The 57,671-nt window shown below is 36.3% G+C and carries 62 protein-coding genes, 1 pseudogene and 1 riboswitch (2 of these 64 cut by a window edge); of the genes and pseudogenes, 10 read left to right on the forward strand and 53 right to left on the reverse strand.

Annotation, left to right across the window (positions count from 1 at the left end):
- Window positions 1-631 carry the 5' portion of a YpbB family protein gene (locus ACIQYS_RS11095; RefSeq protein ID WP_402979199.1) on the reverse strand. It extends 404 nt beyond the left edge of the window, so the window shows 631 of its 1,035 coding nt (coding positions 1-631); its start codon is at window positions 629-631; its stop codon lies off the left edge, out of view.
- Between the two features lie 110 nt (window positions 632-741).
- On the opposite strand from ACIQYS_RS11095, the gene ACIQYS_RS11100 reads away from it, so the two are divergent.
- Window positions 742-990 (forward strand): ferredoxin, encoded by a 249-nt coding sequence (locus ACIQYS_RS11100; RefSeq protein WP_142537235.1) that lies wholly within the window; start codon window positions 742-744, stop codon window positions 988-990.
- 47 nt (window positions 991-1,037) lie between these two features.
- On the opposite strand, the gene ACIQYS_RS11105 is transcribed toward ACIQYS_RS11100, so the two are convergent.
- From ACIQYS_RS11105 to ACIQYS_RS11160, 12 genes are all read right to left on the reverse strand, one after another.
- The gene (locus ACIQYS_RS11105; RefSeq protein ID WP_402979203.1) at window positions 1,038-1,631 is read right to left on the reverse strand and encodes an ECF transporter S component; all 594 of its coding nucleotides are present in this window, start codon (window positions 1,629-1,631) and stop codon (window positions 1,038-1,040) included.
- 158 nt (window positions 1,632-1,789) lie between these two features.
- Window positions 1,790-1,927: riboswitch (FMN riboswitch) on the reverse strand.
- A gap of 255 nt (window positions 1,928-2,182) precedes the next feature.
- Window positions 2,183-3,433, reverse strand: a complete 1,251-nt coding sequence (locus ACIQYS_RS11110; RefSeq protein ID WP_402979206.1) for a hypothetical protein — start codon at window positions 3,431-3,433, stop codon at window positions 2,183-2,185.
- The gene (sigX, locus tag ACIQYS_RS11115; protein ID WP_402979209.1) at window positions 3,426-3,959 is read right to left on the reverse strand and encodes an RNA polymerase sigma factor SigX; all 534 of its coding nucleotides are present in this window, start codon (window positions 3,957-3,959) and stop codon (window positions 3,426-3,428) included. Before sigX ends, ACIQYS_RS11110 begins: the two co-directional genes overlap by 8 nt.
- A gap of 47 nt (window positions 3,960-4,006) precedes the next feature.
- On the reverse strand, window positions 4,007-5,782 hold the full coding sequence (locus ACIQYS_RS11120) for an ATP-binding protein (RefSeq protein WP_402979212.1): 1,776 nt from the start codon (window positions 5,780-5,782) through the stop codon (window positions 4,007-4,009).
- Window positions 5,775-6,491, reverse strand: a complete 717-nt coding sequence (locus ACIQYS_RS11125) for a response regulator transcription factor (protein WP_402979215.1) — start codon at window positions 6,489-6,491, stop codon at window positions 5,775-5,777. Before ACIQYS_RS11125 ends, ACIQYS_RS11120 begins: the two co-directional genes overlap by 8 nt.
- Before the next feature lie 325 nt (window positions 6,492-6,816).
- A complete protein-coding gene (ccsB, locus tag ACIQYS_RS11130) occupies window positions 6,817-7,995 on the reverse strand; it encodes a c-type cytochrome biogenesis protein CcsB (protein WP_402979218.1) in 1,179 nt (392 codons plus the stop codon).
- Window positions 7,996-7,997: 2 nt separating this feature from the next.
- Entirely contained in the window at window positions 7,998-9,647 is a 1,650-nt protein-coding gene (resB, locus tag ACIQYS_RS11135; protein WP_402979221.1) for a cytochrome c biogenesis protein ResB, read from the reverse strand.
- Between the two features lie 13 nt (window positions 9,648-9,660).
- Entirely contained in the window at window positions 9,661-10,197 is a 537-nt protein-coding gene (resA, locus tag ACIQYS_RS11140; RefSeq protein WP_402979224.1) for a thiol-disulfide oxidoreductase ResA, read from the reverse strand.
- A gap of 98 nt (window positions 10,198-10,295) precedes the next feature.
- Window positions 10,296-11,030: a pseudouridine synthase gene (locus ACIQYS_RS11145; RefSeq protein WP_402979227.1), complete on the reverse strand. Its 735-nt coding sequence runs from the start codon at window positions 11,028-11,030 to the stop codon at window positions 10,296-10,298.
- A gap of 1,084 nt (window positions 11,031-12,114) precedes the next feature.
- Window positions 12,115-13,131 carry a D-alanyl-D-alanine carboxypeptidase family protein gene (locus tag ACIQYS_RS11150; protein ID WP_402979452.1) on the reverse strand — a complete coding sequence of 339 codons (1,017 nt, stop codon included), beginning with the start codon at window positions 13,129-13,131 and terminating at the stop codon, window positions 12,115-12,117.
- Window positions 13,128-13,715, reverse strand: a complete 588-nt coding sequence (gene scpB, locus ACIQYS_RS11155; RefSeq protein WP_402979230.1) for an SMC-Scp complex subunit ScpB — start codon at window positions 13,713-13,715, stop codon at window positions 13,128-13,130. The genes ACIQYS_RS11150 and scpB overlap by 4 nt, the downstream gene beginning before the upstream one ends.
- Window positions 13,687-14,466 (reverse strand): segregation/condensation protein A, encoded by a 780-nt coding sequence (locus ACIQYS_RS11160; protein WP_402979233.1) that lies wholly within the window; start codon window positions 14,464-14,466, stop codon window positions 13,687-13,689. Before ACIQYS_RS11160 ends, scpB begins: the two co-directional genes overlap by 29 nt.
- A 45-nt stretch (window positions 14,467-14,511) precedes the next feature.
- Here ACIQYS_RS11160 and ACIQYS_RS11165 point away from each other — a divergent pair, with 45 nt between their 5' ends.
- A complete protein-coding gene (locus ACIQYS_RS11165) occupies window positions 14,512-15,060 on the forward strand; it encodes a DUF309 domain-containing protein (RefSeq protein ID WP_402979236.1) in 549 nt (182 codons plus the stop codon).
- Window position 15,061: 1 nt separating this feature from the next.
- Here the strand turns inward: ACIQYS_RS11165 and ACIQYS_RS11170 are convergent, their stop codons facing one another.
- From ACIQYS_RS11170 to deoB, 8 genes are all read right to left on the reverse strand, one after another.
- A complete protein-coding gene (locus ACIQYS_RS11170; RefSeq protein ID WP_402979455.1) occupies window positions 15,062-15,421 on the reverse strand; it encodes a GNAT family N-acetyltransferase in 360 nt (119 codons plus the stop codon).
- A 211-nt stretch (window positions 15,422-15,632) separates the two neighbouring features.
- Complete coding sequence (lysA, locus tag ACIQYS_RS11175) at window positions 15,633-16,949, reverse strand: diaminopimelate decarboxylase (RefSeq protein ID WP_402979239.1); 1,317 nt, start codon at window positions 16,947-16,949, stop codon at window positions 15,633-15,635.
- A gap of 69 nt (window positions 16,950-17,018) precedes the next feature.
- Window positions 17,019-18,437, reverse strand: a complete 1,419-nt coding sequence (locus ACIQYS_RS11180) for a spore germination protein (protein ID WP_402979458.1) — start codon at window positions 18,435-18,437, stop codon at window positions 17,019-17,021.
- A gap of 26 nt (window positions 18,438-18,463) precedes the next feature.
- Entirely contained in the window at window positions 18,464-19,249 is a 786-nt protein-coding gene (locus ACIQYS_RS11185; protein ID WP_402979242.1) for a SigF/SigG family RNA polymerase sporulation sigma factor, read from the reverse strand.
- Window positions 19,249-19,695, reverse strand: coding sequence for an anti-sigma F factor (spoIIAB, locus tag ACIQYS_RS11190; RefSeq protein ID WP_402979245.1), 447 nt, complete (start codon window positions 19,693-19,695; stop codon window positions 19,249-19,251). Before spoIIAB ends, ACIQYS_RS11185 begins: the two co-directional genes overlap by 1 nt.
- Window positions 19,685-20,041, reverse strand: coding sequence for an STAS domain-containing protein (locus ACIQYS_RS11195; RefSeq protein WP_402979248.1), 357 nt, complete (start codon window positions 20,039-20,041; stop codon window positions 19,685-19,687). Before ACIQYS_RS11195 ends, spoIIAB begins: the two co-directional genes overlap by 11 nt.
- Before the next feature lie 527 nt (window positions 20,042-20,568).
- On the reverse strand, window positions 20,569-21,858 hold the full coding sequence (locus ACIQYS_RS11200; RefSeq protein WP_402979251.1) for a thymidine phosphorylase: 1,290 nt from the start codon (window positions 21,856-21,858) through the stop codon (window positions 20,569-20,571).
- Window positions 21,859-21,878: 20 nt separating this feature from the next.
- Window positions 21,879-23,057, reverse strand: coding sequence for a phosphopentomutase (gene deoB, locus ACIQYS_RS11205; protein ID WP_402979254.1), 1,179 nt, complete (start codon window positions 23,055-23,057; stop codon window positions 21,879-21,881).
- 384 nt (window positions 23,058-23,441) lie between these two features.
- Here deoB and ACIQYS_RS11210 point away from each other — a divergent pair, with 384 nt between their 5' ends.
- Window positions 23,442-24,065 carry a transmembrane-type terpene cyclase gene (locus tag ACIQYS_RS11210; RefSeq protein WP_402979257.1) on the forward strand — a complete coding sequence of 208 codons (624 nt, stop codon included), beginning with the start codon at window positions 23,442-23,444 and terminating at the stop codon, window positions 24,063-24,065.
- A gap of 66 nt (window positions 24,066-24,131) precedes the next feature.
- Here ACIQYS_RS11210 and xerD read toward each other — a convergent pair whose 3' ends face one another.
- The 4 genes from xerD to ACIQYS_RS11230 form a co-directional block, all read right to left on the reverse strand.
- Window positions 24,132-25,034, reverse strand: a complete 903-nt coding sequence (gene xerD, locus ACIQYS_RS11215; protein WP_402979260.1) for a site-specific tyrosine recombinase XerD — start codon at window positions 25,032-25,034, stop codon at window positions 24,132-24,134.
- A 51-nt stretch (window positions 25,035-25,085) separates the two neighbouring features.
- A complete protein-coding gene (fur, locus tag ACIQYS_RS11220; protein ID WP_093273310.1) occupies window positions 25,086-25,526 on the reverse strand; it encodes a ferric iron uptake transcriptional regulator in 441 nt (146 codons plus the stop codon).
- A gap of 86 nt (window positions 25,527-25,612) precedes the next feature.
- Window positions 25,613-26,080 carry a hypothetical protein gene (locus tag ACIQYS_RS11225; RefSeq protein WP_402979265.1) on the reverse strand — a complete coding sequence of 156 codons (468 nt, stop codon included), beginning with the start codon at window positions 26,078-26,080 and terminating at the stop codon, window positions 25,613-25,615.
- Window positions 26,081-26,136: 56 nt separating this feature from the next.
- Window positions 26,137-26,679, reverse strand: coding sequence for an NUDIX hydrolase (locus ACIQYS_RS11230; protein ID WP_402979268.1), 543 nt, complete (start codon window positions 26,677-26,679; stop codon window positions 26,137-26,139).
- A 69-nt stretch (window positions 26,680-26,748) separates the two neighbouring features.
- Between ACIQYS_RS11230 and ACIQYS_RS11235 the strand changes: the two genes are divergently transcribed.
- Complete coding sequence (locus ACIQYS_RS11235; RefSeq protein ID WP_402979271.1) at window positions 26,749-27,651, forward strand: aldo/keto reductase; 903 nt, start codon at window positions 26,749-26,751, stop codon at window positions 27,649-27,651.
- A 206-nt stretch (window positions 27,652-27,857) separates the two neighbouring features.
- Here ACIQYS_RS11235 and ACIQYS_RS11240 read toward each other — a convergent pair whose 3' ends face one another.
- The 3 genes and pseudogenes from ACIQYS_RS11240 to ACIQYS_RS11250 all read right to left on the reverse strand — a co-directional run bounded on the left by ACIQYS_RS11240 (window position 27,858) and on the right by ACIQYS_RS11250 (window position 29,217).
- On the reverse strand, window positions 27,858-28,040 hold the full coding sequence (locus tag ACIQYS_RS11240) for a PspC domain-containing protein (RefSeq protein WP_402979274.1): 183 nt from the start codon (window positions 28,038-28,040) through the stop codon (window positions 27,858-27,860).
- Window positions 28,041-28,093: 53 nt separating this feature from the next.
- Complete coding sequence (locus ACIQYS_RS11245) at window positions 28,094-28,795, reverse strand: HAD family hydrolase (RefSeq protein WP_402979277.1); 702 nt, start codon at window positions 28,793-28,795, stop codon at window positions 28,094-28,096.
- Window positions 28,796-28,807: 12 nt separating this feature from the next.
- Window positions 28,808-29,217: pseudogene (locus ACIQYS_RS11250) on the reverse strand (DUF4181 domain-containing protein).
- A gap of 205 nt (window positions 29,218-29,422) precedes the next feature.
- On the opposite strand from ACIQYS_RS11250, the gene ACIQYS_RS11255 reads away from it, so the two are divergent.
- Complete coding sequence (locus ACIQYS_RS11255; protein WP_402979461.1) at window positions 29,423-29,686, forward strand: AbrB/MazE/SpoVT family DNA-binding domain-containing protein; 264 nt, start codon at window positions 29,423-29,425, stop codon at window positions 29,684-29,686.
- Window positions 29,687-29,774: 88 nt separating this feature from the next.
- Here ACIQYS_RS11255 and ACIQYS_RS11260 read toward each other — a convergent pair whose 3' ends face one another.
- The 3 genes from ACIQYS_RS11260 to ACIQYS_RS11270 form a co-directional block, all read right to left on the reverse strand.
- The gene (locus ACIQYS_RS11260; protein WP_402979280.1) at window positions 29,775-31,898 is read right to left on the reverse strand and encodes an ATP-dependent Clp protease ATP-binding subunit; all 2,124 of its coding nucleotides are present in this window, start codon (window positions 31,896-31,898) and stop codon (window positions 29,775-29,777) included.
- 230 nt (window positions 31,899-32,128) lie between these two features.
- Window positions 32,129-32,380, reverse strand: coding sequence for a YqkE family protein (locus tag ACIQYS_RS11265; RefSeq protein ID WP_483880186.1), 252 nt, complete (start codon window positions 32,378-32,380; stop codon window positions 32,129-32,131).
- An 18-nt stretch (window positions 32,381-32,398) separates the two neighbouring features.
- Window positions 32,399-33,580 carry an acetyl-CoA C-acetyltransferase gene (locus ACIQYS_RS11270; protein ID WP_402979286.1) on the reverse strand — a complete coding sequence of 394 codons (1,182 nt, stop codon included), beginning with the start codon at window positions 33,578-33,580 and terminating at the stop codon, window positions 32,399-32,401.
- A 417-nt stretch (window positions 33,581-33,997) separates the two neighbouring features.
- On the opposite strand from ACIQYS_RS11270, the gene ACIQYS_RS11275 reads away from it, so the two are divergent.
- On the forward strand, window positions 33,998-34,927 hold the full coding sequence (locus ACIQYS_RS11275; protein ID WP_402979289.1) for an alpha/beta hydrolase: 930 nt from the start codon (window positions 33,998-34,000) through the stop codon (window positions 34,925-34,927).
- A gap of 23 nt (window positions 34,928-34,950) precedes the next feature.
- Here the strand turns inward: ACIQYS_RS11275 and ACIQYS_RS11280 are convergent, their stop codons facing one another.
- The 5 genes from ACIQYS_RS11280 to yneA all read right to left on the reverse strand — a co-directional run bounded on the left by ACIQYS_RS11280 (window position 34,951) and on the right by yneA (window position 38,672).
- Complete coding sequence (locus ACIQYS_RS11280) at window positions 34,951-35,172, reverse strand: YneF family protein (protein ID WP_402979292.1); 222 nt, start codon at window positions 35,170-35,172, stop codon at window positions 34,951-34,953.
- A gap of 150 nt (window positions 35,173-35,322) precedes the next feature.
- Window positions 35,323-37,323 (reverse strand): transketolase, encoded by a 2,001-nt coding sequence (gene tkt / locus ACIQYS_RS11285; protein WP_402979295.1) that lies wholly within the window; start codon window positions 37,321-37,323, stop codon window positions 35,323-35,325.
- 88 nt (window positions 37,324-37,411) lie between these two features.
- Entirely contained in the window at window positions 37,412-37,645 is a 234-nt protein-coding gene (locus ACIQYS_RS11290) for a DUF896 domain-containing protein (RefSeq protein ID WP_402979298.1), read from the reverse strand.
- A 65-nt stretch (window positions 37,646-37,710) separates the two neighbouring features.
- Window positions 37,711-38,358, reverse strand: coding sequence for a YneB family resolvase-like protein (locus ACIQYS_RS11295; RefSeq protein ID WP_402979301.1), 648 nt, complete (start codon window positions 38,356-38,358; stop codon window positions 37,711-37,713).
- Complete coding sequence (gene yneA / locus ACIQYS_RS11300; protein WP_402979304.1) at window positions 38,355-38,672, reverse strand: cell division suppressor protein YneA; 318 nt, start codon at window positions 38,670-38,672, stop codon at window positions 38,355-38,357. The genes ACIQYS_RS11295 and yneA overlap by 4 nt, the downstream gene beginning before the upstream one ends.
- Before the next feature lie 175 nt (window positions 38,673-38,847).
- Between yneA and lexA the strand changes: the two genes are divergently transcribed.
- Entirely contained in the window at window positions 38,848-39,459 is a 612-nt protein-coding gene (lexA, locus tag ACIQYS_RS11305; RefSeq protein ID WP_402979307.1) for a transcriptional repressor LexA, read from the forward strand.
- A 138-nt stretch (window positions 39,460-39,597) separates the two neighbouring features.
- Here lexA and ACIQYS_RS11310 read toward each other — a convergent pair whose 3' ends face one another.
- The 9 genes from ACIQYS_RS11310 to ACIQYS_RS11350 form a co-directional block, all read right to left on the reverse strand.
- Entirely contained in the window at window positions 39,598-40,029 is a 432-nt protein-coding gene (locus ACIQYS_RS11310; RefSeq protein ID WP_402979310.1) for an OsmC family protein, read from the reverse strand.
- A 20-nt stretch (window positions 40,030-40,049) separates the two neighbouring features.
- A complete protein-coding gene (locus ACIQYS_RS11315) occupies window positions 40,050-40,796 on the reverse strand; it encodes an amino acid ABC transporter ATP-binding protein (RefSeq protein WP_402979313.1) in 747 nt (248 codons plus the stop codon).
- Between the two features lie 13 nt (window positions 40,797-40,809).
- Complete coding sequence (locus ACIQYS_RS11320) at window positions 40,810-41,451, reverse strand: amino acid ABC transporter permease (RefSeq protein WP_402979315.1); 642 nt, start codon at window positions 41,449-41,451, stop codon at window positions 40,810-40,812.
- Window positions 41,452-41,468: 17 nt separating this feature from the next.
- Window positions 41,469-42,287: a substrate-binding periplasmic protein gene (locus tag ACIQYS_RS11325; protein WP_402979464.1), complete on the reverse strand. Its 819-nt coding sequence runs from the start codon at window positions 42,285-42,287 to the stop codon at window positions 41,469-41,471.
- 251 nt (window positions 42,288-42,538) lie between these two features.
- Window positions 42,539-43,339 carry a peptidoglycan DD-metalloendopeptidase family protein gene (locus ACIQYS_RS11330; RefSeq protein ID WP_402979318.1) on the reverse strand — a complete coding sequence of 267 codons (801 nt, stop codon included), beginning with the start codon at window positions 43,337-43,339 and terminating at the stop codon, window positions 42,539-42,541.
- 83 nt (window positions 43,340-43,422) lie between these two features.
- Complete coding sequence (locus ACIQYS_RS11335; RefSeq protein WP_402979321.1) at window positions 43,423-43,587, reverse strand: hypothetical protein; 165 nt, start codon at window positions 43,585-43,587, stop codon at window positions 43,423-43,425.
- Between the two features lie 814 nt (window positions 43,588-44,401).
- The gene (locus ACIQYS_RS11340; protein WP_402979324.1) at window positions 44,402-44,920 is read right to left on the reverse strand and encodes a cysteine hydrolase family protein; all 519 of its coding nucleotides are present in this window, start codon (window positions 44,918-44,920) and stop codon (window positions 44,402-44,404) included.
- A 138-nt stretch (window positions 44,921-45,058) separates the two neighbouring features.
- Window positions 45,059-45,610 carry an excalibur calcium-binding domain-containing protein gene (locus ACIQYS_RS11345; protein WP_402979327.1) on the reverse strand — a complete coding sequence of 184 codons (552 nt, stop codon included), beginning with the start codon at window positions 45,608-45,610 and terminating at the stop codon, window positions 45,059-45,061.
- Between the two features lie 149 nt (window positions 45,611-45,759).
- A complete protein-coding gene (locus tag ACIQYS_RS11350; protein ID WP_402979330.1) occupies window positions 45,760-46,755 on the reverse strand; it encodes a bile acid:sodium symporter family protein in 996 nt (331 codons plus the stop codon).
- 602 nt (window positions 46,756-47,357) lie between these two features.
- On the opposite strand from ACIQYS_RS11350, the gene ACIQYS_RS11355 reads away from it, so the two are divergent.
- The 3 genes from ACIQYS_RS11355 to ACIQYS_RS11365 all read left to right on the forward strand — a co-directional run bounded on the left by ACIQYS_RS11355 (window position 47,358) and on the right by ACIQYS_RS11365 (window position 49,064).
- Entirely contained in the window at window positions 47,358-47,519 is a 162-nt protein-coding gene (locus ACIQYS_RS11355) for a YjcZ family sporulation protein (RefSeq protein WP_402979333.1), read from the forward strand.
- 962 nt (window positions 47,520-48,481) lie between these two features.
- Window positions 48,482-48,994 (forward strand): Ltp family lipoprotein, encoded by a 513-nt coding sequence (locus ACIQYS_RS11360; RefSeq protein ID WP_402979336.1) that lies wholly within the window; start codon window positions 48,482-48,484, stop codon window positions 48,992-48,994.
- Window positions 48,972-49,064 carry an Ltp family lipoprotein gene (locus ACIQYS_RS11365; RefSeq protein ID WP_402979339.1) on the forward strand — a complete coding sequence of 31 codons (93 nt, stop codon included), beginning with the start codon at window positions 48,972-48,974 and terminating at the stop codon, window positions 49,062-49,064. The genes ACIQYS_RS11360 and ACIQYS_RS11365 overlap by 23 nt, the downstream gene beginning before the upstream one ends.
- A 341-nt stretch (window positions 49,065-49,405) precedes the next feature.
- Here the strand turns inward: ACIQYS_RS11365 and ACIQYS_RS11370 are convergent, their stop codons facing one another.
- From ACIQYS_RS11370 to ACIQYS_RS11405, 8 genes are all read right to left on the reverse strand, one after another.
- Window positions 49,406-50,341 carry a beta-keto acid cleavage family enzyme gene (locus tag ACIQYS_RS11370; RefSeq protein ID WP_402979342.1) on the reverse strand — a complete coding sequence of 312 codons (936 nt, stop codon included), beginning with the start codon at window positions 50,339-50,341 and terminating at the stop codon, window positions 49,406-49,408.
- Between the two features lie 224 nt (window positions 50,342-50,565).
- The gene (locus ACIQYS_RS11375) at window positions 50,566-51,351 is read right to left on the reverse strand and encodes an enoyl-CoA hydratase/isomerase family protein (RefSeq protein ID WP_402979347.1); all 786 of its coding nucleotides are present in this window, start codon (window positions 51,349-51,351) and stop codon (window positions 50,566-50,568) included.
- A 180-nt stretch (window positions 51,352-51,531) separates the two neighbouring features.
- Window positions 51,532-52,440 (reverse strand): VOC family protein, encoded by a 909-nt coding sequence (locus ACIQYS_RS11380; protein ID WP_402979353.1) that lies wholly within the window; start codon window positions 52,438-52,440, stop codon window positions 51,532-51,534.
- Window positions 52,441-52,618: 178 nt separating this feature from the next.
- Window positions 52,619-53,593 carry a fumarylacetoacetate hydrolase family protein gene (locus ACIQYS_RS11385; protein ID WP_402979358.1) on the reverse strand — a complete coding sequence of 325 codons (975 nt, stop codon included), beginning with the start codon at window positions 53,591-53,593 and terminating at the stop codon, window positions 52,619-52,621.
- 191 nt (window positions 53,594-53,784) lie between these two features.
- Complete coding sequence (gene mhpA, locus ACIQYS_RS11390) at window positions 53,785-55,392, reverse strand: bifunctional 3-(3-hydroxy-phenyl)propionate/3-hydroxycinnamic acid hydroxylase MhpA (protein WP_402979362.1); 1,608 nt, start codon at window positions 55,390-55,392, stop codon at window positions 53,785-53,787.
- Between the two features lie 77 nt (window positions 55,393-55,469).
- Complete coding sequence (locus tag ACIQYS_RS11395) at window positions 55,470-55,763, reverse strand: Dabb family protein (protein WP_402979365.1); 294 nt, start codon at window positions 55,761-55,763, stop codon at window positions 55,470-55,472.
- A gap of 336 nt (window positions 55,764-56,099) precedes the next feature.
- Complete coding sequence (locus ACIQYS_RS11400) at window positions 56,100-56,843, reverse strand: FadR/GntR family transcriptional regulator (protein ID WP_402979368.1); 744 nt, start codon at window positions 56,841-56,843, stop codon at window positions 56,100-56,102.
- A gap of 47 nt (window positions 56,844-56,890) precedes the next feature.
- Window positions 56,891-57,671 carry the 3' portion of a LysR family transcriptional regulator gene (locus ACIQYS_RS11405; RefSeq protein ID WP_402979371.1) on the reverse strand. It continues 152 nt past the right edge of the window, so 781 of the gene's 933 nt are visible here — the last part of the coding sequence; its start codon lies beyond the right edge, outside the window — the gene reads right to left on this strand; the stop codon is at window positions 56,891-56,893.

Consider the following 57,671-nt stretch of genomic DNA (forward strand, 5'->3'; position numbering starts at 1 on the left):
TTACATCTAAAACGGTCATTTGGTGGCGACTAGCAAGTTGCTCCCAAGTTAGCCCACTATTTTTGTACCCACTTAAACGATAAACAAACAAATGACGATGTATTTCCAGTAAACGAGGATTTTCGAGTAAAGCGATTAATTGCTGTTTGAAATTGGACCCAAAAGAACTCGATTGAAAATCTCGTTCATGCAAATATGCTTTGACAAAATGATGAATTTCATTGCTTTTTTGAACTGGCACAAACTTTTTTTCATTTCTTTGAAATTGGGATAACGTTTGAATAATCAATTCGACTCGTCCCCAAAAAACGAATTCTTTTCCCCGAAGTATCCATCCATTATAAAAAGGACGCCTTGCTGAAACTATTTTATGCAAACCCTTTTCCGTAATAGACAATGTAGATTCATTCATCACAACGAAGTTTTCTGCGAGGAGCTTCCCAATTTCGTCCTCATATGTTTCTTTTGTTAGTTTTGGATAAAGACAAAAGAAAGGATGCAGGTTAAAATACGTCACATCTTGAATCGTTTGACCTGATTTTTTCCCTTTTAATAAATAATAAGCTGCTGTAGAGGACCGTTGCCCTTGGAATTTATAGATAATGAATAACAGTAATTGTTGAAAATACAATGGAAACCCCTCACATGTGAAAGTATTTTGGTTGAAATGTAGCGAAAATATCTTTAGAATGAATAAGATAGCAGATTCGTGAAAGCAGATATAAAGGAGAGAATGTAAGAATGGCTAAATATACAATTGTAGATCAAGATACATGCATCGCATGTGGCGCATGTGGCGCTGCCGCACCAGATATATATGATTATGACGATGAAGGAATTGCTTTCGTTATTTTAGATGATAACACGGGTACAACAGAAGTTCCAGACGAACTATTAGAGGATATGGAAGATGCATTTGAAGGTTGCCCAACAGACTCTATTAAAGTAGCGGAGGAATCATTCGAAGGCGACGCGTTAAAGTTTGAATAGAAAAGAATGAAAAAGGTCGTTTCTCCGTAAGAGAGAAACGACCTTTTTTAGTTTGCTTTAACAGCGCCAATTGAATATGTCACTTTATCTAATAACGGCTTCATTCGTTTGAATAACACAATCATAACGACAGCCACTAAAATACCTTTTATAAGATTAAACGGTAATATACCGAAAATGATTGAGTTAAATAATGCTGTTCCTGTTTCCATCGGGAAATTTAAGAAATAGGCATACATTGGTAAAAATACATAATAGTTTAATACACTCATCCCAATTGCCATCGAAATCGTTCCGCAAGCTAACCCGTACGTAATACCTTTTGAAGAGGTAACTTTACGATAAATCAAATAAACTGGTGTTAGAAATAATATACTCGTTACAAAATTAGCCATATGTCCTACTGGCACTCCAGTTGGGCTACCAGAAAACAGCCAATCTAATACATTTTTCAAAAATGCAACGAGAACACCTGCCAGAGGACCCATCGTAATCGCTGCTATTAGTGCTGGAATATCACTAAAATCCACTTTCAAATAGGCTGGTAATACTGGTAACGGAAATGCAAGTAACATTAATACAAACGAAATACTACTTAACATAGCGATTGCGATCAGCATTCGCGTCTTACCTTTTAACATAAAATCCTCTCTCCTTTTGCGATTCACTCCACAAGAAGAAAGGTTCAGCACGTTTTCTTTTACTCAAAAAATCCCTTAAGCTATTAATAGGCTTAAAGGAGTAAAAGGTACACTTAAATAAGCGTATCCGTATTAGAACATACGAAAAACGACTGCACCTTCACCTTCTCCCATCCAGACTGTACTGTCGGCTTTGGAATTTAACCAAATCAACCTTAACTTAACGGCTCGCGGGCTTAAGAAACACAAGTTCTACTACCGCCGGTCGGGAATTTCACCCTGCCCCGAAGATGAATCAATATTTTATTGTCCTTCAAGCTTTTATCTTGAATTAAATACATCTTAACAAAGTTTTTATCCTTATGCAATACACTTGCTCAAAGAATACCAAGAAAATTACTATGTATTATAAGAGCATTAGAACCCCATATATAATCATAATCCGCATCCGAGTATAACAACAGACGAACTATAGAATGCGCAAAATAAACTCTACAACAAAAAAATGCGTGGAAGTATTGACCAGGTCAATGCTTCCACGCATTTCAAAATTATTCATCACTCATAATAAACCCATTCGGTCCCACTGGAACTGGAAGAGGTTTAGTTAAGTCAAATTCTTCCCATTGTTGTTGCACTACATTTTCTACCTTCACTTCTTTTCCGAAGCTCGCGGCAGTTAATGCGAATGCTTCCATCATTCTAGTGGCATCCTTGGAATCCATCGTCTTCAAGTCGAAAGGTTCATCAAAGTAAATGGTTGCAATCCCATTATTATCTCGATAAGAATATGTTACATTATTTGGGATAACGGATGTATAAATATCATTTTCAGCGCTTCTCATATTTTCAAACGCTTCTGAAAGCGTATTAAAACGTTTGCCGAAGTTGGAAGATAAATAAGTGTCGCCATTCAAAGCCGTGTACAAAAAGTAACTTTGTTGCGCATATTCTCCAAATAATGGACTCGGTTCATTTATAATCCCAACTTGATCCCATTCTATAGCAGTCCCATCCTCATTTACTCTCAAGAGCGTTTCAAAATCTGTGAAGATTTCATTTATTGAAGACCAATAGGGAGCGGATGTGCCGGGTGCTACATCATACCCATGGTTAGCAGGTAAATAATGTTTTAATTGTTTGTCTTCTGCAACAAAATAACCTTTATACGGATGATACTCCATGAATCCTAACGCTTCTTCATCAATTTGACTTGCATATCGTTCATACAGTTGCAAACTAGTCGGAGTCATTCCCGGAAAATCAGCTTCCATTCGTTCTTGCGAAATAATTATTGTAATAGGAACGCTTAATGCATTTTCAATTAAAGAAAAATGAAAAACGGTTCCTCCATTCACACTATCTTCGTAAACTGCTTTTTGAAGTGGGATCAACTCTATAGTAGAATCTGTTATCATCGACATCGTTGTCATTGCATTTGCCTGATCAGCCTTTGTTTCTTCTATTACTTTTGCACTTTCTTCTGTTTTTTCCATCGATCGCATGTTTTCTTTTGGTTCGGCGTTATCGTATACACTATCTTTGGACAACGTTGTTTCTTTTTGATTCGTATAGGAAGAAACAAGGAATGTCAGGAGTAAAATAGCCGCAACGGAAACGATAAAAGGCATCCATTTCGAAAATGATACGGCTATTATTTTTCTTTTCTCTTCCTTGACTTGAGCTTCAATTTCCATTTTTACCCGATTATACACTTCTTCTTTGGAACGATGATCTGTAAACTTGGGCGTATTGTTTAAAAGCTCATCAATTTTTTCGTTTTCTTTTTTCATATCACTCATGATGAACTATACCCTCCTCTTTCGTAGATAATCGTTCGCGAAGTGCTTTTATCGCACGATGTTGCGTTGTCTTCACTTTCCCTTCTGTCCAACTTAATACTTGCGCTGTTTCTGCAATGGAAAGCTCTTGAAAATAACGCATAATAATGACCATTTTTTGATCACCTGTGCAATCATCTAGAGCCACAAGTAATGTTTTCATTTCATCGTTTAGTTGCACCGAATCTTCTGGTAGCATGTCAGAAGAGGGAAGCTGCATGGTCTCCCAGTCAAATGACTCAAACAATCGTTTCTTTCGCACTGCTTGTTTCCTAAAATGATCAATCGCCACATTTTTGGCGATGGAAAATAACCAAGTTTTTTCCGAACTTTTTCCTTCGAATTTACTGTAAGCTCTTAATACTCGTACATATACTTCTTGGACCAAGTCTTCCGCAGTTTGCCTATTTTTTACTAAATAAATAAGAAACTGAAAAACGTCTTGATGATAGCTATCATACAAGCGGTGGAAAACGGAGTCATTCATAAGCTCCCCCCGTTCTAGTTATTAGTCGTTTCATGTGCTGATTTGTTTCACTTTAAAGGTAATTTAATAATGAATGTCGTCCCTACTCCCACTTCACTTTCAACTGACAAAATTCCGTCATGACGTTCGACAATATTTTTTGCTATCGCAAGACCAAGACCTGTTCCACTTTTCCCTCTAGTTCTCGCTTTATCTGCTTTATAGAAACGTTCGAACACATAAGGTAAATCTTCTTTTGGAATTCCGTATCCGGTGTCTTTTACTTCAATCATAATGTGCCGAGTTGTTTGCATTAGTTTTACCGTTACTGAACCGTCTTTAGGGGTATGGCGTAGGGCATTATCGATTAAATTAGTGAGGACTTGTTCCATACGATCCTCATCAAGTTTCAAATAAATCGTTTCCGATAATGTAGGTTCAAAATATAAACGTATATTTTTTTCTTTTGCGATTTGATCAAACTTTTGCGTAATACGCTCAATCGTGGGTAGGACAGAAACCTCTTCCTTATAAATACTCAAGTAACCCGATTCTAAACGGGCTAAATCCAATAATTCCGTTACTAATCTACTCATTCGTTTCGATTCATCATAAATAATTCGAATCATTTCATTTTTATCTTCTTCTGTTGTTACTACCTCATCGATAATCGCTTCACTGTACCCTTGCAACATCGAAATAGGCGTTCTTAGCTCATGTGATACATTGGCGATAAAGTCCGAGCGCATTTTATCTAAGCGATGTTGTTCGGTCATATCCCGAAGCACTACTACTGCCCCGCGAACGGAGTCTTTACTGTATAGAAGACTAATGGACACAGAAAAATAAGATCCTTTTATTTCGATTTCCTCATCGATTTCTTCTTCTTGGTGAAATACGTGATCAAGTAAATGGTACAGCTCTGCTGGTAGATTAGAATTACCGGTAACTTCATTGTTTGTATACCATTTCTGAAATAACTCATTTGCTTGAGGATTACTTACGAGTACCTTAAAATCTTTGTTGAATGTAATAACTGCGTCTGTCATGGATGTTAATATACTGGAAAGTTGTTCTTTTTCTTGGCTAATCACTTCTACGTGGTCCTTTAACTGGCTACCCATACGGTTAAAAGCAACACTAAGCTCTCCAATTTCGTCTTTTTGTACATACGGTACTTTGGTTTCGAAATTTCCTTTTGCTAGCTCTAGGGCAGCTTCTCGCATCGTTCTAAGCGGCAGAGTAATGCGGGAAGATAAAAAGAACGAGAACATGGTCGTTAGTAATAATGCGATAAAACCTGATAAAAAGACAATACGAGTAGTATGATTAGAAGTCTTGTTAACTACCTGTAAGCTTTGATAAATAAAGACCGCTCCGTGTATTTCCTTATCGGATTCTAAAGGAGAAGCGAGGATAATATAATTTTCCATTCGATCTTCTTCAGTCATCGAAGGCATCAGCATTTTTTTAACAATCGTATTATTTGTCGTATAAATATTCGTTAAGTCTTTATCTTTCAATAATTTTTCTTGAAAAACCTCTTTGTTTAACCCTTCATGTACTGACAAAAATACAGATTCCGCATTTCGAACGATTAACGCATTTGTTTCCGCTCCAAGAATATTTTGGATAATTTGCATGGAGTCTTCTATTTCATCGTATTGCTCTACTATTTTCCCAATCGTTGCGGCTTCCTGTCTTAGCGACTCTTCGGCTTGTTCTGTATGGAAATTTTCCAAAAACTCTAGCATTAAGACTGTAATGATAAACAACACAAATAAGACGAGAAGCAATATGGTTCCCCATAGCTTCCCGACTACACTATTCCAAATTCTATTCATTGATAACCTCAAATTTGTAGCCAACACCCCAAACGGTCACGATCATTTTCGCCGACTTTTCGGATACTCTATTTAACTTTTCGCGTAATCGTTTTACATGTGTGTCTACCGTTCTTAAATCACCAAAGAAGTCATAATGCCACACTTCTTTTAACAATTGCTCTCGATCAAATACTTTATCTGGTGCTTTCGCTAAGAAATACAGTAATTCGTACTCTTTTGGTGTCAGACTTACTTCCACACCATCCGCAGTGACTCGATGTGCATCATGATCAATTGTCAGATGTGGGAACACAACGATATCTTTGGATGCAGACAATCCTTGTACTGGCGAAAGAGCTGTAGAACGTTTTAAAAGCGCTTTAACTCGAAGTACAACTTCTCTCGGGCTAAAAGGCTTCACGATATAATCGTCTGCTCCTAGTTCAAAGCCTTCTACACGGTTAGCTTCTTCCCCTTTAGCTGTTAATAAAATTATAGGTGTTTCCTTATGCGTGCGTAACTCAGTCATCATTTCTATCCCGTCTTTTTCGGGCATCATAATATCTAGTAGGATGCAATTATATTCATTTTCTAGCGCGAGCTGTAGAGCGATTTCACCATTTTCAGCTTCTTCAACTTCGTATCCTTCTCTTTCTAAATACATTTTCAATAAACGACGGATTCGTTCTTCATCGTCAACTACTAATAGTTTAATCATTTCAGACATAATATCAGACCCTTCTATCAACTTCTAATCTATATTGTACAATTAGTCTTGCCAAATGGAAAGAAAAGCCCCTATCTCTTTTATGGGAGATAAGAGCTTTTCTAATTGTCTAGCTTCAGCGCCTTGCCCCTCGGGGTCAAATGTGAAAAAGCTGCTCCTGCGCAAGCTCGTCGCAAACACAATCGTTTATGGCGGCTGAGGAACTGCCTCCTGGGCCCGCACGATGCGGGTCATGTCTGCTTTGCCACAGGACGTGGCGTACTTTGTAGACCTTCTCCATTCCCATTTGCCTGTCAGGGCAGACATAGGCGCTTACGCTTTTCTATTAAGCATATGAGTGTAGTCCAGCAATAATTAGGTTTACTGCTATTAGGTTAAACATAATGATGATAAACCCAATCAATGCTAACCAAGCAGATTTTTCACCTTGCCATCCTTTTGATAAACGAAGGTGTAGGAATGCTGCATAGAAAAGCCAAGTTATAAGTGCCCAAACTTCTTTGGGATCCCAGCCCCAAAATCTAGACCACGCTTCATGCGCCCAAATCATGGCGAAAATTAGTGCCCCTAAAGTAAATACAGGGAAACCGATAAGCACCGAACGATAACCGATTTCATCCATAAACTGAGAGTTCGCTTTTTTCGTAAATGGTTGTAATACTGCTGCAATCCGTTTTCTTAAGATTAAACGAAGCAAGATGTATATTACCGTTCCGAAAATGATAGACCACGTAACGACTGACAGTTTTTTCGCATTAACAAGCGGTGGCATTTCCATTAACGGTTGCATCGCATTTTCGGTAATAGCTTCCGACTCATTCATCCCAAAAATAGGTGGCACATTATATACCATCGTTAATACTTTTTCTTCTTTATTTACATAACTAAATTCTGCTTTATAATCAGCTAATGTGAAAGTAGTTGTAGCTACAATAAAACCTAAAACTAACACAGCTACATACATTACGGCCTCGATCCAAAAACGTTGCTTTGACTTTTTGGTCATGTCAATATTTTTTAGCAAGTAGATTAATCCGGCAACTGCACTTATGGCTAATATCGCTTCTCCGAGTGCCGCAGTTATAACGTGAATCGTTAACCAGTAACTTTTAAGTGCTGGTATTAATGGCGTAATTTCTCTTGGGAACATACTTGCATACCCAATGATTATGATAGCAATTGGTAAAGCAAATAGACCTAGTGCTGGAACTCTATAGATAAAGTAAATTAATATAAAAGCACCAATAACCAACATACCAAAAGCGGTTGTAAACTCAAACAAGTTACTAACAGGAGCATGTCCTGCTGCTATCCATCTCGTAATAAAATAACCAATATTGGATAAAAATCCAATAATCGTTACTGTAATGGCTAATTTACCCCAACGATCGAAAGATTTCGAAGCTTTAGAGCTCGAAATCTTTACGGCACCCCCAAATAAAAAGGTTGCTACTAAATAGGCAACGAACGCTATAAATAATAAAGTACTGCTTACTTCTACCATAATTATACCCCTTCCTGTTTATTCTCTTTGGAATCTTCATCTTGTTGATCTTCATATTGTGGAAGATTTGCCAGTTCAGAAACTGCATCCATATCTCTCATAATACTTAGCCAGTTTTTATTGGTATGCGCTGCAATTACGACTTGCCCGTCTTCTAGTTGCTGTATCCAAATACGACGATGATTCCAATACGATCCTTGTGCTACCCCAATCATGAAGATAAGACCACCAAGCATAAGAATAGGAAGTGTTAAATCTTTACGAATAGTTAAACCAGAAACGTCTCTTGTTTCGACGCTTTGAAAAGCAATTTTATGTTTGTTTTCTCCAAGCGGTTCAAGCGTTTCTTTAATCATGACAAAACTTGTTTCCCCTTTTGGAAACTCTGGAGTATACATTTTCACTAAAAATGCTGGATTGTTAGGAAGCGGTGATTGCGACTGTGGCACACCTTCTTCAAATCCAGTGAAATCTGCATAGTAATCTAAAATTTCTACTTTGGAGCCATTTTGAAGTTCATATACCGGTTTTGGGTCGGATAAGTTAATCGTAAACTCACCAAAGCTTTCGGCAGTCTCTTTATCTTGCAGTTGGAATGTCATTGAAGCTAATTCATCTAATCGAAAATCCATTTGGAAAACCGAAAAATGATCAAATTTAAGTGGCTTATTCACTTGAATCGCCGCTTCTTTTTCAAACGTTAAATCATCTAAATGCCCTGCAACTGCACCTTCTGGTCCTTTATATAAGGCTACGTTTGTTTGATAGTTTTTAGCAATCGTTCCGACACGATCAATGGCATCTCCAAAAACTTCTTCTGATTCTTCTTTTGAATATGTTTCGTAGATGAATTCTTTACTTTCCAAGAAATAGCCCTCTGTTTTTGGAACATACAATGTTTCTCCTTCGCGTAGCCACATCGTCTCATCGACATAAAAACCTGGCAGCGCCCGAAGCATTACACCAAATAAAAATAAAATAAGACCTAAATGATTGATATAAGGACCCCAACGTGAAAAGCGACCTCTTTCAGCGAGTAGCGCAGTGCCGTCACGTTTCACATTATAACGCATCGCTTTCAGCTTTTCTTCCGCTTTTCCAAGGGATTCTTCCCCATTTACTATGTTTCCAATTCCATACAGACGTTGACGTTTCAAAAAGCTAATATGTCTTTTCGTTTTTTGTTTTTTAAGGGATTTATAAAGTGGTATTACCCTATCTAAACTTGCGATGATCAGGGAAATTCCGAGCATCCCAATAAGCCCTTGGAACCACCAAGAACTGTATAAGTCCGATAATCCTAGCTCATAATATAATTTTCCAAATGTACCATAAATTCGTTCATAGTAATCAGCTATAGCTTCTTCCGTTGTTGCGGGTACATAAAAAACTTGCGGTAGAATGGTCCCAATAGCAGCAGCAACAAGAATAATAACAATTAACCACACACCGACTTTTACACTGGAGAAGAAATTCCAAACTTTATCTATGATGGTTTTGTTATATGTTTGGGAACGTCTTGCTGAGCCTTCATAACGCATATCTACAAGCTTTTTTTCTGCTGTTTCTTTGTTTAATGGTCGTCCACAGCTTTCACATAACAATGTCCCCGCCGGATTCACATTACCACATGTACAAACTATCTTGTCCATCTATAAAACTCCTTTAGGATGGTTTAATTTGCTCCATAAAATCTGCAATATCTTGCTCTGTCATTTGACCTTTTATGATTTTTTCAATGCGTCCATCTGGATTTATCAAAAAAGTAGTTGGTAAAGGGTCAATATTGTATGACTCCATTACACTTTTATTTTGGTCAATTGCAATAGGAAACGATAAACCATAACTATTTTTAAAGCTATTCACTTTTAAATTGGATTCTCCGATATTAATCGCTAATGTTTGAACGCCTTGATCTTTATAGACATGGTATTGGTTGTCCATTGCGGGCATTTCGGTCGCACATGGTTTACACCAAGTACCCCAAAAGTTCAAGAAAACGCCTTCACCTTTATAGTCTGAAAGTCTATGTTGGTTCCCTTCCAAATCTACTAAAGCAAAATCAGGTGCTTTGTCCCCTACTTGAAGGACTGCATTTTTTTCTTTCGTTACGTTCGAGTATATTGTAAAGACGATGGCTATCGTCAGTACTGCTAAAATAGCAGTTCGAATATAATATCTTTGCTTTTTCGATTGCGCCATCTTTGCTCCTCCATTTCTAAGCATCGTCGACATATATTATACCAAAATATACATATTAAAAAGGTCTGACATTTGAAGGGTTTGTGAACATTCGAGTATTAGTTTCCTATTTTTCCAGTTTCCGCTAATACTCGTAATTGTTTAACTTCATGTGTCGTTAGCTCTCTCCATTCACCGGCATTTAGGCCATGTAAGGTTAAAAACCCAAATCGTTCTCGTTTTAATTTTTGGACAGGAAAACCAACCGCATCAAACATGCGGCGAACTTGTCTATTTTTTCCTTCATGGATTGTTATTTCTACGATTGCTTTATTTGTTTTACGCTCACTTGATAATAACTTTACTCTTGCAGGAGCAGTTTTCCCATCTTCTAGCATAATTCCACGTTCTAATGGTCTTAATTGCTCTTTTAAGGGAATTCCTTTTACTCTTGCTACATACGTTTTGTCTACTTTAAATTTGGGATGCGTTAATGCGTACGAAAAGTCTCCATCATTTGTCAGTAGTAGTAATCCAGATGTTTCATAGTCAAGTCTTCCAACCGGATATAGTCGTTCCTTAACATTAGGTAATAAATCCGTTACGGTTTTTCTGCCTTTATCATCTGTAACCGCCGAGATAACCCCTCTTGGTTTATAAAGTAAGTAGTATACTTTTTGTTCTTTTTCGAGTTTGACTCCTTCTACTTCAACCGTATCAGAATTCGAAACTTTCGTACCAAGCTCCGTTACAACTTTTCCGTTCACTTTTACTTTTCCTTGGAGGATTAATTCCTCTGCTTTTCTTCTAGAAGCTACGCCTGCATGTGCAAGTACTTTTTGTAGTCTTTCCAATTCTTTCACCTCGTCCATTCTTTCCATACATATGAGTGAATTATGTCACACTTTTAGCCAAATTAAAAGAAGACAGTCTTTTATAAAAACTGTCTTCTCTATAATTGCTACAATGACGCATGGTGTTGAGCATAGATAGTGCGTCATAAGGAAGTGGCCGCTGGGATTTCCGCTGCAGGCGGACGCTTTCCACGGGGTGAGCGATGAGCCTTCACCGCCGCTTCGCGTACGTTGTGAAGTCTCATCTGTCTCACTTGATCCCGTCGGAGTCGCCGCCTTCCGCTGCAATCTATAAAATTTGTTAGTTAATCAGCGTCACTGCTCTAAATTCAGTCTTATGTAGTATTTCTTGAAAATAAAATCCAATAAATGGTTGAACGAAACTGAATACGCTGTAAACAAGACGAAGCCCTCTCGAAAGTGGCAAATTGACCGCTGGACATGACTAAACCAATCCAACAGATGCCGTTGGTGTGCATTATCCCTATACAGTATTGTATTTCGATGTGTAAGTATCCATTAAATGGCTAAGAGTAATTAATCAGTTATGTAAAGCAATCAATTCTATTAGGAAAGCAACCAAATTAGCACGAGAGCAACCGATTCTTAATATAACAAGTTTACTTAGAGTGAGACGTGGATGATTAAGATATATCATTCCAATAAATGGTTAAATAGAACTCACTTTATCCTAGTAATTGCGCCACTTATTTGGATACAGCATTAATATTGCTAAGTAGACCTGAAAAATCTAAATCTCTGATATCCGCAGACACCAAATTGGCGAGAATTTCCTATGATTGGAGCGGAAGGGCGGCGACTCCTGCCGGATGAGTGAGAAAGATGAGACATCGCAAGCGAACGCGTAAGCGTCGGCGATGGCTCATCGCTCACCCGGCGGAAAGCGTCCGCCCTGCAGCGGAAATCCTAGCGGTAACTGCTTATGACGCATTATCTCTATAATGTGTCCTAACATCACTAATGCGAAGATCTTTACGATGCATACACACAGTCGATGTCACAAGCATTTCGAAAAAAGTGTTTAGGGAGTATGACTTTGTCACACCCCCTAATCTAAAGCCAGTTATTTTATTTTGTTCACATTAAATCGTAAGGCGATTTGATCGTCGATTGTTACATTCCATAAATATGGGCTTTGTGCAGTAGATTTTCGCGGGATGAGCAGAACATTATTTAACTTTTTTCGCTCTTCCTTGTTTAATAAAAGATAATGATCATCTTTTACTTCGATGACTTCTTTTTGAAACAATCGATACTTTCCTTTTTTTACGACTTTCACAAAATCATAGTTTGCAAATACTCGTTCTGCAACGGCAGTATGATACGCCCAGTCATTGGAGTGATTCAATGTTACAACGACAATTTCTTTTTCATCCTCTTTAAAATAAGTAACAAGCGTTCTTCCTGCTCTTTTCGTGTATCCTGTTTTCCCTGCGATTGCCGTTTCATTATCATGTATTAATCGATGCTTGTTATTCCAACGAACATTACGCTCTTTTGGTTGATAGCTTTTCGCAGAAGCGATTTTTTTAAATTGTTCATTTTGAAGCGCTAGTCGAAACATATTCGCCATATCATATGCAGAAGCAAAATGATCATCATGATGGAGCCCAGAAGGATTCGTAAAATGCGAATTATTTAATCCAGCAACTTTAAATTTTTCATTCATCAAATACGTAAATCCGTCTAATGAACCCCCTACATGTTCGGCTAGTGCATATGCGGCGTCATTTCCGGACTGTAGCATAAGGCCGTGTAATAAAGAATTTACTGTCCATACTTCACCAGGCTTCAAATATAAAGACGACCCTTCTTGCGAGGCAGCAGCCTGAGAAATGGTGATTTCATCCTCTAAAGAAGCATTGTCTAGAACCGTTAATGCAGTCCATACTTTCGTCAGACTGGCTATTGGTAATTCTTCGTTTTCATTACTACCTTCTAACAGTCTCCCCGTTTGTACATCAATTACTGCATAAGAGGAAGAGGCTTCTACGTCACTGACTTGCCATAACAGAAAAAACAGAAAGAATATGCTTATTTTTTTATAAATAGAAAATACTCCTCTTTTAATTATTTCTATCCTTCAAATGTTTCTTGGAACTTAGTTAAGAACAAATCCGAATCTTCCATTTCATCCACAGAAATCTCTTCCGGGAGTGGAGGTAATGCACGAATATCTTGTAATCCAAAGTATTGAAGAAATTCCGTTGTGGTACCATACAATATAGCCCTTCCGGTACCATCCGCACGCCCAACTTCTTTTACCAAGCCTTTTAAGGACAACGTATGTATCGGTCGTTCTGATTTCACCCCTCGAATCTCTTCAATTTCTACTCTCGTAATGGGCTGCTTATATGCAATGATCGCTAACACTTCGAGAGACGCTTGCGAAAGAGATTGTGTCGTAGGATTTTCTACTAGTTTTTGAATACTACTTGCATTCACTTGCTTCGTCACTAACTGAAACGTACCAGCTAATTGCTTGATCTCGATTCCTCTGTCTTCACTCTTTTCATATAATTCCATCATATTTTCAAGCGTTTCGGCAATTTGTTCTTCTGTTTCATTTGTCAAAAAAGCTAATTGTTTTTTAGTTAATCCATCTTCCCCACTCACAAACAATAGACTTTCAATATTACTCATCAATTTCATCTTCGAATTCACTTTCAAAATCTTCCTTTCGCAAAAGAACAAATAAATCATCAAAATTGTTTTTTTGCTCTACTTGCACAATTTGGCGTTTCATAAGCTCTAATATGGATAGAAATGTTGTCACTATCGTCGTTTTATCCATTGTTGGAAAAAGCTCATAAAAAGATAATCTGCCTTTGTTTTGCTTTAAGTTTGTAATGACATTTTTCATTTGATCTTTGATCGATATTTCTTGTTTACTTACTCGTGTGTGCAGTGGTGCATTTAGCTGTTTTCTTCGTAGCATTTTTTGAAATGCACCAAGCATGTCGTACACATTCACGTCTAGTTCAAATAAGGCAAGCTGTTTACTATTTTGCAATTCACTTAAATCAGTTGGCGGTCTTGTATAAAATAGATTACGAGTTTCCTCCATTTCTTGTAAACTAACGGCAGCTTCTTTGTATTTCTTATATTCTATTAACTTAAGTACTAACTCGTCCCTTGGGTCATTTAGATTAATATCAAAATCATCTTCCATGTCGTCGTCTTGATGAATTGGAAGAAGCATTTTACTTTTGATCGATAGCAGTGTTGCTGCCATTACTAAATATTCACTTGCTTCGTTTAGCTCCAAAACACTCATTGCATGTACATGCTCCATATACTGAGCTGTGATCTCTGCCATTTTAATATCATATATATCTATTTCCAAACGATTTATTAAATGTAATAATAAATCAAGGGGTCCCTCAAATGCTTCTGTTTTTACTTCATAAGACATAATACTCCACCTATTATCGGTTTTTAACATCATTATAGAGGAAAGGTGATTGCATTGCATCCTACATTCCATCCTAATTTTGTCCAATTTCTAAAAGAATTTAATGATACGCATGATTATTTCGAGTGCCATGAACTACTAGAAGACTACTGGAAAGAAGTTTCGCAAGCCGATAAAAATCACCCATTAACAGCGTTCATCCTTTTATCTACGTCTATGTACCATTGGCGTCGGGGCAATATTACGGGAGCGATTAAAACAATGAATGGAAGTATTAAACGATTCGCGGAAACTTTTCCATCTAGCTATTACGAAACAATCAACTATGTTAAACTTATGCAACATGCTACCCATTCTATTAACATCATGAAAGAAAAAATTACATTTCAACGATTCGCCATCGAGCTAACAAATGAAGAGCTACAACATTTAGTAGGTGCATTAGAAATCCCATCTAGCAGTGACTTACACTTTCTTACTCATAAGCATATGCTCAGAGATCGCTCAGAAATACTAATCGAGCGAGAAAGACAAAAAGAAATGCGTAAGCGACTGGAGTCTGGAAAGAAAAAAAGAAGAGATGACTTGAAATAAGTCAATCCTCTTCTTTTTCAATTTGGCTTTTTTCGAAGAAAGACTTTATCTCTTCGGTTGGTTGGATAGACGATGTATGTAAAATAGATGTTAAGCTTTGTAACATTTCTTTTCCAATACCTTCTCCGCGGTGAGAAGGGTTGACGGAAAGATGCTGAATAATTCCATCTGTATTGTCCATGCGAACGCCAACTAATCCTACTAAATCTTCATCTTTTTTCCACAAAAACAAATGCCAATTTGGATTCGTTTCATACTCTTGTATTGTTTCTAATAACTTTTTAACATCTTTTTCATGAGGCATAAATGATAGAAGACCCATAGAAATTTTTTCGAATGCTTTTTTATACCGTAGCAACATAGTTAAACCCTCTTTTAGTTTCATCACTTCTACAGAAGTAGGAAGACTCTCGAAAAATAAGTTTGATATAATCATTACAATCCTACACGACATTTACCTAAATTACAAATTAGCATTTGGGGCTATAAAGATCCAATAAATAGCTCCCCATACAATACCAATTATTAATAACATGAGAAATAAAATAGTATTCGGTTTTTTCAACTTACCTTCACTCCTTTTCCATCGTTAGAGGAAGGTCAAGATGAACAATATCTTCTAAAGTTTCTCTTCTTACAGCTAATTGATGTTTTCCATTTTCCACAAAAACGACTGCAGGTCTAGCTAAGCGATTATAATTACTTGCCATGGCATATCCATAAGCACCAGTACAGAACATCGCTAAAATATCTCCTGGTTCTGCTTTTGGTAATTCGATATGTTCGATCAATTTATCGCCAGATTCACAACATTTACCAGCAATCGTGTACGCTTCATCTGCTTTTTCGTCTAGTTTATTTGCAATGACTGCATCATATAACGCGCCGTATAGGGCTGGACGAATATTATCCGACATTCCACCATCTACAGCCAAATAGTTACGAACGTCTGGCACTTCTTTTTCAGAACCGATTGTATACAAAGAAGTTCCCGCATCTCCAACTAGCGAACGGCCTGGTTCAATCCATATTTCAGGCATCGCAAAGTTTGTTTCTGCAATTAGGCTTTTTACGACCATAATCATTTCTTTTACATAAACAGAAGGTTCCAGCGGGGTATCTTCTTTCGTATACTTTATACCAAAGCCGCCGCCTAAATTTAATACGGTACACTCAAAATCATAATCATGATGCCATTCAATCATTTTTTTGATTAATTTTTCTGCTGCAACTTTAAATCCAATTGTTTCAAAAATTTGAGAACCAATATGACAATGGAGGCCGAGTAATTGAATGAAATCATCCTCATACACTTTCTGAAACGCAAGATCTGCTTGGCCATTTATCAAATCAAATCCAAATTTGGAATCTTGTTGTCCAGTAGTAATGTAGTCATGTGTATGTGCTTCTACCCCTGGAGTGACACGTAAAAGTATATTTACTTTTTGGTTATGTTCTGCAGTTAGTTGTTTTAATAACTCGATTTCATAGAAATTATCTACAACGATACAGCCTATATTATGTTCAATCGCTAGCAATAATTCTTCTTTACTTTTATTGTTCCCGTGAAAGTGTATTCGATCTACTGGAAATCCTGCTTTAATCGCTGTATATAACTCTCCGCTAGAAACTACATCAAGCGACAAATTTTCTTGTTTCATCACTTGATACATTGCCACACTAGAAAAAGCTTTACTCGCATAAGCCACTTGCGCCGGCACATTTTGTTCTTTAAACGTTTGGATAAATGCACGTGCTCGCTCTCTTATTAAAGACAAATCATATACGAATAATGGTGTTCCGTATGTTTTTGCTAATTCTAAACTGTCCATTCCACCTAATACTAAATGTCCTTTTTCATTTACCGCATGTGTTGATATCGTCACCAAATAAATCGCCTCTTTTCCTCTTTCGCTATAGAAACTTTACCACATTAAAAGAGGAGATTGCAATGGGTTTCACGCCCGCTTGCGAACAGATGATCGAGTAATAAACGGCCGCTTTGCATCAACCGGCATGGGAAAACGGACAAGTATTCGCATAAATGCTTTTGGAAAAAAAGGCATGGCCGGCCATAAATAAGGTACATTCAAAGGTCTTAACGATCCAACGTAAAAAAGCAAGATGACAAGCGCGACAAAAAAACCATTAGCACCGAATAGTGCCGTACAAAGTAGGATAAATGTTCGAAAGATTTTTGTCGAAATACTCAGTTCATAGGACGGTATAGCAAATGTAAAAATGGCAGTGATTGCTGTATACAGTATAACCTCTGGTACAAATAACCCGACATCTACCGCCATTTGTCCGATGACTAATGCTGCAATAATTCCCATCGCTGTCGATAAAGGCGTCGGCGTGTGAATGGCAGCTAGTCGTAAAAATTCAATCCCAACATCCGCGAAAATGATTTGTAATAAAAGAGGTATTTCTCCCGTTTCCTTTGGTCCAAAAAAGTCAAGTGAATTCGGCAAAAACTCCGGATGCTTCGAAAGTAAGTACCAAAAAGGAAGTAAAAATAAACTTAACACGAGCCCGCTCAAACGAATCCATCTCACTATCGTACCGATTAAAGGCGCCTGCCTGTATTCCTCCGCATGTTGCAAATGGTGGAATACCGTCGTCGGTACAATAATAGCAGATGGAGAAGTATCTACCACAAGCACGATATGCCCTTCTAGCAAATGGGCAGCCGCGATATCTGGCCTTTCCGTAAATCGCACAAATGGTAAGGGATGAAAACCTTGTTTAAACAACCATTCTTCAAGTGCCTTATCAGTCATCGTAAAGCCATCATGTTTTATTTGGTTCATTCTTTCTCGAATTTGCTTCAAATTGTCTTCATTTGCTATACCTTTTATAAACGAAATGGCAATATCTGTTTGACCTAAAGTCGATACTTGATGTAGTTCAAACCGTAAAGCTGTATCGCGAATCCTTCTTCTGATTAGCGCAGTATTTAGTACGATATTTTCCGTAAATCCATCCCTTGACCCTCTTACAACTTTTTCGTTATCGGGTTCTTCTGGATTCCTTCCTGGATAGGTCCGTACATCTATTGTATAAACAGAGCCATTATTTAAAATAAACGTAACTTGTCCACTTAGTAACGCGACAAGCCATTTCTCTTTGGAATCATACTGCGTAATCGAATAATAGGGAAAATAATGTTCAATAATTTCATTTTCATCGATTATTTCTTCTTGTATTTCTAATTGCGCATTCGTAAGTAACTCAGTCAGGACCATCCCATCAACTAATCCATTAATATAGACAAGCAATACGGGAAACTCATACAGATGCGTATGCAATGTTCCAAAATCGTACGATTCATTTACGCCGAATTTTTCTTTTAAATACGCTTCTGCTTCAGACATACTTGAAAATAAAGTATTCGTTTCAATCACCTATCTTTGGCTTTTGATTGCTCTTCAAAACCAGCTGGAACTAGCCACAATTTTAGCTGGCTTAATATTTTTTTCTCTAATCTCGACACTTGCACTTGAGATATCCCAAGTCGTTCGGCAATATCGCTTTGCGTACAGTCTAGGTAATATCGTAAGTAAATAATCATTTGTTCTCGTTTGTCTAGCTTTTCCAGTAGCTCTCTCAGTGGGATATGGTCAAATGACTTCTCCGAACGTTCATCTTTCATCTGATCCATTAATGTGAGTGCATCACCACTTTCATTTTCATACAATTGCTCTTGTAATGATGCGGGATCTCTTAATGCATCCGTTGCCATGACAATTTCTTCTCTCGATACTTCTAAAATACTAGCTAGTTCCAAAATTGTTGGTTGACGTTCATGTTTTTTTAGAAAATCATCGGTCGCATGGCGAATTTTAAAATTTAACTCCCTTATGGAGCGACTGATTTTCACCATTCCATCATCTCTTAAAAACCGCTGAATTTCTCCAATTATCATCGGAACTGCATACGTTGAAAATTTCACTTCATATGACAAATCAAACTTATCTACCGATTTCATCAGACCTATACAGCCAATTTGAAATAAATCCTCTAAATCCGCCCCTCGTGACGCAAAACGCTGTACGATAGACCAAACTAACCGAGTATTTCCTTCGATCATTTGCTGCCTTGCCTGCTTATCTCCAGCTTGTGCTAATGCGATGAGTTCCCTCATTTTTTCTTGGGTTAATAAAACCGACGGCTTATTATTCATCATTAGAGAATCCTACTAGATTCTTGAATTGGTACAAATCGCTTCGTAATAGTTACAGTCGTCCCCCTATCAGGAATTGAGTATATCTCTACATCGTCACTAAAGCTCTCCATAATTGTGAATCCCATTCCAGATCGCTCCTGCTCCGGCTTTGTCGTAAAAAGTGGCTCGCGTGCCTGGCTTACATCTCGAATACCTCGACCATAGTCCACAATAGATACGACTATTTCTCTATCTACTCGTTGGGCGTGAATTTCTATTTTCCCTACTCCGTCTTCTTCGTATCCATGTACAATAGCATTCGTTACCGCTTCAGATATAACTGTTTTAAACTCGGATAATTCTTCGATAGTTGGATCTATTGCCGCGATAAAACTGGACATTACCATTCTCGCTAATGCTTCATTCTCACTTTTTGCTATAAAAGATAGTGTGATCTCATTGTCCATAAACAATTCCCCCTAACTTTGACATAATTTCAATTTCTGATTCGTTATAGATGTAGGGACTTAATCCTGCAAACTGAAAAATTTTCTTCATCGTTGGTGAAGGATTAACGATAATTGTTTGTCCTTCGATTGGCGCAAGTTCACGCATTCTTCCGAGTATTAGCCCAATGCCGGAACTATCCATAAAATTTAAATCTTTTAAATTCCAAACTAATACTTTAATAGACCCATTTTTAATCAGTGGCACTATTTCATTTCGAATATCGGTTGTACTATGATGGTCTAATTCACCTTTTAATCGAATAATAATAATTTCGTCTCCAACTCTTTCTACTTCATGATTCATAAAATCGCCTCCTCTGATAGCGCAATTCTACATGAACAGATGTTATTCCTTGCGCTTGACAAAAGTAGAAGAAATGATATCTTATTAGTCGATTTTCGACAAAGGGCTTCTCGTTATAAGTATGGGATGATTTATTATTTTTTAATCAAAAAATAGGCATCTCGTAAAAGTTTTTATAAACCTTTACGGGATGCCTAATTGTTTACATAAATATTGAGTGCACATAGACTGCCGTATCCACACAAATCTACGGCATCTGATCATTAATATCATGCGATCATACTAGCGTCGTATATGCCCATAAACCCTCGCTATACGCCCATAAAAATACGGCATCCGATCATTAAAATATCCTGCGATCATACAAGCGTCGTATCCGCCCATAAACCTTCGCTATACGCCCATAAAAATACGGCATCCGATCATTAAAATACTATCCAATCATACAAGCATTGTATCCGCCCATAAATAATTCGCTCAAGAAAAAAACAGCCAAATTTGTAATTTGGCTGCTTACTTAATGAATATTACATTATCTTCAAAATAGACTTATTCTTCACTGGTTGAGCATCCGTAATCGAATATGCTTCCTCGATTAATCGGATAGACTCATCAACTGCATCTTTATTAGAATACAGAACTGCTAAAGTATCACCTTTTTTAATTGATTGCCCGGTAAGTGCCACTAATTTAACACCAGCGTCGAAATCTAGCACATCTGCTTTCGTCAAGCGACCCGCGCCTACTAAAAGAGAGGCTTTTCCGATTAGTTCTGCGTCTATCAAACTAATATGCCCATCTTGTCCAGCTTTCACTTCAATCTCATGCTTTGTAGTTTTCGCATGAATATCAGAAGCATCTCCACCTTGTGCAGTAATAAACTCTTTAAACTTAGCTAGTGCTGCACCATTTGAAAGTGTTTCTAATACTTTTTGCTCACTAGCCTCATCAGTGGCACCAGTAGCAAGTTGATACATTTTGGAAGAAATTGCGATTGTCACATCTAATAAGCCTTGTTCACTTGCTTTATAGTTGCTCAGGAAATCATGAGCTTCCGCAACTTCTAATTTATTCCCAATATTATGACCAAGTGGCTGATTCATATCGGTAATAACGACCGCTACTTTTCTGCCTAAACTTTCACCAATTTGAATCATCGTTTCAGCTAACTCGGAAGCATGCTCTATATCCTTCATAAATGCACCTTTACCGCATTTTACATCGAGAACGATTCCATCGGCACCACTCGCTATTTTTTTACTCATAATAGAAGATGCGATCAACGGAATACTATCAACAGTACCTGTCACATCTCGTAATGCGTACAGTTTTTTATCCGCAGGTGTTAAATTACCTGATTGGCCAACAATGGCGATTTTATGTTCATTTACTTGTTTAATAAATTCATCTGCTTCTAATTCCACATGAAAACCATCAATAGATTCTAATTTATCTACTGTACCTCCCGTAATTCCAAGCCCTCTACCGCTCATTTTGGCAATTGGAATGTTTAAAGAAGCTAAAATTGGTGCAACAAGTAAACTAACTTTATCGCCAATCCCACCAGTACTATGCTTATCCACTTTAAATCCTTCGATACTGGAAAGGTCGATAACGTCGCCTGATTCCACCATTGCCTTTGTTAGCCAAGCTGTTTCATTTTCATCCATTCCATGAATGAGAATTGCCATAAGCATGGAACTCATTTGGTAATCTGGCACCTCATCTTTTGTATATTTCGCAATCATATATTGTATTTCTTCTTCTGAAAGTGAACTGTTTCGTTTTTTCTTATCTATCAATTCAAGCATATTCATGTATTTTCCCGCCTTAATGTTTATTTTAATGAAGACAAAAAGCTTTCCCCAAATGCTGTTTTAGCAACATCAAAGTTGTCTACAATCGTAGCACCAATATCAGCAAAAGTCATGCGAAGTGGAAGCTCTTTCATTTCTTTTAATGCTGGAGAATAAATAGTTAGCGGAACAAATTCTCTCGTATGATCCGTTCCTGGCATAGTAGGATCATTTCCATGGTCCGCTGTAATAATAAGTAAGTCTTCTTCTGTTAACTTCGGTAACACTTCTTTTAAACGAGCATCGAATTCTTCTAGCGCTTTTCCGTACCCGATTGGATCACGACGATGGCCAAATGAAGCATCGAAGTCCACTAAATTTAAGAAACTTATACCAGTAAAATCTTTATCTAATGTCGCAATAAATTTATCCATGCCGTCCATATTGTCCGTTGTGCGTTCTGTCGAAGTAATTCCTTCTCCATTAAAAATGTCATAAATTTTGCCGATCGCTAAAACGTCTAGTCCAGCATCTTGTAATTCATTCATCGCTGTACGGCCAAAAGGTTTTAACGCATAATCATGACGATTAGAAGTTCGAGCAAAGTTTCCAGGCTGTCCGATAAATGGGCGTGCAATTACTCTGCCAACTAAAAATTCCTCGGAAAGTGTCAATTCTCTTGCCACTTCACAAATATGATAAAGTTCATCTAATGGTATAATTTCTTCGTGTGCAGCAATTTGTAAAACAGGATCTGCTGAAGTATAAACAATGATTGCTCCTGTTTTCATATGCTCTTCACCAAGTTCATCTAAAATGGCAGTACCACTCGCTGGTTTATTACCAATTACTTTACGCCCTATTTTTTCTTCTAAAGCAGTGATTAGTTCTTCTGGAAATCCATCCGGATATACTTTAAAAGGCTTATCAATGTTCAGTCCCATAATCTCCCAGTGACCAGTCATCGTGTCTTTCCCTACAGATGCTTCTTGCATTTTCCCAAAATATGCAGTTGACTTTTCTACTCGTTCGATCCCTTGAATGGTATCAATATTACCAAGGCCAAGTTTTTGCATTTCAGGCATGTGAAGCCCATTCATTTTCTTTGCAATATGTCCTAAAGTATGCGATCCGACATCTCCAAATGCAGCAGCATCAGGTGCTTCACCAATTCCAACGGAGTCCATAACAATTACATGTATGCGCTTAAATTTGTTCATCTTTTTACCTCCTAGTGTCTTCTCTAGTTTACCAAAAATATTCAGATTGTACAGGTCAGACCTCTGACTTATATATTAGATTTTATATGTTTCTATTATAACAATATTTGTATCCGAAACGAAATAAACAGCCAGTCGGAGGTAAAATAAAATACCGACGACTGGCTGTAAAAAGAAATGATCTCTACCTATTATGTATTTTCTTATTGTTCTAAGATTCAATAAACCAAGATGGTTTTTCCAGATTGTTTTTGCGTAAATTTAATAAAGGAGCCTTCTTTGTAAATAACCCACTTTTGACATAAACAATGAATTTCTACTCATATAGTGTCAGAGGAAAGATTATTTTTTTATTTTCACGATTGTTTATAATGGAGGATGTTTATGATTAATCAAGAGGATTTTCTTTCAATTTTACAATTAGGTACTGGCCTGTTTTGGATAATTACATATATACTTATTATAAAACGTGGATTTCAAGATAAGAATTATGGAATGCCTATGGTAGCAATTTGTGCAAATATATCATGGGAATTCATCTTTTTATTCATTTTTCCAAATGATGATCGGCAAAAAATAATCACAAGCGCTTGGTTCGTACTGGACATTATTATTGTGATTCAATATTTAATCTTTGGCCGTAAGGAATTCAAAAAATATATTTCAGTAAAGCATTTCTATTCATCTTTTTTCATAACACTAGGAGTAAGCTTTCTAATTATTATTGCTATGACACTTGAATTTAATGACTTTGAGGGAAAATACGCTGCTTTTTTACAAAATTTAATGATGTCCGGACTGTTTATCTCGTTATTATTAAGTAGAGGTAACTCAAGCGGTCAATCCATATCCATCGCGGTTTTTAAAATGCTCGGAAGCTTATTAGCTTCTATTGCATTCTTTCTTTATTTTAGAACGTACTTGATTACAATACTTTCTTTAGCTACTTTAATTTATGATTGGATTTATATTGTTCTTGTATGCAAGTTATATAGAAAAAGAGCATAAGAATGTCAGGTTCTCATTAAACTCTAAAATTACATGAGAACCTAGCACTCAAAATCCAAACAGCACTCAAGCCCTCGGATGAAACTGTTTATAAACCTCTTTCAAACGTTTTTTACTCACATGCGTATAAATTTGTGTAGTAGAAATATCTGCATGCCCTAGCATCTCTTGAACGGCTCGTAAATCCGCTCCATTCTCGATTAGATGGGTTGCAAACGAATGTCTGAGTATATGCGGTGTAATGTCTTTTTGTATGCCTGCGTTCAGTACATGCTTATTTAATAGTTTCCAAATACCTTGTCTTGTTAATCGTTTACCCCTTTGACTGATAAAAATAGCATCTGTTCTTTCCGCTTGTTTCAATAGTTTCGGTCTAGCTTCTTCTAAATACCTCTCACAAGCGCGTATCGCCGCACCACCGAGCGGAATAATGCGCTCTTTTCCACCTTTACCGAAAACACGAACAAAACCCATCGTTAAATGTAAGTCTTCTAAATCTAGATTTAAGCATTCGCTTATCCGCATACCGCTTGCATACATTAACTCAAACATCGCTAAGTCACGAATACCTTGAGGTTTAGATAAATCGATACTATTCAATAAATTCGTTAACTCTTCTACCGATAAAAAATTGGGCAGTTTTTGCTCAATTTGTGGAAGCTCTAAATGGATCGTTGGGTCTTTACTTGTCACTTTTTCACGTAGTAAAAACTGGTGAAATGATCGGATTGATGAAATATGCCTTGCAATTGTGCGGGCAGACTTGCCTTCTTCTTTTAATTTGCGAAGATGAACGAGAATATGCTGTCTCTCGACAAGATCTAGATTATGTAGTTGCTGTGTTTCTAATACGGATTGTATGTAATCGACTAAATCTTTTTGATATGATACTAATGTGTTTTCCGCTAACTGGCGTTCAATCCGTAAAAAATGTATATAATCTTCTAAGTGTACTAATCCGTTTTTCAAAAAAGGACCTCCCTATGAAAAAAAGAATAGCATATGCTATCCTTTTTTTGGTTATTTATCTTGGCAGCGATGACATACCCCGTGGAACGTTAAACGATGGTCTTTAATTTTAAAGTTCCATTTATTTTCAACAATTGCTTCCACGTCTTCTAGTAAATCCTCTTGAATTTCATCTACTGCACCACATTCAATACAAACTAGATGGTGATGGAAATGGGCTGCCCCTTCTTGTCTTAAATCGTAACGGGATACGCCATCTCCAAATTGAATTTTGTCTACTACGTTCAATTCATTTAACAATTCGAGCGTACGGTAAACTGTTGCGAGTCCAATATCTGGAGATTTCTCTCTTACTAATAAAAATACATCTTCCGCACTTAAATGGTCTTCTTCGTTTTCAAGCAAAACACGAACCGTCGCTTCTCGCTGCGGCGTCAGTTTATAGCCCGCACCAGATAATTGTTTTTTGATTCGATCAATACGGCTTTCCATACGACGCCCCCCTAAACTTCTTCCATTATACCAATAAATGAATTCTCATTACAAGACATTCACTTAATAATAATTATTAAAAAGAATTAATTATTATATAATACAAATGGTATAAAGAAGAACTCTATAATAATAACAATTCCATAAAGGGATAGCGAGAACAAATTGACCCGGTTTGCAAGTGCTAGAAGAAGTAAACAATAGATTAGTTGAAACGGAAACCACCAAAATACATAAGGAAATGTAGATTCTTGTGTTTGAAGCAAGTAACTAGAGCCAAACCCGTAAAACGTAATTCGAAACGCACAAATGATTAAAATGAGTTTGCGCAAATAACGATGCTGATAAAACAAAAAGAATACGACAGCGATCATGATATGCGGAAAAATAGTTTCCAGAAAAGTAGGTTGTTCTAATAATAGAACACGTGCGTCCAGGAGATTAATAATCCATTGCTGCTGATCTGGTGTACTTTTTTCAAAGAGATATAAACCACCAATAAAGCTAAAAACGAGTACGCATAGTGAAATGAGAATAGTATAAGACTGGTTCAAGTTGGAACACCTCCCTATCTATTCTCATCATATGCTTGTACTATGTTTAAAGATGTCTATTTTAAGTAGTTTTTTACCCATAGAAATGCAAAAGCAGTTTTAGCATCATATATTTGTTTACTACTAATCATAGATTCCATTTCGTCTAAAGAAACATGCATCAATTCGACAAATTCATCCTCATCCAATTCTGCCTTTTCTTCTACTTTCACAATATTCTCTGCTAAGTAAAGGTGAATAATTTCATCTGCAAATCCTGGAGATGTGGCAAACGATTGAATATATTGCAATTTGTTTGTTGTGTACCCTGTTTCTTCTTCTAACTCTCTTAAAGCCGTTACTTCTGGCGCTTCGTTTGGTTCAATTTTTCCGGCTGGGATTTCAATAATCGAACGCTCTAAAGCTTTTCGATATTGCTCGACTAAAATGATCTTTTTGTCTTTTGTAATTGCAATAATTGCTACTGCTCCTGGATGCTTCACAATTTCTCTTTTTCCAGTTTTCCCATTCGGTAATTCTACGTCATCTACTTGTAAAGTTATGATTCTACCTTTAAACTTCTGTTCTGTTTGAATGGTTTTTTCTTCGAATTTTTTCATTTTTTCATTTCCTTTCATTTGAAACTGTCTTTCTCACATTGTACCATGGAGAAAAGGACGTGATACAAATTGAAGAAAAGACAATTAGGAAAAAGTGATTTATTCGTTTCAGAGATAGGCTTAGGTTGTATGTCACTACCAACCAATCAAAAAGATGCAGATAAAATATTGCAAGTCGCACTCGATCACGGCATCAATTATTTCGATACAGCAGATTTATACAATAATGGGGAAAATGAAAAAATTGTCGGAAATGCACTGAAAAGTAATCGAGAGCAAATTATTTTAGCAACAAAAGTCGGCAATCGAATGAATGAAACAGGAGATGGCTGGTCATGGGATCCTTCAAAAAAATGGATTAAAACGGCTGTGCATGAATCATTAAAACGACTTCAAACAGATTATATTGACGTGTACCAATTGCACGGTGGCACGATGGAAGATGATGCTGATGAAGTGATTGATACAATGGAATCGCTGAAAAAAGATGGCCTTATACGTGCATACGGCATTTCTTCCATTCGCCCGAATGTGATCAATCGTTTTTTAAAGAAAAGTAATGCAGTTTCGGTCATGATGCAATATAGTTTACTAGATCGAAGACCGGAAGAATGGCTGCCATTACTAGAGAAACATCAAGTGTCTTTACTTAGTCGTGGAACGCTTGCAAAAGGGTTATTAACTGCTGAAGGTATGAAACGGACAAATAAAACAGGTGAGTATTTAGCATATTCAAAGGAAGAATTATTGAAAGCGATTGAGAAACTACAAGCATTAAATGCTCCAATAACTGCGGTTGCGCTCCACCATGTACTAGAGCAGAAAGCTACGGGATCTATGATTGTTGGTGCAAGCAGTACGGAACAGCTTTTAGAAACAGTGGAGGCATACAATACGGACGTTTCTGAGGATGTGCTAGTAAAAGCCCTGGAGATCACAAAGCAAGATATGTACACAGAGCATCGGGCTTAACTACACGAAACCGCTGAACGTGGAAGTTCAGCGGTTTTTGTTGGATTGTAGGCTGGATCTTGCGATTCAGAGTCATTAGCTTGCGATTTGCATATGGTATCTTGCGATTCGAAGAAAACTACCCTATATTTAATTATCAACCTCTCCCAAAAAGTCAGCCTCAAACCGAAAATGAACATACATGTCTTTTCACTTTTTAGGATGATCTAATATAATTTATTATCTTTTTCTAAAGTCACTGCTAAAAATAAATACACAATAATAGATGTTGGACTTGTAAATAAAAATATTAACCTAACAATGGTGGATGATATACCGAAAAATTCTGCAATCCCTCCACAAATTCCTCTTAAAAACCTATCTTTTGATGATTTCTTTAATTTTTGCACAATAATGCCTCCCTCACTAAAAGGTTTGCTACATTTGTCATATTACTGTAAATTCATCTTTTCACGCTCTGTGATTCAATCATCATACTTTCATTATCCAAATTTTTTATCATAGTTGGAAGCTCCCCTAAATCCGTAACTACCAAATCAGTCTCAAATGCATCCCATTGAGCATCTTTTTTCCAAATACCTTTCATTCCCAACTGCTCGGCCGCTAAAATATCATTTACAGGATGGTCCCCTACAAAAACACTTGCACTTGGAGCGATATTTAACCTCATTAATGCTCTTACAAATATCGCAGGATCTGGTTTTTTAATTCCTTCAGTCTCCGAAACTAAAATTGCATCAAAATACTTTTCAATTTCTAAAGCCCTTATATTGTCCATCTGAAATTGACCAAATCCATTTGTAATCATCCCTAAAACTAGGTCATTCTTTTTCACTTCCTCTAACATACTAAGTAGATTCGGAAAAGGAACGCAATGATGCTTAAACTCACTTATATAGTCTTGCAACAAATACTCCCAATCTATTTCTACAATATCGAATTCTTCTACTAATTGTTGATATACTTTATCTTTCCACACATATCCACGACTATCTAACTTAATAAATCTAGTCATATATTTCTCTCTAGGTATATGCCCTAAATAGTTTCTTAATCGATCGTATTGATTTTCTATAAATTTTTTTACCGATGCATCTCGGTCTAGTAAAGTCCCATCCAAGTCAAATAATACTGCCTGAATCATCCATCTATCCCCCTAATTAATCAATCCCAAAAAGTTAGTCTGTGCAAATGCAAAAATAATGATTATCATAAATACCATTTCACTTAATGTAAATATATAATCCTTCCGATTAGTAGCATATTTCCACTCCATAAAAGCACGTACTAATTCGTCCAAAACAAAATAAATCATTAAAACACCAAAAAAATACAATGGAATATTTGCTAATTCGGGGGTCCAATATTCCATATATTGTAAATAATAATGAGAACAAAAAATGTAATATGTAATATCCCACCAATTTTTTTATGTAGATCATTTGCGTATCTATTGGAAAACACACTCTTCTTTTCTACTTTCAGTACTTTTGTCATAATTTTATTAAAAACATACATTAACACAAATACAGAAACAACAAACAGTCCTATCTTTCCCCACACCATGTAAAATCACCTTCCATTAGTGGTAGTTATTTCTATCTTTTTTACAGTTTAGCATAATACTTCGCTTATTTCTCTAATAATTCAATTAGTTTAAATGTATACTTGGATATATTTTAACAGAGAGGGATGTTATTTTGGATGAAAGAAATGAAAAACAAGGAGTGATCCAATTGGTTACAAAAGCAATGGGGAAATAGGTGTCCGTATTCCTAAGTCCATTGCAGATAAACACAGCATTAAAGAAGGATCAGAAATGAATATGTATGCCGATGACAATATGATTACATTAGAAACTGTGAAAACTATTTATACGCTGGACGAATTAGTTTCACAAATCACGGATGAAAACAGACATTCATCTGTTATAAAAGCAAGATCAGTGAAACTAAAAGTAACATTATCTAGCAACGACGATTTACAAGTCATTATCGAAGCATGCTTGGCGAAGATTAAAACTTTAGTAAATTAAAACCACTTCCTATTCATAATGGAAGTGGTTTTAATTAGGATTGTCTTTCTCGTAAAAACACCCCCTTTTTAGGGGGTGTTAGACGTCATTATGCTTTTCGAACAACAATTTCTTCATCCACAACATCTACATGGACCTTTTCAATATGTTCTTCTTCCAAAATAAGATCTGTAAACGGATCCTCAATTTTATCTTGAATGACTCTGCGAAGAGGTCGAGCACCGAACCGTTTATCGTAACCTAGTTTGACCAATGCATGTTTTGCTTCTGAGGAAATCGTTATGTCAATATCATTTTCTGCAATCGTAGCTTGTAAATCTCCAAGCATCAAGTCCACGATTTCAAGTAAATTTTCTTCTGTTAGTTCATTGAATGCAACAATCGCATCAAAACGGTTGAGAAATTCCGGTTTGAAATAAGTCCCTAACATTTCGAGCATGTTGACGGATTCATGTACTGTTTGATTGAACCCTACACTTACTTTTTTGTCGCCTGTTCCAGCGTTACTCGTCATAATGATGACCGTATCTTTGAAGCTGACTGTTCGGCCTTGCGAATCCGTTAACCGACCATCTTCCATTATTTGAAGGAACATATTTTGGACGTCTGGATGCGCCTTTTCGATTTCATCCAGCAGTAAAATGGAATATGGATTACGGCGAACATGTTCTGTCAGTTGACCGGCTTCCTCATGTCCTATATATCCTGGAGGAGAGCCAATAATTTTAGATATCGAATGCTTCTCCATATATTCACTCATATCGAGACGGATTAACGAATCGCGTGAACCAAATAGTTCCTCTGCCAACACTTTTGTAATCTCCGTTTTACCGACACCTGTAGGACCGACAAATAAGAAAGAGCCAATTGGTCGATCTTTAGATTTGAGCCCTGCACGGCTGCGACGGATGGCTTTGGCAATTTTATCGACCGCATCTTGTTGGCCAATCACTTTTTTTCCGAGATTTTCTGCGATTCCCTTCATTTTCGCTTGTTCCGCCGTTTGTAGTTTTGTCACAGGAATTCCTGTTTTTTCTTCTACTATCAACTCAATATCTGCAACCGTCACTTCTACTTGAGGGATGTCCCCATTTTGTTTCGCTTGTTCCAATTGTTTACGCAATTGAATTTCCTCTAAGCGTAAATTTGCCGCTTTCTCGTAGTTTTCCTTTTCTGCCGCTTTTTCTTTTTGTTGAATGACTTCGTTAAGACGTGTTACGATTGACTCTGAATCTGCTGATGTATGTGCCAGATTTAACCTTGCCCCTACTTCATCCATCAAATCGATTGCTTTGTCTGGTAAAAATCTATCTTGAATATATCGTTGTGATAACGTAACACAAGCTTGAATCGCCTCATCCGGATAGCGTACTTCATGGAAATTTTCATAACGATCTTTAATCCCGTTTAAAATGTGAATCGTATCTTCCGTAGACGGTTCCTTCACAATAATCGGTTGGAAACGGCGCTCTAGTGCAGCGTCTTTTTCAATTTGACGATATTCTTTCAACGTCGTTGCACCTATAAGTTGCAGTTCCCCGCGTGCTAAAGCGGGTTTCAAAATATTCCCGGCATCCATTTTTGAACCTTCTGCCGTACCTGCCCCAACGAGTAAGTGGATTTCATCGACGAAGAGAATCACGTCTTTTCGTGTTTGAAGTTCTTCTATCAATTGTTTCATCCGTTCTTCGAATTGCCCTCGAATACCCGTGTTCGATACGAGTGAAGCGACATCTAACAAGTACACTTGTTTGTTCAACAATTTCACAGGTACATCGCCTTCGTGGATTTTCACTGCAAGCCCCTCGGCAATGGCTGTTTTCCCAACACCCGGTTCTCCGATTAAGACAGGATTATTTTTATTTCTTCTATTTAACGTTTCAATGACGCGCTTTACTTCTTGGTCACGTCCGATAACTGGGTCGATCCGCCCTTCTTTAGCATCGTTTGATATATTTTTACCAAGTTTGTCTAACAAACTATTGCCATGATGTTCCTCGGCCTGTCTTGTTTGAGTTCGTGGCTTTTGACCGCCATTTGCTTTGGAAAAATGTTGTGCATCATTGCTAAATGACGGCATTTTTCCTGCAGTCAATTGTGATTGAATATCTTGAAAACAAGATTGACACAGGTGCATTTGCATTCCTTGATGATTCACCTGCACTCTCAAACTCATCGTTGCGTCGTTTTTATTACAATGTTGACATTTCATACTTGTTTCCTCCTTCAATTAACCATTTGACTTTGACTATCTTTAACCTTAGTATACACTGACCTATTTTGACTTTCAAATTATTTGCTTGGGTTTTGATTGGATTCATTACATCCTAAAATTAACTACTACTAGCAATGGAATACATCAGACATGAATAGATAACAAATAAAAACTGCCCAGAAATCCGTCAGTTAGATTTCTGGGCAGTTTTTTATTTTGTAATTCACTTAAAACTTCGAACCGCCATACCCATACTCATCAAGTAGCTCTTCAAAAGTTTTATTTTTTTCTTTTTGCTTTTTTTCAAAAGCAAGCTGTGCTTGTCTTTCTTCTTCTTTCGCTTGCTCTTTTGCTACTAGTTGTTTCTTTGTTTCTTTTAATTTATCCAGCACATCGGAAGAAAGCTGATCAAATAGACCATTTCCTTCTTCTTTTTTTGCTACTGGCTTTACTTGTTGTTTTTGTTTTTTCTTTGCCAAATGGTTCACCTTCTTATGTTAACGTTTAACGATTGTCGCTACTCCTTGTCCTCCGCCGATACAAAGCGTTGCAAGGCCTGTTTTCGCATCTTGTTTCTCCATTTCATGAAGTAAAGATACTAAAATACGTGCACCACTTGCACCGATTGGGTGACCAAGTGCAATAGCTCCACCGTTCACATTTAGTTTATCATGATTAAATGATAATTCTCTATCGACTGCAATCGATTGTGCCGCAAACGCTTCATTTGCTTCGATTAAATCAATATCACTAAGCGCTATTTGCGATTTTTGTAACACTTTTTTTACTGCTTCCACAGGTCCAATTCCCATGACACTTGGATCTACTCCGGCAGATGCATTTGCAACAATAGTAGCTAGTGGTGTTATCCCTAATTCTTCCGCTTTTGCTTTAGACATAACGACTACAGCAGCTGCTCCGTCATTAATACCAGAAGCATTTCCTGCAGTTACGGATCCATCCTTCTTAAATGCTGGACGAAGCGTACTTAATTTTTCTTGGGTTGATCCTTTTTTCGGATATTCATCCGTATCAAAAATGATTGGATCTCCTTTACGTTGTGGAATTTCTACCGGTACGATTTCATCCGCAAATTTTCCTTCTGCTATGGCGTTTACAGCTCGCGCTTGTGATCTCGCTGAAAAAGCATCTTGCTCTTCTCTTGTAATATTATACTGATCGCACAAGTTTTCTGCAGTAATTCCCATGTGATAGTCGTTAAATGCACACCATAAACCATCAGAAATCATACTATCTACCACTTTTTGATCGCCCATGCGGAAGCCATCTCTAGCATTTTTTAATAGATAAGGGGCTTGGCTCATATTTTCCATTCCACCAGCAACGATAATGTCCGCATCCCCAGCAATGATTGCTTGTGTCGCAAGGTGGATTGCTTTAAGACCAGATCCACAAACTTTGTTAATAGTTAGAGCTGGCACAGCTACAGGTAGGCCGGCTTGGATGGAAGCTTGTCTCGCTGGATTTTGTCCTAAGCCCGCTTGAAGTACATTCCCCATAATCACTTCATCTACCGACTCTTTCGATACACCTGCTTTTTCTAATGCTTGTTCAATAACAATGGCACCTAACTTAGTTGCTGGCACATCTTTTAATGCTCCTTGAAAGGAACCAATTGCCGTTCTAACTGCACTTACGATAACAACTTCGTTTGTCATATTCATTTCCTCCTCATTTTCCCTATATTTTTACCCATCTTCGACTTCCCTTTTAATTCTACTAAATATCTTTAAAAGTTGCTTGTTTAAGCAACGATTCTTACAATAGAATTGGAGGGTTGCTCATTACTAGTTTATCAAAGAAGCTGACAATTATCGAGATAGACTACGGGACGGAATACAAAACGAAAATAATAGAATTAAAACAACTGCAAAAAGTATGCATGAACTTCTACCAATTGTGGAAAAATTATTAGAAGAAGGATATTTCTTATGAGCAATTAGTTTAAGTGGTAGTCCTTTTACTCTTTTTGCCACAGAATATGTAGCAACCGAAGATGTTGTGAATATGCTAAAACAAATGAGCATCGACACAAATATGTATAAATTATCCAGAAGTAAGTAGGAGTGGAGGCTATGAAGAAAAGAGTAATCGTTTGGACGAGTATTTTTACAAGCGCTATCACAGCGATCACCACCGTATTTGGTTTTATTGTTACGAACAAGCTCATGTATATGAAGAAAAAAGAAAATGATTTCATATTGAATCGTGAAATTACGTCAAAACGACTAGACGAGGCTTGGTTTCGTGCAGTGAATAAAACAGAACAGTGGATCGAGTCAAAAAATGGATATTCTTTAAAAGCAATTTTTGTAGAACCACTGGAAACAAAAAACTATGTAATTATTTGCCATGGTGTGACCGAAAATAAAATTAATTCGCTTCGCTTTGTACGGATGTTTGAAAGACTCGGGTTCAACAGTGTCGTCTATGATCATCGAAGACATGGGGATTCTGGTGGAAAAACGACTAGTTTCGGTTTTTATGAAAAGATCGATTTACAATCTATTGTAGAAGTAGTACGTGATCGAGCAGGAGATAACGCGGTAATCGGCATACATGGTGAATCGATGGGTGCAGCAACTATGCTACTATATGCAGGTTCTATAAAAGATGACGCAGATTTTTATATTTCTGATTGTGCATTTTCTAATTTTGAAGAGCAAGTTTCTCATATCATAAAACAAACAACCCCACTACGTACAGGGCTTGCCATTCGATTTGCTAATTTGTTTTTAAAAATGCGGGACGGCTATACATTAAATCTAGTGTCGCCAATTGATGTAGTAGATAAGATTAAAAAGCCAGTGCTATTTATTCATAGTTTACAGGATGATTTTATACTTCCGAAAATGACCGAAGAATTATTCGAGCAGAAAAAAGGGCCTAAGACAATAAAACTATTTGATATTGGCTTGCACGCAAAATCGTTTAACGAAAATAGTGAAGGATATGAGCAAGTCGTTGCAGACTTTTTACTAGAAAATAAGTTACTGAATAAGTAAAAAGCACTCTTTGTAGAGTGCTTTTATTTATTTTGCATTTTATTCATTTGGTTCATCATTTGTTTCACTTGTTTTTCAGAAGGCTTACGTCCCATTTGCGCCATCATCATTCGAAGCATTTGTTCATTAATAGGTGGATTTTCTTTTAAGTATTTCATCATATATTGACGTGCTGCAAAGAAACCAGCAACTGCACCAACGATTAACCCAGCGATTACAATAATAATCCATATCCAAGTCTGCATATTTTTTTCCTCCTTTACGTACTTGTCTACGTGTACAAGACACCACTGAAAATTATACTATATATTTCCCATGTATTCTATATAAATTAAAAGAAAAAAGCAATTCGAATACTATTAACGACAAGTATTCGAACTGCTTTTTTGCTTTGTTTATTTTTGAAGTAAGTTTTTCATTTTCGATACAACATTTTCTACAGAGAAACCGTACTCTTTCATGACAATTTCACCTGGTGCACTTGCACCGAACTGATCAATCGCAATTACGTCTCCTTCAAATCCAACATAACGATGCCATCCTAGAGATGCTCCCATTTCAATCGCTAATCGTTTTGTTAAATGAGATGGTAATACAGATTGTTTATAGGCTGCATCTTGTTTCTCAAATAAATCCCATGATGGCATCGAAACAACAGAAACTTGAATGTCTTCGTTGGCAAGCGCTGCCTGCGCTTCTACTGCAAGACTTACTTCTGAACCTGTAGCAAGTAGAATTGCTTCTGCGTTATCATTTGGTGAAATTACATATGCTCCTCTTGCTACTCCTTCACTCGCTTGCTCTACAGAACCTTTTAATGTTGGTAAGTTTTGACGAGATAAAACAAGCACAGTAGGATGATCTTTCGCAGAGACAGCAAGTTTCCATGCCTCCGCCGTTTCGTTTGCATCTGCAGGACGCACTACTGATAATCCTGGCATTGCGCGTAATGAAGCTAAATGCTCAATTGGTTCATGTGTTGGTCCGTCTTCCCCAACTGCAATACTATCATGTGTAAATACGTATGTTACTGGTAGTCCCATAAGCGCCGATAAACGAATGGCTGGTCGTACATAATCACTAAATACGAAGAATGTTCCACCGAAAACGTTCAAGCCTCCATGAAGTGCCATACCGTTTAATGCAGCACCCATAGCGAATTCACGCACACCGAACCAAATATTTTTGCCTGCATAATTCTCAACGGCAAAATCTCCTGCATTTTTCATCGTTGTTTTGTTTGAACCTGCTAAATCTGCACTTCCTCCAAAGAACGAAGGTAGATTTTGAGCAATCGCATTAATCGCATCACCTGACGCAGAACGAGTTGCATGGGATGATCCTTCTTCATATGTCTTCAAGGCATCTGCAAAATTCGCTGGTAACTCTCCACTAATTGCTTGCTTTAGTGTAGTAGCAAGCTCAGGAAATGCTGCTTCATAAGCACTAAACGTTTCATTCCATGCTGATTCTTCTTTAACACCTTGGCGTTCTGAAGCTTGTTTGAATGTTTCATACACTTCTTCCGGCACATGGAAATCCCCTTCGTATGCCCATTCGTATGCCGCTTTTGCTAAAGCAGTTTCATCTTTACCTAAAGGCATACCGTGTGCGTCCGATTTACCCGCTCTATTTGGAGAACCAAAACCTATTACTGTTTTTACTTCAATGATCGTTGGTTTATCATTTTGTGATTTTGCTTTATCGATTGCAGCGGAAATTTCAGTGATATCATTTCCGTCTTTTACTAAAATATAGTTCCAACCATAAGATTCAAATCGTTTCTCAATTTTCTCAGAGAAAGATTTATGTAAATCTCCATCTAGAGAGATGTCATTACTATCATATAAAACGACTAACTTATCTAATTGTAAATGTCCTGCAAGCGAGATTGCCTCTGCTGCAACACCTTCCATTAAATCGCCGTCCCCACAAAGGGCATATGTGTAATGATCAACAATAGCATGATTATCTTTATTGTATGTAGCGGCTAAATGAGCTTCTGCCATCGCCATACCTACTGCCATTCCAATTCCTTGTCCAAGAGGACCTGTTGTTGCTTCTACACCAGCAGTATGACCAAACTCTGGATGTCCTGGAGTTTTAGAGCCCCACTGTCTGAAATTTTTAATCTCTTCCATTGGTAGATCGTATCCACCAAGATGAAGTAGACTATAAAGAAGCATCGAACCATGACCAGCGGATAAAACAAAACGGTCACGATTGAACCAATTTGGGTTATTAGGATTGTGACGTAAATGCTTTGTCCATAATGTATAAGCCATTGGTGCAGCTCCCATTGGAAGACCTGGATGGCCTGAATTCGCTTTATCAATGGCATCAATAGATAATGTACGAATTGTATTAATTGCAAGTAAATCTGACTGTAATGACATAAATGACATCCTCTCGAACAAAATTTTTATCTATAGTACTAGTTTAGACAACAATGCGCCTATTATCAATGGTTTCTGAAATGATTAATTAATTCAAAAACTTCCCTTTTTTCGCTTGTTGCACCTTCGGAGGAGTGACGTCATTTCCAGCGGGGTCAATAATTTTAACACTTTCAATTGTATCCCTCATTGTAGATCGAAACGTTTCTAAGTATTCTTTTCTTAGTGCGCTTTGTTCTTTGGCTTCTTCTATCGATAATCCTGTTGTTTTAGATTTTTTGGAGAGCTCGCTAATGCGTGCTAGTTTTTGTTTACTTAACATATAAATCATCCTTTCCTTTTGTACCTCTTATAAAGGTAAGGAAAAAACAGACAGAGTGCAAGTCTTTACACTTCCTGAGACTCCATAAATTCAATATATCTGCGATGAACAGTTGCTTTACTAATTTCAAAGCCTAATCCTTTTAAAGTGGATGCTATTTCTTCGTACGTTAACCCGGCATTTCGAAGTCTTACAATTTCATCAACGGGTGCATCAATCCGTTCTCTTCCTTCCGGATTTCCCTTTGCTTTTAAGTTTTTCTCTGGTCGAAATCCTTGCGAAACTGCTCGCTTCATACCCCGCTTTATCTTCGCATTATGAAGTTTTCGTTGATACTCCTCCACAAGTGCTAAAATTTCTAACAACATGGAATCCATCTCATTTAAATTTAATATTCCTTTATCTTGTAAAGTGAAGACAGAAGTATTTGTTTTTTGGAGTAAATGGAGCACAGCCATTCGACCATTTCCGCGACCTATCCGGGTCTCATCTTGGACAAAAACTGCAGTAATATCGAAGTCTTTTACATATGTGAGTAAGTCAAGTAACCCGTCGCGTTGAATATCATAACCACTATGTTGGTCTGTAAAAACTTCGCTAACTTCATAACCTTGACTCTGTGCAAATTCCATTAATTCTTCTTGTTGTCTAGTTAAAGAAGATTCTTGTGTTTCTTTTTCCGTACTTACACGGCAATATATTACTGCTTTCAATTACTATCACTCGCTATCTCTGTACCATGATCGAAATGAAAATTATCTTTTACCTCCGGAATGACAAGCATGTCCCCTGCTTTAATATGGGAGGTTTGTAGGTTATTCATGACCATCACGTTTTTTATCCATGCTTCTTTTGGTTCGTTCATTGCAAACTTATTTGCAAGTTCCCATAAAGAGTCACCTTGTTCTATTTTAATTTGATAATGTTGTTCTGTCGACATTGTATTGGAGATTATTAGTGTCATAAAAAAAGCAACACTTAATCCTAAAAATAAAGTAATAAAATAGTTTTTTTTCATCCAATTCATGTGAAATCCCCCTAATTAGAATGTTTGTTCGGAATGTATGTTCTAATAATAAAGCGAACATTTGTTTTTGTCAACAATTATTAGAACCTATGTTTGCATAAAGTGTGAGAGACTGTTATACTAATAGTAAGAAAGAATTTAGTATGAAAATGACTATTAAAAAGAGGTGAACTCATTGAAAAAAGCGTCGAAAAGACAAGAGGACATTTTAGCTTTTATTAAGGAAGAGGTTCGTACAAAAGGGTATCCGCCTTCTGTACGTGAAATTGGCGAAGCTGTTGGACTAGCATCGAGTTCAACTGTGCATGGGCATCTAGCTCGCCTGGAAAGTAAAGGACTTATTAGAAGAGACCCAACGAAACCACGCGCAATTGAAATATTAGATGGTATTGCCGAAAAACAAGGTGTTGTACATGTTCCACTAGTAGGTAAAGTAACAGCTGGGCTTCCGATTACTGCCATTGAAAATATCGAAGAATTTTTCCCACTGCCTGAAACGTTTGGTACGCCCGATGATCATTTATTTATGTTAGAGATTATGGGAGATAGCATGATTGAGGCGGGAATTTTGAATGGAGATTATGTAGTCGTAAAACAGCAGCAATCTGCAAATAATGGGGACATTGTTGTCGCTATGACTGAAGATGATGAAGCTACGGTCAAACGTTTTTTCAAAGAAAAATCATACTTCCGCTTACAGCCGGAGAATTCTTCAATGGATCCAATTATCGTTAACCAAGTATCAATTCTCGGAAAAGTAGTTGGAGTATACCGTCATATTCAATAGAATTCTCGCAAACTTGACAAATGATACGAATGTCCGTATGATGACTAAGAGCCGATATCATATTTAAACGAAAAGTGGACATTTTCGTTTAAATCATCGAAAAACCCTCTCATCTTTTGTAGATGAGAGGGTTTTGTTTTATGCTTCTGTTTGCATTTCTACTTCTTTCCCGTTTAGGATTAGATGATACGTTATTTCGGCTTTCAATGAAGCAGAAACAGCGCAATATTTTTCTTCTCCAAGTTTGATAGCTCGAATGACTTTTTTCGCATCGATATCCCCTTTTATGTCGAATAATAAGGCAGCAGCAGTAAATGCAGTTGGTAATTCTTCACGACGAGCCCCGTCCACTGTAATTTCAATTGATTCAATTTTTTCTAAATGTGGTTTTAAAATCATTGTAACGTCAATTCCAATGCACCCCGCTAACGAACTAAGTAACATTTCGGTTGGTGTTGGTGCTTGTCCAAGTCCTCCGTAATTTGCCGTAGCATCCATTACCATTGGATAACCAGACGGCCCTTTTGCTTCAAACGCTCGTCCACCTTGCCATTTTGCTTTTATTTCCATTAGTCATCATGCTCCTTTATTTAAAATTCATTTATTTTTGCTAAAAATTTCTGTGCTCGTTCTGTAGAAGGATGTGCAAAAAACGTTTTCGGTTCTGCATCTTCTACAATTTGACCATCTGCCATAAATAAAATACGATCTGCCGCATCTTGTGCAAACTTCATCTCATGTGTAACGATGACCATTGTCATCCCTTCGTCCGCTAACTCTTTCATCACTTTTAATACTTCTCCAACTAATTCAGGATCTAATGCAGAAGTAGGTTCATCAAATAACATAATTTTCGGTTCCATTGCAAGTGCACGTGCAATTGCTACACGTTGTTGTTGTCCTCCTGATAGTTTCGAAGGATATACATCTTCTTTTTCCTGCAAACCGACCCGTTTCAACAGTTGGGAAGCGATCGTTTTCGCTTGTTCTTTTGATTGTTTTTTCACAACAACAATGGCTTCCATTACATTTTCAATCACCGTTTTATGGGGGTATAAGTTAAATTGTTGGAAAACCATTCCAGTATTTTGACGGATCGCATGAATCGTTTTTTGTTGGATTTTTTTCGAATCCGTTGCGTTTATTTGATGATTATTAACAGAAATAACCCCACTAGTAATCGTCTCCAGTCCATTTAAACAACGTAAAAACGTACTCTTTCCCGAACCACTAGGTCCAATAACAGCTACTACTTGATGAGCGGGAATCGTCAATGAAATATGCTTTAATACTTCATTTTGATCAAAGCTTTTCGATAGATCATCCACTTGTATCATGACTTTTCCCCCTTTAGTAAACAGATAATCGTTTTTCTAATTTATTCAATATAAATGTAAATACCGTACTCATGATCCAATACATTAAAGCTATCGTTAAGTAAAATGGCATATAAACGTAATATTGCGCGATTAATAATTGTGCAGAGCGCATTAGCTCCGTCACTGCAATACCAGAAACTAACGAAGTCTCTTTTAACATCCCAACAAATGTATTCCCAAGTGGTGGAATCGCAATGCGTATTGCTTGTGGGATCACAATACGTCGAATAGCTTGTGCTTCTGTCATTCCAGTCGCAAGCGCAGCTTCTGTTTGCCCCGCTGGCACAGCTTGGATTGCACCACGGAATGCCTCCGATACATAAGCACCGATATTAATACTTAACGCAATATAAGCAGCTGTCAACGAGCCTAACTCAATGCCAAAATCAACTAGTCCAAAATACACGATAAAAATTTGAACTAGTGGTGGTGTTCCCCGAATAATCGATACGTACACTCTCGCTACATTACGAAAGAAGCGATTGCCCTTTAAGCGCGCAATCGCTGTTATCAAACCGATGATCAAGCCGAAAAACATAGATACCACCGTAATTAATAACGTATAATATGCTCCTTTTAATAAAAAGGGAATATTATCTATTATCATATCCATGTAAACTACCTCTTCCCTTACTCGGCTTTCGGTTCTTCATCAAACCACTTAACGAAAATTTCTTTATACGTGCCATCTTGTTTCATTTCATCTAACGCTTTATTCAATGCAGCTACTAAATCTGTATTTCCTTTTTTAACAGCTACAGCAGCTTGATCCGATTTAATCGGTGCACCGACCGCTTTTACTTTAAATCCGTTTTCTTCAACAATTGGTTTTAAAGCATATGCATTGTTGATCGTTGCATCTACTCGCCCCGCATCTAAATCTTTCAGTGTTGTGATGACATCGTCGTATGTATTGATCTGGAAGTCACCAACTTTTGACATCAGATCATTACGTAGAAAGGCTTCATCATTCGTCCCTAAACCAACAGCAATTTTTTTGCCTTTGAAATCTTCTACTGATCGAACAGTTGTATTATCTTCTTTCACAATTACTTTTACATCATTTGTAATATAAGGTTGTGTGAAATCTAATTGTTTTTGTCGATCTTCTGTTATTGTCACTTGGCTAACTAACATATCGAATTTACCTTTTTGCAATCCAGGGATTAAACCTGAGAATTCTTGTGCAACAAAATTAGCTTCCACACCTAAACGTTTTGCTAATTCTTTTGCTATGTCTACGTCAAACCCATCGTATGCTTTCTCTTTGTTCATAAAATTATACGGTGCGTATGTACCCATTATCCCGACTGTTATTTCCCCTTTGTCTTGAATTGCTTGTAATGTGTTTTTGTCATTTTTTTTACTTGTATTATTTCCACATGCTGCTAACAGTAATACTACCGCAGCTACTAAACTCAATAGAAATTTACTTTTTTTCATCATTATTTCCTCCTATTAGTGTCATTCATTAGCCTTTAAAAGCCTATTAGATTACTAGCCATTAGTCAACTACTCTGTACTATCCAGACTTTTTCAGCTATTCAGCTTTTTCATACCTAGTACCACCAATCAACCAAAACCAAACTTTTTCTTATGTTTCCCCAAAAGTAGGTATAATATGACGAAAATTATAGCGCTTCCCAAAATAAAAGAGATTGTTGGAAAAGTCACTAGAGAGACTTTTTCAACAATCTCTTTTACGGAAGTTTTTTCTCTAATTCTAAAATGCGCTTTTCAAGTTCCTCGACTTTCTGTGCAATTGGTACTGCAATTTCCCAGGCATAATATTGGTTGACATTTTTAAACGAATCATTGCCATCCGTAATTTTCAATCGCATTGCTTCTTGTCGAATCGCTTCTTGTCCCGCTGTTAGTTTTGGCACTGCCATACGTAATTCCTCCTTCTTCAATGCAAACTCGTTTTTCAGTGCTTCTAATGTGTTGGCTCCTACGATTCCATCAGTTGCTAAACCTTTCGTCTCTTGGAAACTTTTGATCGCAGCTTCCGTTACTGGACCTTCTATCCCATCCACATTAAGTCGATAGTTAAGCATTACTAGCATTTTCTGTATTTCTTCCACTTCAGGAACTATTATATAATGTAATGGATTTACCGCATTTGGTTGACCTTCCGAATAGGTTGGAATATGCATTTCAAAATGTAAATGTACCCCCGTACTATTACCCGTAGTTCCCTTTATCCCAATTTGTTCCCCTTGTTTCACGGCCTGTCCTTCTTTTGCTGATATGGACTTCAAATGTGCATACAATGTTTCATATTTTTTTCCGTTTACTATATGTGTTAGTATTACCGTATTTCCATAACCACCAATGACTTCTGCTCGCTTCACAATACCTTTTTCGGACGCTTTAATAATCGGACTTCCATTCTTTCCAAAATCCACACCTTTATGAGCTTTCCATTCACCTGTGACAGGATTTTTTCGAAGTGGACTAAACCTTGAAGTGATTGTTCCTTCACACGGCCTTATAAACATGCCATTTCTCCTTTCTATATTTAGTAGAATTGACCTTCTCTTTATTAAAAAACACAGAATTAAAAAGATTTCATAGTTTATTATCATGCGTTTTGATAATTTATTTCAAAAAGCTCCGTTTCAAAATGTCTTTCTGCTTCTTTCAGCTTACACTTAAGATCTTCTATACGCCTTTCGTTTTCTATTTCGTTAATAGGTCCAGATGGTTGGACAACATAAAATCCTGGTCCCGGAATCCAATTAGCCATTACACAAACCTCCATATCAGCAAGTATAAAATTTTTCGTATAATATTGTTATCCGTCAAACATATTTCATCAGACCAATCCTTGTCCGAGTAAAAAAACAATTAGGATTAACAATCCAGACTCCACTAAATCACCAGTTATTTCAATATAGAATTTTGGAATCGCAACGATGGGTTATGAAACGTCGAATCGTTATATTGACTCATCACCAAATTCTCCCTTCAACTAATATATAGACTCATTTTGCACAATCGTATACACTAAAATTTTTCTTTAACATATAAAAATAAAAAGCGTTGAGGCGTAGTTAACCATCAACACTTTTTTATAACCCGTTCAGTTGAGTAGTACAAAAAGCAAAACTAAACACACAAATGGAACCAGCAATAGCATCTGAATTTGGTTCTTAATTTTATTGATATAAATGCGTTTGCGAATGGTTTGTAACTACTTTGGTTTTACTTTTAAATCAACCTACAATTAAAATTGTTAATTGGTTATTACCTTTTAATGTCATAGACCTAATGTCCACTCTCCAAGCTTCACTTGATCGAACAAAAAAGAAAAACCTACGACAAGAAAGAGAACAGCCTAAGCAAAGACATCTCAATATTAAGAAGCGACCAACTCATAAAGAGAAGGTCGTTTTTTGTTTTTCCTATTCGGCACGTGCAAACTTAAACAGAAATACTACAGTGCATAAAGCTAATTAGTTCAGCTATTGTGCATAAAATTCATAAATTACCAGATATATAAGATTGCCATTTACATATTTTGGTCCATATCGTTAAGTACATACCTTAATCATCAATAATTAAAATTCAATATCTTTACTTAGATAAACATCGGCAAACCAACGTAACACCTCATTGTGATGGTTAATAATCTGTTGAGCAGTAATATTTTCTGAGTCCCAGGTACTGTGTGTATCTGAAACTAATGTGACTTTATAGTCCATACTAAAAGCTCTTCTACAAATTGTATCAACACACGCTTCTGATTGAATTCCTGTAATTACTAAATGCTCAATTCCTCGCTTTTTTAGTTCATCCTCTAAAGATGTTCTAAAAAATGAATCGGGAGTTGTTTTTTGAATGATTATATCTTGAGTGCTGGGAGTTATTTCTGGATGAATCTCCCAACCTTTTGTCCCATACTCTAAAGGTTTACCAACTGGTGCATTATGCTGCACATATATAATGGGTATTTCGGTAGAGCGTGCTAGCCCAATTAAACTTTTTAAATTTTGTAGTAATTGATCTCCATTATGTACGATGTTATCTTTTTGAAACATGGCGTTTTGAACATCTATAACTATGAGTGCTTTTTTCATTATTCTCCTCCCCCAAAATTGATTCCTAATTAAACATCAAAAAATCGAGTACAAGATCTTTACTGATTCGGACTCGATTACATTTGATCGGTTAATCGTTTCTCTATGTTATCTGAACTAATTAGCCTAAAAAATCACTTATCGTTCACAAGCCCAGTCATCATTATCCCGGTCATGTTTAGATTTATAAGCAGGATGTCCCTTTTTAACACCATTTGGATAATATTCATGCATAGCTTTACAATTTCCAAAACTTGTTGGTGCTCCTGGGATTACTTCTAAACCATTGCCTATCACTTGCTGCTTTGGAAGCTGTACTTGTTGTGGATTTTCACTTATCTCTTTTAAAAGAGCAAGTTTTGATTTTGATGGCGTTTCATATCTCACTTTTTCACTTTTTTGAACAAAGTTGCCTCCACCTACTCCGTATAGACCACTATGATTAGACTTGTAACTATAAACTCGATATTCTTCCCCTTTTTTCATTGCACGTACAGTTGAAAGAGACCCATCACTTTCTAATTTCGATAATACTGTATCTGCTAATATCGTCACTTTACCAATTTGGCCTAGCTTTAATTCGGTCTTCCCCCACATTACTGAAGCTGCATTAGCGGTATCTAGTTTATATGTACTAATACCTATTACCATTACTGCCAACAATAAAACTTTAATAAATTTCGATAACATTTCTATCTCCCCCTCTACCTAATATGGTACAGTTTGGAAACAGATACGTCTATACTATTACCTGAATTTTTACATATCAATAAACAATAAATTTAGACCGCTCGATATATAATCCTCAAGCGGCCTCTTTTATATTATTTTTTATATTATTATAGTTCTTCTGCATCAGCTAAAGGCTTGTGATGTGGTTGCATCTCTAACGTGGAGTTAGTGTCATCTGGTACTTTATGTTTTGCCCAGTAGGAAGCGAGAAAAGTACCTGTGATTACTTGCCATGCAGACGCGAATGCACTTGGTAGTGCGGCTAATGGCGTAAAATAAGTAGCAGCTAAAGCTACACCAAGACCAGAGTTTTGCATTCCGACTTCAATGGATATCGCATGTTGATCTTGACGAGATAATCTTAAAGCTTTTGCTGCATAGTACCCTAATAAAAGTCCAAATCCATTGTGTAATAATACCGCAACGAATACTATCATACCCGCAGTTGCAATATTTTCTTTATTGTTTGCAACAATGGAAGAAACAATAATTGTAATTACAACAATGGAGAATAAAGGCAAAACAGAACCGCTTTTTTCGGTAACAGTAGGTAAGAATTTGTTAACTAATAAACCTAAGATAATTGGAATTATAATCACTTGGATAATGGACATGAACATAGACATTGGATCAACCGGCAACCATTGCCCCGCAAAAATGAACAATAGAAGTGGTGTCATAATGGGAGCAAGTAAAGTAGAAACACTCGTCATTGTGATGGAAAGAGGAACGTTTCCTTTTGCCAAATATACCATTACATTTGAAGAAGTCCCACCAGGTACACAACCAAGTAAAACTAAACCCGCGGCAAGTTCTGCAGGTAATTTTAATAAATATGCAATAATAAAGGCGATAGTTGGCATGATTGAAAATTGTGCAACTACCCCTATTAGAACAGGGATTGGATTTGTAAAAACTAATTTAAAATCAGATGCTTTCAACGTAAGACCCATGCCGAACATAACGATCCCAAGTAAAATGGTTATATACGCACCAAATGAAGAAAATAAACTCGGAACCATAAAAGCTACGATTGAAAACACTATTATTACAAGAGCAAAGTATTTTCCGGCAAAACTACTAATTTTGTTGAACACTTTCATTTTTTCGCCTCCTTTAAACCATATTTTAGTATTTATAGTTGAACTTGAACAGCAATATTTTTTATTTGAATATAGTTTTAACGGCTAAATGACTTTTTTGTCGTTCAATGCGACTAACTGCTTTTAAAGGATCTACATTTAACTTGTTCATTGTAATAGTAGGAGGATCATGATTAATGGCAATAACTACTGATAGACCATTCTCCGGCGTTTTTATCGCAATTTTCGCTGATGATCGCAAAAATAAAAAGAAAAATTGAAACCCTTAGTGTTGAATTCGAAGTGTGGAGCTGCCTAATTTCCTACTGCCACTTTAAAACATGTGTACCCCCTAATTTAGCTGATTAGGGGATTTTTTTGTCACACATTTTGTATCTTCAGCGTCACATTACTATCTAATCCGATCAATTAATTTTCCTTAGTTAAATGCCCTAGTTCTTTTTTAGAATATGAATACATTATTAATAACTGAAGGTTCATTGTACCGCCCAGTATGTACCTCCAGTGGTTTTAAAATATTTCCTTAAAACCAAATAAATGAATCAACTCAATATCCATTATCGACATATATTGAACTATCTCAAATAGAGGAGGTGTGCTTAATGGGTGGAGCGGTTGGCGGATACGGATTCGGTTCAGGATTCGCTTTAATTATTGTTCTATTTATTCTTTTGATTATTATTGGTGCAAGTTTCCTAGGTGGCGGTTACGGCGGCGGTTACGGCGGCGGTTACGGCGGCGGTTACGGCGGCGGTTACTGTTGATGACAATGGGCTTAAAACCGTAAACTAGAATACTTTCTGAGACAGGTTTTCGACCTGTCTTTTTAACTTTTTGTGGGTAGATTTTCTATTTAGTCACTAGAACGCGTTTAGTCGAATATTAAAAAAGCCGGTTTAATTCTTATCCTATCCACTCTCTTAATTATACGTATGTAGGGATACTCATGGAAGCCAGCAAATTACGAGATATGTTTATGCACATTTATCCAATAAGTTAAAAAAGAAAAACACCGAACGAGTCAACTCACGACTGAACGATGTTTATAAATAATTATTTTTTGGTGTTTTTTGATGGCGTTATAATTTCTTGCAATCAAATTTAAGTAATGACCCCTTCATAAAACATTACAGCCACTATGATCAAGCCATTAATACATCTTCAAGTATTGTTCTCTTTCCCAAGGATAGTCGTTCTAATTCTATACCTAAATAATTTAATGTACTTTATAGTGCCGTATACTCGATTATATAACCAAATTAACATAGAATTTTCCATTACTACATATTGCAATAAATTGGGCAATATTAATATCCTTTCTTTACTTTACTTTTTTTTATCAATTTGATATTTTCTCATGTAGCTACGTTGTTGATAAAACAAACGAAAATATATGTTCTTCTATAGTTTACTTAGATATAGATGATACGTTTATATATCTGCACTACTAGATTGTATGAGTTTTATTTGCCGACAATATAAGGGCGTTCCAACTGTTACTTTACAAATCGTGTATATTAAGGTGGTTAAAAGTGTGATCAAAAAACTGTTGGAAATCACTTTTTGAATGCTCATGGTAATACGCAATTAATATATACATTTATATAGAAGAAACAACAATTCCTATTATGCTACTCATTAATATCGAATATTGCCAAAAAACACCAATGTTAATTATTAATATAAATAGTATAATTGTTCCAGAAAGCATAAGAAGGAATAACCCATGTCTGAAAAGATGAAAGTAAAGAAACCATTTTATAAACGTTGGTGGTTTATAGTAATCGCAGTTATTGTTGTTATAGGAGTAATAGGTTCTTTAGGTAAAGATGAAACAGAAACTGATAAAGTAGAAACTTCTGCCCCAGTAGTTGAGGAAACTGCAGAAGAAAAGGCAGCTACTGAACAGAAAGCTAAAGAAGAAGCGGAAGCTGAGGCTAAGGCAGAAGAAGAAAGAATTGCACAAGAAAAGGCTGAAGCGGAAGTAAAGGCAAAAGAGGCAAGTGTCCCTAGGGAACATAAATCGGCTTTAAAGAAAGCGGAATCATACGCGAAAACAATGCACATGTCAAAGGCGGGCATTTATGAACAGTTGACTTCTGAATATGGAGAGAATTTCCCTCCAGAAGCCGCTCAATATGCTATCGAAAACATTGTATTCGATTGGAACGAAAACGCTTTAAAAAAAGGCGCAATCATATGCAGAAACTATGAATATGTCAGATTCGGCTATTTATGATCAATTGATTTCGGAATACGGGGAAAAATTCACTCCGGAAGAAGCGCAATACGTAATAGATAATTTTTAATAAACTAATAAACCACCTTCCACATTACTGGTTGGTGGTTTTATCGTATTCATTAAGTATCTCACGAATTTTATACAATCCTTTAATTAGGGGATGAAATAAAAAGTGGTTCCCCTTCTCTATGTCTTCAAGTGCATGGTGTGATCCCATCGTTTCCTTTTTACCATACTCATTAATCCAGGCTTTTAGCATACTCTCTAACACATTTTTAAATGGTACCCCATTAAGATTTTCTTTATAGGTACTTCAAGTTTCTTACACACCTTTATTTCCTTTAATCGGAACGAACCGTGACAAATAATATTAATAGGAACCCAAAACTTCTAAGGTGAATTACATTTTTATCTGGTAAATACTGATTGTTTAAGTCCTAATGTTTCTCTTGCTTCAGAAGGTGTCATTGGTTCGTAGTCAAATTCTTTCATAATACGCACCATTTTTTCTACTAATTCAGCATTGTTTTTTGCTTTGACACCTTTACTCAAGTATAAGTTATCTTCCATACCTACACGCACATGTCCACCTAAAAACAAGTTTTGTGTACAGATTGGGAATTCTTGTCTTCCTGCACCGAAGGCGGACCATTCATAGCCATTTTCACCGAATAGACGGTCAGCTGTTTGTTTCATATTCATTAGTTCGTATTCATTAGCAGCAATCGCACCATTAATGCCCATGACAAATTGGAGGAACGGTTTCCCTTCAAGCCATCCATTTTGTTGCATAAATTTGGCATTGTATATGTGACCTACATCATAGCATTCCAATTCAGGTTTTGTGCCATTGTCCCTGAAAATTTTCAACATACCCTCGATATCTTCGAAATTGTTGGTGAAAACTTGCCCTTTCGTATTTTCAAGGTATTCTCTTTCCCAATCAAATTTAAATTCTTTATAACGCTCACCTAAAGGGAATAAACCCCAGTTAATCGATCCACAATTCATAGAAGCAAGTTCTGGTTTAAATTCAGGAATTACAGCACCTCTTTGTTCAATTGTCATTCCCAATCCGCCACCAGTTGTGATACAGATGATGACATCCTTATTTACGGCTCTAATTTTATCAATAATTTTTTGATATAAGTTTAAGTCGGATGATGGTTGACCAGTTTCAGGATTTCTTGCATGGATATGCACACTAGCAGCACCAGCATTAGCAGCATCAATTGCATTTTGGGCGATTTCATCAGGTGTTATCGGTAGATACTCGGACATTGTTGGTATATGGATAGACCCTGTAATAGCAGCACTAATTATTCTTTTAGATTTCTTTGTCATTTTTATTCCTCCTAGTTTGCCAGTTAAACCGACATATTTGTCATTATCAAGATTTACACCGTAATTCTCAATTGGATTTTATTTCTTTTTTGTTTTTATATAGAAGCTATCCATCGCTAGTGGGGACGTTATTTTACAACGGAGCATAGAGCTCATCCGTTAGTTGGACTCCACCGGCTGAAAGTACAAATTCTTTGCAATAATAACAAAGAAACCTTTTAACATTATTTAAAATAGTTAGCTTCGCGTTTTTCTAGAAAAGCGGAAATTCCCTCTTTACCCTCTGTGCTATTTGCTCTCTCAGCAAGTAGTAAAGACTCCATACTCATTTGGGACTCTAGCGTTTCTTGTAAGGAATGATAAAATAACTTTTTGGTTGCTCCAAATGCATTCATTGGTCCATGTGCTAGAGAAGTAGCTAATTCAAGTACAGTTGACATTAACTCATCTTCAGAAACCACATGATTTATAATTCCCCAATCACTTGCCTCTTTGGCATCTAATAGTCTATTAGTATACATTAGCTCAAGTGCACGTTTCATCCCGACTAAACGGGGTAAAAAGTAACTTCCTGATCCATCTGGTGTTAAGCCAATTTTATTATAAGCCATTACAAACTTCGAATTTTCAGATGCATAAGCAAGATCGCAAGCGCATGCTAGACTCATTCCTGCACCAGCTGCTACTCCATTAATAGCTCCAATAAACGGTTTATTCATTCTTACAAAGTTTGAAATTGCTTGATGTAAATAAGATGTCACACTTTTCAGATGTGAGCTAATTTCATCACCTGCATCGGCAAAACTCTTTAAATCTCCACCCACAAAAAACTTATTTCCTGCCCCCGTAATAACTACCGCTCTTATTTCGTCACTTTCGGAACAAGTAATAGAGACCTCCATCAATTCCTTTGCCATTTGTAAATCTAATGCATTACCTTTATCCGGGCGATTTAATGTAACAATTCCAACATTATTTTCTATACTTAAAAGTACACTTTTATTTTCCATGAATATTCTCCCTAATAAAATATTTATTTTTACCCCTATTAAAAGTAAAAAAAAGAAGGGAGCGAAAAAGCCAGTTATCTATGACTCTAATGTCCCTTTATTTCTTACATATTACTTTTATATACTCATACTTTATTAACTTCATATCTCAAAGAAGTAGAAATATGTATTCTATTCTACTCATCTGATTGTTAGTTCTTCTTCTTTCATAACAATTTCAACTAAATCTTGCTCGAAGTTTGTACCCCAATAACTCAACTCTTCCCACACTTTTGGTTTTTGAGGTAAACTTTCATGCCATGGACGTGGATCCATATAATCCAGTTCAGGTATATACACATCTAAATCGGAAAATAGTTCAATGTAATGTTGATCTGGATCATGGTGGTATGATGCGATATTATGGCCAGCAGTGTGACGGGACGGCCCCCATAACACTGGAATCTTATGTTTTGCAAGCTTATCAGAGCTGACTTTTTGGTGTTCAAAACTTCTTAGTTCAAATGCAATATGATGCATGATTGGGCGTTTAGATTGAAGAATATTTAACGTATGATGATCTGAGTTACAGGTTAAGAAAGTTGCAATATCCCCAATTTTATCTGTTTCCCAAAATCCTAACACTTGCTTGTAAAAGTCAACGGTTTTTTTAGCATCTTTTACTCCGATTGCAATATGGCCAAGTTTATTTGGCACAATTCCAGATTCTTTATATCCTGGTGAGGGTGTTTCAATCTCTTTATAAAGATTCAATATTGTCCCACCAGGCTCCTGAAGCTCCAATAATTGTGAAATACCTGGTTCTGAATCTGTTTTCAATTCAGAAATAATGCCGTGCTCTTTTAATTGTTGCCCCACTTCTTTTAGAGATAGTTCTCCGCCAACCTGCCATCCGATTTTGCTCAGATGACTACTATCAGAAGGTGTTAATACAATATTATGATGATCAAGCCCACTGGAAATATAGGATTTACCATTATCTTCTTCTTCAATCAGAGTAAAACCCATAACTTCTGTATAATAATTTGTAAGCGCTTTTATATCTTTTGTACAAAATTCTGCATAACCCAGTTTAAAAACATTCACCATGTTAAAAATCCTCCTTTTCTAATGTCCATTATTGCAAATAATCAGAATAACGCAACTATACTATAAACTAAATTTTCATTTAATAGGTCACTATTCTTGTTTGAAATTATTTCCTTACTTTTTCTATAAGAATAGTGACTTTTTTTTATTTTATTTAATAAATAGTGACACCTACTAATTAGGCATTAACAGGAATCGCATGGACAACTTTGTTTTCTAGAGAACCAAGATTAATTCTTCCATCAGCACTTTTTATTTCACAATGAACAATATCATTTTCTTTTAAATATAAATTACTCTCAGACTGGCTACTCAATATAAGCTTCATTTTCTGTTCTCCCGACACAACCGGGTTCATCAACTCAGTTGTTACTTCCGCTGATAATCTTAGTGCAACTCCCCCAGTTGTACCTGTAAGGAGTAAATCCCCCGGCGAGAAATTCATTATCTCTGAAAGCTCCGTTAATGTTTCATCTGGTTTAAAAATAATATCTTTTGTATTCGTTGATTGTCTCAATTCATCATTAACCCATAATTTTAATTCTAAATCATTGATTAATGGGATATCTTCTTTTTCTAGTAAATAGAGGTATGGACCAACTGGACAAAATGTTCGGTAACTTTTTCCTTTGTACCATTGGGACTGAGACAATTGCACATCTCTTGCAGATACATCATTTGCTATAACAATCCCTGCAACATATTCATGAAGATTTTCCTCCGTAATTACTTGTGATTCTGAAATTTCTTTTCCAATTACTAGACCTAATTCAATTTCATAATCTAATAATTTTACATGTTCCGGGCAAATAATCGGATCTTTTGCACCACTTAAAGAACTATCCGCTTTTGTGAAAATCATATTAAAAGGGGGTCTCTTAGCCTCCAAGCCACTCTCTGCTCTATGGCTTCCATAGTTTGCACCTTGGCAAACGATTCGTGCCGGTTGTGTAACGGGACTAAGAAATTCTATTTCATCCAATGATAAATGTCCCTTTTGATGATCTACCAAACTTTTAATATTATCGATTCCTTCTTCTAATAGAGATGATAATGTTTCAAAGTCTTTTTCAATAGTTAGTACTGAGTCACCTTTGACTACTCCCCATTTTTTATTACTCTGGTGTAAAAAGTGAACGATTTGAATACCCATATTTATTTCTCCTCTCAATTGTAAGTCTACATCTTAAATAATTTCTTTGATTAATAAATAATTAAATATTATTTATTAATATACATACTATACATAAAATTATCATAAATCAACTATATTGATAAACTATTCTAAAAATTCTTATATTTATTTCAAGAAAATTCCAACGTGATATATATCTAATTTGCATTTTATCCTATTATTGTTTCAGATAATTTTAAGTGTAGTTGTGATAATAAGTCCTCAACTATTCCCGGGAGTTCTTCCATAGTTGGTACTCCAGCAAAATTATAAAAATCCGGACGAACAATTACTGCTTCCAAACCTTTTTCATTAAAATACTTAGTGTACTTGCCATTCAAATCATACACAGTATCCTTATTTTCTTCGTTACTTATTTGAACAATTTTAGCGCCAATTTGTTCAAGTAAAAAAATCTGATTATTTGTTAGTACATTTCGAGGATCTTCTTTTGTAGTAATAATTGTCCAACCTTGCCCAATGATGTCGTCAAACCGTCCTGTTTCACCTTGATAACTCACAAAATCTTGTAGGGATAACTCGCCAGTTGGAGATATTATGTCTCCATTTTGATTTTTGTGTAGTATTCCGTTTGTTAAAATCGGCATTTCTGGGAATGGAGGAATACTTCCTGAAAAGAATGCTTGATCACGTTTTTCTGCTTCTTTTTCATCTGGAATGCAGATAATTTTACCAAGGTCAATTGCCATCTGTATAAGCTGCTTACAATGATCATAACGCTCTACTTGATACGTCTCAAAAAGAGATTCTTCCGCTTTGTTACGAAGTACAAGATCTAATTTCCATGCTAGATTTTTTGCGTCGCGAATACCTGAGCACATGCCTTGTCCCATAAAAGGAGGCGTTAAATGTGCAGCATCCCCAATAAGGAAAATGCGGTTATTATACCAGTTTTCAGCGAGATTTGAGTTAAATCGATAGACTGTTTTCCGAATAATCGTTCCTTCTTCAGGTAAAATCCATTCCTTTAACAGTTCATAAATTTTTTCTGTATCTAACATATCCTCTTTTTTCTCACCAGGTAATAACATAAATTCAAATCGAATATGCTCAGTACCCAAGCGACTTACTACAGTAGTTGGTCTGGCTGGATCACAAATTTGATATCCTTCTGGTAGGTGATATAAATGCTGTGGGTTATTAGGACGAATATCGAGAACAAGAAATTCAGCTTCAAACCCTAAATCCTTTGTTTTTATTTCAAGTTTATTTCTTGTAAAACTGTTAGCCCCATCAGCACCAATCACATAAAGTGCCCGTACCGTCCTAGTCTCATTTGTTGGCAACCATTTACCAGGTTCAGGTATTTCGCCCTTTCTAAAAGTGACTTCTACATAATCCTCATGTTCTTTTAACTCTTCAGCCTGCCATCCTAGATTTATCTCCACATTAGAATAGGATCGTGCAGCTTCATCAAGTGCCTTTTCAATCTCAGGCTGGAACATAAGATACCCGTTTTCCCATCCAGATGTTGCTGTTCCTCCATATGGAACCTTTAGTAAAATATCTCTTTTTGCATTCACCCAATGATAATTAATAAACGGAACAATTTTTTCCTCAATTTTATCGGAACAGCCAATACTTTGTAAAACACGCATAATCTCATGGTCAAATGTAGCAGCTCTTGGAAGACTAAATGTTGATGGCCAACGTTCGAAAACTGCAACACTTTGTCCTGTTTTCCCAAGTAATGCAGCCATTGTTTGTCCTACAGGTCCATATCCAATTTGTACAACATCATAAATTTCCTTATTCACTATTATTCCCCCTAAGAATTTATTTATCTTAATAATAAGTTAATTGGCAACGCTTACAAAATAATGCAACTATTATCTTAAATTAAAAAATCTACTGTGAGAGTTTCAATAAGTCCAACCTTTTTTGAATAAGTCACTACTTCCTGATGAGCTGGATGCAATATAAATTCGTCTAAATATTTTCTATCTTCAAATCTCGCAGTAACACCTATTTCAAAGCCTTGACTTCTGTCTGAAAAATTAAATCCAACCTGAAAATCAATGATATTCGAAATTTGCCCACGCAAGTTCTTCAGTTTATGAATGATTAATTCTTTTTGATCTTTCGATGTCGATTCTTCAAATTTTAATATAGCAATATGTTCAATCATATAAATCCCCCTTACCATATTAATAGAAAATCCTTTTACATAAGATTATTTCTCACTTCCTTTCAGAATAATTATTACTATAAATAAATAATATTATATTACTTTAAAAAGGTCAAACTAATTTCAGAAAAATCTAACTTATCTAACTTGCTTTTTACTGTGAATGAAGTACGTAGTTTTAATTCAATGAAGATTCCCTCTATATTTTTGGGTTAATCTACTGCATTGACCGATTTGTTCTTGAAAAACCTGTAGAATCTAAAAAAAGCTGCATCACGACAAGGAATTCAGTCGTAAAGCGGCCTATATTAGTTGTTTTTGTTTTTTATTTCGCTATTAGTTCATCTTAATTTCCTTTTCAAATTTTTCTTTACCCTTTTCTAGAATCTTGTTAATATTCAATATTAAATCATACATAGTTTGACGTGCTTCTATACTGTTGCGTTTACAAATAGCTAAATAGACATTTTTATGTAGAATTAATGCTTGCTCTTTTGATATAAACAAATCTTTCTCATCATTAATATAACCTTTGATGGTTTCCTGTCGACTCTGAAGAAGTGCATTTCTTAGTAAATTCCCTAGATTTATAAGCAACTCATTATGAGAGGCAGCCATTATACTTTGATGAAAGTTGTAATCCGCTATAGCCCATTCACTTTCACTTCTGTTTGCTGCTGAAATTTCAAGTTTTTGAAAAGAGGTAGTAATATTCTTTATATCTTCCTGAGTTGCATTTTTTGCTGCAAGTTCTGAAGAAGTTGGTTCAATAGCAAGACGCATTTCGGTTAATTGTTGTAAAAAGTTATAATCAGGAGTACCCTCACAAGCCCAACTAAGTACTTCTGGATCCCACCATTGCCACTCATTCCTAGAGCAGACTACTGTTCCTTTTTTGGGAATAGATATAACTAGTTTACGTGAGGATAATCCTTTTAGAGCTTCTCGTACAACAGTTCTACTAACGGCGTATTGCTCACTCATTACTTCTACTTTTGGAAGTAGAGTTCCCGGTAATATTTTCCCCTGAATAATTTGTCTTCCTAATAAATGAACTAATTGTTCGTTTAAATTTAGCATCTTCCCTTCCCTCCTCCTGCATAATAAATAATATCTAATACTTAATTTTAAAAATTGTAAACATCATAACTTTTTATTGTAATCTTCATTAATTCGTTTATAAGTAACTCTATTGCAGGATTTTTATGGTTTTTTTCCCATGAGACTCCAACATCGAAGTTTAATAAATCATTTATTACTGAGTCAACTTTAATAGGCAATGTAATAATTTGATTATCATGATTAAAGTAATTAAATAATGAATTGGGCAAGATAGAAATCCCTTTATTCGATTTAACCATCATTAATAAATGTTCAAAATTATCCGACTCACTTATTGTAGCAGAATCTATACCGCTTTCATTACATAATTTGATAATGCTGTTATGGGCATATGAAGCACTCTCCTTAGATAAAATTATAAAACTTTCATTCTTAAGTTCTGATAGATTTACAAAACTATTTGAACTTATTCTATGATTTTTATGGCAATAGATCACAAAAAAATCACTGTAAATTTTTTGGAACGCAAGGTTAGGGTATTTTTCAATTACCATAGAAAGCGAAAAGATAACATCTAAATGACCATTAATTAAAGAATTAATTAATGGTCCTTGATAATATTGTTTAGAAAACAAATTAATATCTGGGTGTTTTTCATTAAATATTTGTAACAAACTAGGTAAAAATCTATATTCTGCTGGTCCTAAATAGCCTAGTCTCAAAGTTTTATTATAGCTTGATCTAATGTTTTGAATCTTCTTCGTCATTTCTTCCATTTTATTTATTATTTCTACAGCGTCTTTATAAAAGGTTTCACCAACAGATGTTAATTTTACAGTTCTTTTA

Source organism: Psychrobacillus sp. NPDC096426 (genome assembly GCF_044762745.1).
Lineage (GTDB): Bacteria > Bacillota > Bacilli > Bacillales_A > Planococcaceae > Psychrobacillus.

What these genes read in the sequence shown, in the direction of transcription:
- spoIIAB (WP_402979245.1), bottom strand. Translation starts at nt 19,695, where the DNA reads ATGGACAATGAGATCACACTATCTTTTATAGCAAAAAGTGAGAATGAA.
- ACIQYS_RS11350 (WP_402979330.1), bottom strand. Translation starts at nt 46,755, where the DNA reads ATGAAAGTGTTCAACAAAATTAGTAGTTTTGCCGGAAAATACTTTGCT.
- ACIQYS_RS11310 (WP_402979310.1), bottom strand. Translation starts at nt 40,029, where the DNA reads ATGGAAATAAAAGCAAAATGGCAAGGTGGACGAGCGTTTGAAGCAAAA.
- ACIQYS_RS11340 (WP_402979324.1), bottom strand. Translation starts at nt 44,920, where the DNA reads ATGAAAAAAGCACTCATAGTTATAGATGTTCAAAACGCCATGTTTCAA.
- ACIQYS_RS11330 (WP_402979318.1), bottom strand. Translation starts at nt 43,339, where the DNA reads ATGTTTATAAGGCCGTGTGAAGGAACAATCACTTCAAGGTTTAGTCCA.
- ACIQYS_RS11355 (WP_402979333.1), top strand. Translation starts at nt 47,358, where the DNA reads ATGGGTGGAGCGGTTGGCGGATACGGATTCGGTTCAGGATTCGCTTTA.
- ACIQYS_RS11320 (WP_402979315.1), bottom strand. Translation starts at nt 41,451, where the DNA reads ATGGATATGATAATAGATAATATTCCCTTTTTATTAAAAGGAGCATAT.
- ACIQYS_RS11100 (WP_142537235.1), top strand. Translation starts at nt 742, where the DNA reads ATGGCTAAATATACAATTGTAGATCAAGATACATGCATCGCATGTGGC.
- tkt (WP_402979295.1), bottom strand. Translation starts at nt 37,323, where the DNA reads ATGTCATTACAGTCAGATTTACTTGCAATTAATACAATTCGTACATTA.
- ACIQYS_RS11200 (WP_402979251.1), bottom strand. Translation starts at nt 21,858, where the DNA reads ATGAATATGCTTGAATTGATAGATAAGAAAAAACGAAACAGTTCACTT.
- deoB (WP_402979254.1), bottom strand. Translation starts at nt 23,057, where the DNA reads ATGAACAAATTTAAGCGCATACATGTAATTGTTATGGACTCCGTTGGA.
- ACIQYS_RS11280 (WP_402979292.1), bottom strand. Translation starts at nt 35,172, where the DNA reads ATGCAGACTTGGATATGGATTATTATTGTAATCGCTGGGTTAATCGTT.
- resA (WP_402979224.1), bottom strand. Translation starts at nt 10,197, where the DNA reads ATGGCGCAATCGAAAAAGCAAAGATATTATATTCGAACTGCTATTTTA.
- ACIQYS_RS11380 (WP_402979353.1), bottom strand. Translation starts at nt 52,440, where the DNA reads ATGGTGAATGTTTTTAAACTGGGTTATGCAGAATTTTGTACAAAAGAT.
- ACIQYS_RS11275 (WP_402979289.1), top strand. Translation starts at nt 33,998, where the DNA reads ATGAAGAAAAGAGTAATCGTTTGGACGAGTATTTTTACAAGCGCTATC.
- ACIQYS_RS11105 (WP_402979203.1), bottom strand. Translation starts at nt 1,631, where the DNA reads ATGTTAAAAGGTAAGACGCGAATGCTGATCGCAATCGCTATGTTAAGT.
- ACIQYS_RS11270 (WP_402979286.1), bottom strand. Translation starts at nt 33,580, where the DNA reads ATGACAAACGAAGTTGTTATCGTAAGTGCAGTTAGAACGGCAATTGGT.
- ACIQYS_RS11335 (WP_402979321.1), bottom strand. Translation starts at nt 43,587, where the DNA reads ATGGCTAATTGGATTCCGGGACCAGGATTTTATGTTGTCCAACCATCT.
- ACIQYS_RS11120 (WP_402979212.1), bottom strand. Translation starts at nt 5,782, where the DNA reads ATGAATAGAATTTGGAATAGTGTAGTCGGGAAGCTATGGGGAACCATA.
- ACIQYS_RS11260 (WP_402979280.1), bottom strand. Translation starts at nt 31,898, where the DNA reads ATGAAATGTCAACATTGTAATAAAAACGACGCAACGATGAGTTTGAGA.
- ACIQYS_RS11160 (WP_402979233.1), bottom strand. Translation starts at nt 14,466, where the DNA reads ATGTCTTATGAAGTAAAAACAGAAGCATTTGAGGGACCCCTTGATTTA.
- ACIQYS_RS11345 (WP_402979327.1), bottom strand. Translation starts at nt 45,610, where the DNA reads ATGTTATCGAAATTTATTAAAGTTTTATTGTTGGCAGTAATGGTAATA.
- ccsB (WP_402979218.1), bottom strand. Translation starts at nt 7,995, where the DNA reads ATGGTAGAAGTAAGCAGTACTTTATTATTTATAGCGTTCGTTGCCTAT.
- resB (WP_402979221.1), bottom strand. Translation starts at nt 9,647, where the DNA reads ATGGACAAGATAGTTTGTACATGTGGTAATGTGAATCCGGCGGGGACA.
- ACIQYS_RS11185 (WP_402979242.1), bottom strand. Translation starts at nt 19,249, where the DNA reads ATGATGAATAATAAGCCGTCGGTTTTATTAACCCAAGAAAAAATGAGG.
- ACIQYS_RS11180 (WP_402979458.1), bottom strand. Translation starts at nt 18,437, where the DNA reads ATGTCTGAAGCAGAAGCGTATTTAAAAGAAAAATTCGGCGTAAATGAA.
- ACIQYS_RS11370 (WP_402979342.1), bottom strand. Translation starts at nt 50,341, where the DNA reads ATGACAAAGAAATCTAAAAGAATAATTAGTGCTGCTATTACAGGGTCT.
- ACIQYS_RS11170 (WP_402979455.1), bottom strand. Translation starts at nt 15,421, where the DNA reads ATGTTGCTACGGTATAAAAAAGCATTCGAAAAAATTTCTATGGGTCTT.
- sigX (WP_402979209.1), bottom strand. Translation starts at nt 3,959, where the DNA reads ATGAATGACTCCGTTTTCCACCGCTTGTATGATAGCTATCATCAAGAC.
- ACIQYS_RS11395 (WP_402979365.1), bottom strand. Translation starts at nt 55,763, where the DNA reads ATGATTGAACATATTGCTATATTAAAATTTGAAGAATCGACATCGAAA.
- ACIQYS_RS11385 (WP_402979358.1), bottom strand. Translation starts at nt 53,593, where the DNA reads ATGGGTATTCAAATCGTTCACTTTTTACACCAGAGTAATAAAAAATGG.
- ACIQYS_RS11400 (WP_402979368.1), bottom strand. Translation starts at nt 56,843, where the DNA reads ATGCTAAATTTAAACGAACAATTAGTTCATTTATTAGGAAGACAAATT.
- ACIQYS_RS11110 (WP_402979206.1), bottom strand. Translation starts at nt 3,433, where the DNA reads ATGAGTGATATGAAAAAAGAAAACGAAAAAATTGATGAGCTTTTAAAC.
- ACIQYS_RS11195 (WP_402979248.1), bottom strand. Translation starts at nt 20,041, where the DNA reads ATGAATCATGAAGTAGAAAGAGTTGGAGACGAAATTATTATTATTCGA.
- fur (WP_093273310.1), bottom strand. Translation starts at nt 25,526, where the DNA reads ATGGAAAGCCGTATTGATCGAATCAAAAAACAATTATCTGGTGCGGGC.
- ACIQYS_RS11290 (WP_402979298.1), bottom strand. Translation starts at nt 37,645, where the DNA reads ATGTTAAGTAAACAAAAACTAGCACGCATTAGCGAGCTCTCCAAAAAA.
- ACIQYS_RS11375 (WP_402979347.1), bottom strand. Translation starts at nt 51,351, where the DNA reads ATGGAAAATAAAAGTGTACTTTTAAGTATAGAAAATAATGTTGGAATT.
- ACIQYS_RS11230 (WP_402979268.1), bottom strand. Translation starts at nt 26,679, where the DNA reads ATGAAAAAATTCGAAGAAAAAACCATTCAAACAGAACAGAAGTTTAAA.
- ACIQYS_RS11210 (WP_402979257.1), top strand. Translation starts at nt 23,442, where the DNA reads ATGATTAATCAAGAGGATTTTCTTTCAATTTTACAATTAGGTACTGGC.
- ACIQYS_RS11365 (WP_402979339.1), top strand. Translation starts at nt 48,972, where the DNA reads ATGTCAGATTCGGCTATTTATGATCAATTGATTTCGGAATACGGGGAA.
- ACIQYS_RS11315 (WP_402979313.1), bottom strand. Translation starts at nt 40,796, where the DNA reads ATGATACAAGTGGATGATCTATCGAAAAGCTTTGATCAAAATGAAGTA.
- ACIQYS_RS11245 (WP_402979277.1), bottom strand. Translation starts at nt 28,795, where the DNA reads ATGATTCAGGCAGTATTATTTGACTTGGATGGGACTTTACTAGACCGA.
- ACIQYS_RS11360 (WP_402979336.1), top strand. Translation starts at nt 48,482, where the DNA reads ATGTCTGAAAAGATGAAAGTAAAGAAACCATTTTATAAACGTTGGTGG.
- ACIQYS_RS11125 (WP_402979215.1), bottom strand. Translation starts at nt 6,491, where the DNA reads ATGTCTGAAATGATTAAACTATTAGTAGTTGACGATGAAGAACGAATC.
- yneA (WP_402979304.1), bottom strand. Translation starts at nt 38,672, where the DNA reads ATGAATTGGATGAAAAAAAACTATTTTATTACTTTATTTTTAGGATTA.